The organism is Niabella hirudinis, from assembly GCF_051201075.1.
GTDB classification, from domain to species: Bacteria; Bacteroidota; Bacteroidia; order Chitinophagales; family Chitinophagaceae; genus Niabella; species Niabella hirudinis.
Genome location: NZ_JBPEHJ010000005.1, coordinates 403699 through 461112, shown reverse-complemented (window position 1 = coordinate 461112; position 57414 = coordinate 403699). Strand labels below are relative to the sequence as shown.

Below are 57414 nucleotides of genomic sequence, written 5' to 3'. Positions count from 1 at the left end.
CTACCGCCAGAGCGAGCGCAAAGAACTGTATCGCGCCTATGCGGAACAGCTGGTTGAAAAGGGGCAGGCCTATTATGCCTTTGATACCCCGGAAGAACTGGAGCAGATGCGGCAGGATTTTAAAACCGAACAAAACCCCTCGCCCCAATATGACCATCACGTACGCCATAAAATGCGGAACTCGCTGACTCTGTCGGGGGAGGAAACCGACCGGTTGCTGAAGGAAAACACCCGGCACGTGATCCGGATCAAAATGCCGGAGAATGAAACTGTAGGGTTTACAGATATGATCCGCGGCGCCGTGAACTTTAATACCTCTCTTGTGGATGATAAAGTATTGCTGAAGGCAGATGGTATGCCCACCTATCACCTGGCAGTGGTAGTGGATGATCACCTGATGAAGATCAGCCATGCATTTCGCGGGGAAGAATGGCTGCCCAGCGCCCCGGTGCACATCCTCTTGTGGAAATACCTGTTTGGTCTGGAAAATATGCCGCAATGGGCGCATTTTCCGCTGATCCTGGGCCCAAGTGGAAAGCTAAGCAAACGCGATGGTGCCAAATACGGCTTCCCGGTATTTGCGATGAACTGGACAGATACCAAAACCGGCGAGCTGACGGAAGGGTTTAAGGAAAAAGGGTTTTTACCGGAGGCGTTTATCAACCTGCTGGCCGTGCTGGGCTGGAACGATGGTACCGAGCAGGAGCTGTTTTCGCTGGAAGAGCTGACGGAGAAGTTTTCGATGGACCGGGTACATAGCTCCGGGGCTAAGTTCGATTATGAGAAGGCGAAATGGTACAATCATGAATGGATCAAAAAACTGGCTCCCGAAGAGCTGACCCGGCGCGTAAAAGAGGTGCTTGAGGCAAGGGGGCTCACCGTCTCGGATGATCGGTTGCTGCAGAAGATCGTGGAAATGGTAAAAGACCGTACCTCCTTACTGACGGATTTTTACGAGCAGACATCCTATTTCTTTAAAATGCCTGAAAACATTGATACCGCGGCCATCGAGCCAAAATGGAGCGAAGCGAAGCAGTTGTTTTTTACCGAAGTGATCCGTAATTATGCACTTGGTACCGACTGGAAGGCAGAGACACTGGAAAATAATTTTAAAGAAATTGCAGCGGCCAATCAGCTCAAGCCGGGAGAAGTAATGCTGCCCCTGCGCATCATGCTGGTAGGCGGTAAATTTGGCCCCCATGTTTTTGATATCGCGGAGCTCCTGGGCAAAGAAGAAACGATAAAACGGATACAGCATACACTGAGTCTATTAAAGTAAGTAATTTTACAGGGAACAGAAAGCAACGATTATGGAGGAAAGTAAACGGCAAAAACAGGTAGCAGCGCTACTAAACGAAGAGATAAACGGCATTTTCCAGAAACTGGGACTGAGCATGATGGATGGGGGCATGGTTTCCATATCAGGGGTAAAAGTAACCCCCGACCTGCTGGAAGCCCGGTTTTACCTGAGTTTCTTCCAGGTGACTGATGCCGACGCAGCGTTGAAACGGATCGAAGAGCGACATCATGAAATAAAAAAGGAACTGGCGGCTGCGGTACGGCATCAGCTGCGCAATATGCCGGTACTGAAATTTTATGCAGATGACACCCTGGATCATGTATTCAGGATGGAGGAACTGTTTAAGAAAATTAATGAGGATAGAAAAGGCAATTAGCCGATTTGCGAATTTTAAACATCAAAATCATTGACGGCTCTATTCGCCTGGCGCTATTTCAGGGCAAAAAAATCCACGAACGTGATCAATATCATTGCGTGGATCTGCATTGTTGCGATTATGATCGGAACCGCTGCGTTGATCCTGGTGCTAAGCGTATTTAATGGTTTTGAAGGATTGGTGAAATCATTGTATTCCTCTTTTTACCCCGATATTAAGGTGGTGCCCGCATCAGGAAAATACCTCACGCTTAATGAAACACAGCTGCAGGAGTTAAGAGGCGTCAGCGGCCTGCGTAGCTTTTCGCTGGTGGTGGAGGAAAAAGCCATCCTCCGCAACGGAGACAACCAGGCACTGGTATCCCTGAAAGGGGTGGATAGCCATTTTAAAGCCGTTAACGGTATAGCAGCGCATATAGTAAACGGCCAGTTTGATATCGGTACTGTCCGGCATCCCCGGCTGGTAGTGGGGGGCGGCATTGAAGGGTCGTTGGGCATACGTACATCTCCGAACGTGGACCCTATGAGTATTTATATTCCCCGTAAAAGCGAATCGGAGGCGTTTGACGCCGCCAGTAATATTACGCCGGATACCATACGGAGCGCCGGCACTTTTGTAATACAGCAGGATTTTGATAATAAGTATGCTATTACGGAGATCGGTTTTTTGAAGCAAGCTATGGGAATTGATGCCCAAACGTTCAGTGGCGTAGAAATAGCTGTTGTGAATCCTTCGGTAACGGCAACAGTACAGGCGTCTGTACAACGGCTCTTTGGCAAGGGGTACCTGGTGCAGGACCGCTATCAGCAAAACCAAAGCCTGTATGCTATTATGAATCTGGAGCGTTGGGTCTTTTATGCCATTCTTAGTCTGATACTGGTGGTGGCAGCGTTTAATATGGTGGGGGCGCTTACCATGCTGGTCCTCGAAAAACAAAAAGATATCAGTGTATTGAATGCACTTGGTGCCGACCGCGGTTTTATCCTGAAGGTATTCCTCAGTGAAGGGTTTCTGCTGGCCATAATCGGTGGCGGTCTGGGTATGCTGCTGGCCCTGTTCCTGGTGCTCCTGCAAAAGCAATTTCACCTGGTACCCTTACAGGGAGGCTCTTTTTTGATCGACTATTTTCCGGTGGATCTGAAACTGCGTGATTTCCTGCTGGTGGCTATTACCGTTTTGGTGATTGCTTTTGTGGCTTCCTGGGCGCCTGCCCGTAAAGCCTCAGGAAGGGAGTTTTCACTAAAAGCAGAATAAGCCCCCGGGGAATGTAAAATATCCCATTTAAAATATTAAATGTAAAAGTGGAGCACTTGCTATTGCTCCCTGAACGGGCCTCCGATCGCAATGCATATTGGAGCCTTTACGAACGGAAGTCGCAAACAAAGACATCTCATTGAGTGTAACAATTAGTCCAACGTGGAACTTTAAACCTGAAACCCCAAACTTAATAGTCGCCCAGTGTTTCCGGTAATTGTTCCAGCGCTTTGGCCAGCTGTTCGTCATTGGGGGCAATGCCATGCCAGCCATGATCGTTTTCCATAAAATCGATACCCTTGCCCATGATCGTATGCATCATAATGGCGATTGGTTTTCCTTTACCGGTAGCGGCTTTGGCTTTATCAAGGGTGGCTACAACCTCGTCCATGTCGTTACCATTCATTTCCATCACCTCCCAGTCAAAAGCCCGGAATTTATCTGCCAGGTTACCCATGTTCAGGACTTTATCAGTAGGACCATCGATCTGCTGACCATTCCAGTCTACTGTAGCAATCAGGTTGTCTACTTTGTGGGAGGATGCAAACATAATGGCTTCCCAGTTTTGTCCTTCATTCAGTTCCCCGTCACCATGGAGTGAAAATACCAGGTGAGTATCTTTATTCATTTTTTTGCTGAGTGCTGCACCGATGGCTACGCTCATTCCTTGCCCAAGCGATCCGCTTGCAACCCGGATGCCGGGGAGATGCTCATGTGTGGCGGGGTGACCCTGCAGCCTGCTGTTTATTTTCCGGAAAGTAGCCAGTTCTTTGACATCAAAATATCCCGAGCGGGCCAGAACCGAATAGAATACAGGAGAAATATGGCCGTTTGACAGGAAGAACAAATCTTCATTGATACCATCCATATTAAAGGCAGGATTGTGTTCCATCTCCTTAAAGTAGAGGGCTGTCAAAAAGTCGGCGCATCCCAGGGAGCCTCCGGGGTGACCGCTGTTTGCTCCGTGAACCATTCTTACAATATCACGTCTAACCTGTGATGCAATTTCCTGTAAACTTGCCATAATTTGATTTTGAACAGCAAAAGTGCATTTTTTTTTTGACAATTCGGGTTCAGTTGCAACGAATTCTGCTCTTTTCCCGGTTTAAATAATTATTAAAATGTGCATAAAAGTTGCTACCTTGGGTATAAATCTTACTTTTGTTCTTGTAAACCTTATTTGATGCTAGAAATTCTGGTAACAGCTGTAATCGCATTTATAGTTGCGTTTCTCGCAATTCCAGTTGTGATGCTTATAGCTGACAAGAAGAAATTGTATGATATTCCGGATGAAAGAAAGTTGCATACGCATGCAATTGCTTCTTTGGGAGGGGTGGGTGTTTTTGTAGGCTTTCTTTTTGCAGGTTTGTTATGCATTAATTTTTCCAGTGCACCGGAGATGCGTTATTTTCTGGCTGCGGCTACCCTTACATTCTTTATTGGATTAAAAGATGATATTATTGCGCTATCTGCCACAAAAAAGTTTGTGGCACAGATCATTGCAGCAGCCATTATCATTCACCTCGGGAACGTGCGCATCGAAAGCATGCATGGCGTTTTAGGAATGGAAACTCTGGATCCGATGTATGGAGTGCCCCTTACTTATTTTATCATTATTCTCGTCATTAACGCGTATAATCTGATTGATGGTATTGATGGTTTGTCCGGCAGCCTGGGCCTGATGGCCACCCTGCTCTTTGGTACCTACTTCCTGTTGGCGCAAATGTACCCGTATGCAGCATTCTCCTTTGGGCTTTCGGCTGCTCTTATGGCATTCCTGATCTTCAATTACCATCCGGCCCGGATCTTTATGGGCGATTCCGGTTCCCTGCTGGTAGGCATGGTGGTATCCATACTGGTACTGAAATTTATTAACGTAGCCAATGAGCCGGATGCGGCGCTTCCGATAAGTTCCGCAGTGGCATTAGGCGTTTCGGTGCTGATTGTGCCGCTGGTGGATACCATCCGGGTTTTTGGAAACAGGATCCTTCGGGGCCGCTCACCTTTTGCCCCGGACAGGAATCATGTGCATCATTTGCTGCTGGACCGCGGTCTGGGGCATTCAACTGTGACGTTGATCTGTGTGTCTGCAAATATCTCTCTGATCCTGGTTACCTATCTCTGCCGGGGTTTGGGCAACACAACGCTGATCCTGGCTTTATTTGGCTCTTCGTTTGTTGCATTGGCGGTTCTTTATTATACCCTACCTAAAAGAAAACTGGTCATTCACCGGCGATATGTGGTGAACCAAACCAAACAGGAGCGACTGTCCGCACCTGCTCAATCCAAGGTTATTAACCTGCAAACCAAGGAAAAGGTTCAGAACCACATTCATTAGACGGCGCGTTTTCTTCAATTCAGGGCGGAGGATTCTATAGTTTCGGTTCCATTCGTTAGATTTGCAATCTTTAAATTTTTTGATTTTATGCAGGAACAAGTAAGTAATCTAATTGAATCATCGGAAGAGAATATGAAAAAGGCCATTACTCACCTGGAGTCAGGGCTGGCAAAAATCAGGGCCGGTAAGGCAAATCCGCAAATACTGGATGGGATTTATGTAGACTATTACGGATCTGCAATGCCGCTTAACCAGGTAGGAAATGTTACTGTGCTGGATGCGCGTACCCTTAATATTCAGCCCTGGGAAAAAAACATGCTTCAACCCATAGAGCGGGCGATCATTGCGGCCAATATCGGCCTGAACCCGCAAAATGACGGTGTTAATATTCGGTTGTTTTTACCACCCCTTACCGAAGAACGCAGAAGGGAGCTGGTAAAGAAAAGTCTTGCAGAAGGTGAAAACTCAAAGGTTGGTGTACGGAGTGCCCGCCGCGAGGTTATTGAAGGAATTAAAAAACTTCAAAAAGAAGGATTGAGCGAGGATGGTATGAAGGATGCCGAAGCAGTAGCCCAGCAGCTTACCGATAAATATATTGCCATCGTTGAAAAATACCTCGCAATAAAAGAAAAAGAGATCATGGCTGTGTAGCGATGCGTTATTTTATGCGGAGGAACCCTTAATCCGAATCACTTTTTATAACTTAAAAATCAATTACATGGGAATGCTTAAAGAATTTAAGGAGTTTGCCATTAAAGGGAACGCAGTCGACCTGGCCGTGGGTGTCATCATTGGTGGGGCTTTTGGTAAGATCGTTACCAGCATTATTGATGACCTTATTATGCCGGTGGTAGGCGCCATTATTGGAAAGCCGGATTTCAGCAGCCTTTACGTGGTGTTGAAGGGCAATGTTCCGGCCGGAACCAAACTGGAGGAAGCCCGCAAGATCGCAGACACTTCTGTCTTTGCTTATGGTAATTTTATTACCATTGCCATTAATTTTCTTTTACTGGCATTGGTGATCTTCTGGATGGTAAAGGCAATGAATAAAATGAAAAAAGAAACACCACCGCCGCCGCCTGAAGGTCCATCGTCTACCGATCAGTTGTTGATTGAGATCCGGGATGCGCTTAAAAAGCAATAAAAATCTGCCCAAATTATTCACAAAACGTCCCGCTCCGGTGGGGCGTTTTTTAGTGTCAGGGGCTTATTTGTTACATTTGTCTTCTTTTACCGAGTCAATATTTTTACGTGAGCACAACATACCAGATAAAACTTTCCCAGTTTGAAGGGCCCTTTGACCTGCTGCTGTTCTTTATTGAACGGGATGAACTGGATATCTACAATATTCCTATTACACAAATCACCAATGATTTTCTGACCTATATCAGGGAGCAGGAGTCGTTAAACATTGAGTTATCCAGCGAATTCATCCTTTTTGTTTCCACACTAATGCGCATCAAGGCAAAAATGCTCATTCCGCGTAAAGAGTTGGATGCCCAGGGAAACGAGATTGATCCCCGCGAGGAGCTCGTTAACAAAATACTGGAGTACAAACGATTTAAAGAAGCTTCTGCACAAATGGCCGAACTGGAGGCTACGCGCATGCTAATGGTAAAAAGAGGCAATATTCAGAAGGAGCTATCGGCAATAGGCGAGGAGGCCGGTGAGGGTACAGAAATTCACGCCATTACCATGTTTAAGCTGATGAAGGCTTTTGAAAAAGCGATGCAGCGGTACTCTGATAAAGTGAACCAGCCGGTGCATACGGTGGTGCGGTACAATTACACCATGGAGCACAGCCGGGCAAAAGTAATGGAGGAAGCACAGCTTTTGAAAACGCTTTCGTTTGAAAAGCTTTTTGATTATGCGCAAACACGGGTTCAGGCTATCTTTCTTTTTCTGTCGGTACTGGAACTGGTGCAGCAGAGCTTTTTAAAAATAATGATTGGCGAGGGCAAGAATAATTTTATCCTGGAATATGTAGAGCCGGAAGATCGTGAGGAGTCTATGACCGTTATTGAACCCACATTTTCTTAACCACAAAATAAAAACATTATGAAACGTTTTGCAACAGCCAACTGGCAGGGAACCGGAAAAGAAGGTACCGGTAAAACTGCCACCCAGTCCGGAGCATTAAATGATACGCCCTACTCTTTTAAGACAAGGTTTGAAGAGGGTAACCCCGGTACCAACCCGGAAGAGCTGATAGCGGCAGCGCATGCCAGTTGTTTTACCATGAAGCTGAGCTTTGTGCTAAATGAAGCAGGTTTTACGGCTGCCAATATTGACACTAAATGTACGGTTACTTTTGAAAATGGTGCGGTAACGGAAAGCCATCTGGATGTACAGGCGGCAGTGCCGGGCATCGGCCAGGCGGCGTTTGAAGCAGCTGTTAAAGATGCTGAAGCCAATTGCCCCATCAGCAAGGTACTGAATACGAAGATCACTTCTGCGGCTGTATTAGCCTGATATGAGGCTGTCTTCAAAAGGCACTTTATAGCACGATGTCGTTCTGAAGATTTCATCCCGGGCTTGACCCGGGATCTACTCTTGTTTCAGCATCTATTGACTAACCATCATCTTTAGATGCCGAAACAAGTTCGGCAGGTCCGCATCACCTGGCTATGCCCAGTCTGTTTCTCCCGGTCGTAAGTGAGACACGTACATGGACAATGCTGTTTTTCCCAGCTGGATCATTTCCGACATTTTTATGGGATCAAAAACAAGGCCGCCAGGGCCGCCATCCAATGCGGTTTGGGGCTGGAGGATATGCAGTTTTATTGGTGAGCGATTAACCAGATTCCCATAGTCCGGGTTGGTGCTGCTGAAGTAGCGTCCTATTGCGGCTTCAGAGATGCCGTCCGCTTTCATGGCGGTTTTTACCTGGTTGATATAATTAACGCTGTGAATATACTGGCGCGAGGCGTACAGGTCATTATCGGCTACGTCAGTTATAAAAACAGCAATTGTTTGCTGAAGAATGGGAAATAGCCGCGAATAGGTTTCCGGATCCGGGGTGCTGGTCCGGGCCGAAAGCAGGATGGTAAACAATTCATCGGCGCCGGCATTCAACGCAATCCCGATGCCGGCATATTCCCGGGTGCCGCCATCCACATATTGATAACCGGGGTTCGTTGTTCCTGGTATGTCTTTGCTAACCCGGATGGGGGGCATAAATACCGGCTGGCTGGCGGAAGCCATTACGGCTTTTCTGAAATGTTCTGCATTTTTTATTTTTTCGATGCGGTAATAGGTACCGGGTTCCGGTGCCGGGTCAGTCGTATATACCACCAGCTCCTGGCTTTGCAAACAGGTAGTGGTTAAATAGATTTTTTTTCCGGCAGCTACTAGTTGGTCATAAAAAGCATCTGTATAAATTTGTCGTACGCGCGCGCCCAGCCCGTTAGCCGTGTAAATGGAGGTGCCGCTCCAGATGCTTTCTCCCAGTTCCTGTTCTTCCAGGAGATCGTTGGTGGTAACACTGGTATACAACTCTTTCAGCGTGGGTAGCTCGCCCAGGGCCGCAAGAGGCGCAATAAGGGCGCCGGTGCTGGTTCCTACAATGGTATCAAACCTGAGGCGGTAGGTGGCTTCCAGATCCTCAATAATACCTACTGCAAATGCGCCTTTGGAGCCGCCGCCGCTGATGATGAGCGCTCTGTTCATGGGTTTGTTTAATCAAATTGAGGTTTAACTTTTTTGAACTTATTAAACTGGTAGCCGATAAATGACTGAAACCACCAGTTGTTTAAATGGTAGTCGCGCTGGGCTGTAAGGCCTAGCTGGATTTTCTGCAGCAATTCTAACCCGATGCCCCCGCCGGCCATGCGCTGCCCGTGTGTACCCCAGTTTGCTTCTGCCAGCAATTGCAGATTGCCAAAGGACAGCGCCATTGGTTTTTGGGTGCGCAGGTCCGTTAGTTTTAATGCAGCGGCCGGGCCAAAGAGCCCCGAAAAGCGCTTGTTATTATAAACAAAGCCCGCATGGGCGCCCAGCCGTAACCGGTCCACAATGGCCGTTATCTGCGGGCTTGACGCCACCCCGCCGCTATATAAATCCGGCGTAGCGGATCTGAAGCCCGTTGTAAACCCGTTGTTGAGCTTGAGTAGTAAGATAGCGCCCTTTTTGAATTCGGTAACCTGTTTCTTTTGAGCACTTGCCGGAAAAGTAAGAAACAGCGTAAGAATGAGGGCTATTGTTTTTACAGGCATCCAACAAAGTTTTTTTAAAGTTACAACTTTGCAGGGCCGAAAGGTACCGCCAATTTAGGGGAGGCCCTCAAAGCCGCCGATGCTGCTATATTGGACCCAATAACCCGGGGGATGAAAACTGAATTGAATCACTGTAAAAAGACGTTCTTTAATAGAGATCCAATGTAAAATACAAAAGTGGATTCCGTTAAAACCGGCAGGTTTCTTTTGCCAAACGAAAACTCCTTTTTCATTTTAAATTGATACTGAGCTCCGATGCATCGCATGCGCGTCAAGTTAGCATGCAAACTGTAGTACCCGCCGCATAGCGGTGATGAATATTGTAAGAGCGGGTTTTAACCCGTCTCGCCATCCAGACGAAGGGTTGAGAGCCGTCGGCTCGAAACATCTGTCGTGCCTATGGCACTCACATCTGCCTTTTCGCTGCTAACGTCGCGCTAAAGCACGACGTTCCAAAACCGATCCGGGGCTATGCCCCCCAAAGCCTTTAATAGCGCAGATTTGCTTGTATGCTTACATCCCCTTGACTTGACGCCAATGCGATGCATCGGAATGAAAAAGGAAACGGATTCTCTAAAAAATCACTTATTCATCCTTGCGAAGTATATACCCGCCTTATAAGGAGGCGGCCTGCTCTGGCTGTGTTGCTTTATTGGCCCAATAGGTAAAGTGGTTGATGAGCACCCGCAACTCATGAAATTCAAAAACCGGCAGCGCGCTTTTTGCGGCTGTAACGGAGGGCCATTTGCCCGGCTCAAAGGCGTTGTTAAAAACACCGAGCTGTTCTTCGGAAAAGAGGGTATTAATATTGAGGATCCCTACCTGGGCCACCCGGGCAAAGTGCCCGTAAACCGTGCTCAGTGCAAGATTGCGCTCTGCCGCAATTTCATCCGGTGTTTTCCCTGCTTCCAGCAGGTGGTAAGTAACCAGGTGCGAGGGCTGTTCCTTTTCTTTTACATGTACTTCAACATTCTTTTCTTCGGCAAGCAGTTTTTTATCCAGGAACTGTGCATTTTTAAGTCCCAGCAGGTAGGCTTCCAGTTCGCGCATAAAGCCGGCTACCGTTTGAAGATAACTTTTAACGCCCTTCTTATTGCGGGTGCCGTTGTAATATATTTTTACCGGTGCAAAAACCCGCTGTTGTACCTGGTCAAAGAAATAGTTGGCCGCTCCTGCGCCTTTTTCCGCAATCAGCTTCCAGGTTTCCGGATCCGGATCACGCATTTTCCGTTGTACAAAACCTTCAAATTTAATGAACGTGTCTTCGAGTGTACGGCAGCTTTCCCTTACCTGTGCAGATACGCTGGTGAACGCATCTTCATCATTGAGCTGTTTTTCCCGTCCGGCCTGTATCCAGTTTTCCATTGCAGTCAGGAAGGGCGCACAATTGAGGGTACGCAGCAATTTGCTGGCAGCAAAAGCATGTTTTTCCGTTTCATAGATCTGTTCCATTTTTTCGGAAGCGGAGGTCGCCCGATGGAAGTCGGAGATCCGGGTATCCCTGAAAATATTGGAAGGCCGGATGGGCGATTTAAGAACAATGCCCTCCAGGGTGCGGCATCGGCTCAATGCCACATATACCTGGCCGGGAGTAAAAGAGGCACCGGCATCAATGATGACCCGGTCAAAAGTAAGCCCCTGGCTTTTATGAATGGTAACTGCCCAGGCCAGCCGGAAAGGAAACTGTTCATAGCTGCCAACAACTTCCTCCCGGATCTCTTTTTTTTCGTCAAGGGAATATTTTTTATTTTCCCATTTTTCCCGGGCAACTTCCAACTCGTTCTCTGAGCCTTCAGGAAGAACAATAATTTTATCTTTTTCGATCCGCAGCACTTTCGCTAACCGTCCGTTATAATATTTTTTAGATTCGGAGGGATCATTGCGTATAAACATAACCTGGGCCTCGGGTTTTAGTACCAGGTGGGGATCATTGGGGTAAAGCTGTTCTTTAAAATCATCGGTAACAACCGCGCGGCAGGAAGTACCCTTGCCCGGCAGTGCTTCCAGCTGCTGCCTGTTAATGCCATCGGCCATATAGTTGTGCGATACCAGGTATACATACCGGTCTTCTGGCTCAAATCCGGACTGGTAGCGGGTATTCAACAGTTGAAAATCGATCCGGCCGGCATCACCTTCGCGGATAGAGTTGAGCAATGCAATAAATGTGGGATCGCTTTGCCGGAAAACGGTTTGGAGTTCAATGGTGACAAAGGGGGTGCTCTTCAGCGCCTTCGATTCAAAAAAATAGGGCGCCGGATAATAGGCGGCCAGCAGTTTTTCAGAAGCGGCCTTTACCACGGGCGGCAGCTGGTACAGATCGCCGATCAACAACAGCTGCACACCGCCAAATGCCAGGGTGGAACGTCTTGCAGATTTGAGCGCCAGGTCAATCATATCGAGCAGGTCTGCCCGCAGCATCGATACCTCATCAATGATCAGGATCTCCAGCGCTCTAAGGATCTCCAGCTTTTCCTTCCGGTATTTAAAATGGGGCAATAGTTGCGGAATATTGATCGCCTCATTCCGGTCTACCGGGTCCATGGTGGGCATAAATGAAGTAAGTGGCAGCCCAAACATGGAATGGATGGTAACACCGCCCGCATTTATGGCCGCAATACCGGTGGGCGCCACCACAATGCTGTTTTTGGTAGTTCTGCGGATAAAATCGTTTAGAAATGTTGTTTTTCCCGTTCCGGCCTTACCGGTTAAGAAAACGTTCCGCTGGGTGAACTCGATGATATTGTATATTTTTTCAGACAATGAAAATGCGGCTTTTGGTCATTTTAAATAGGTATGGTAAAGATAACGGTTAATTTTTAATATATACCGGATGGACGTCATTCAAATTTTCGCAACGCGGTATAAATATGTTCCCGAAGTCAGCTTTTATCAATTGAACGTCCTGCTGTTCTGAAGGTCCGGAATTGCTTCTGCTTTTACCTGGCATCTATACATGATTCACTCGAACTAAAAAGAGATCCTGTTATCCCTTCGCTGGCAACTAAAAAACTACCGGGTCCTGTTGCGGAGCAGGAAGTCATAAACCGGATATATGTGGTTAGGGGCGTACGGATTATGCTGGACAAGGACCTCGCAGAGATGTACGGCGTAGAAACCAGGAGACTGAATGAGCAGGTAAAACGCAATGCGGAACGGTTTCCGGAAAGCTTTATGTTCCGGTTAACAAATGAAGAAGTGAACTCCATGGTGTCGCAAAATGCGATGCCTTCCAAACAGGTTTTAGGAGGGACATTACCCAGTGTTTTTACAGAACATGTCGTATTGATGCTGGCCAATGTACTAAAAAGCAGCCACGCGCACCCATCGGTTTTAAAACCAAAAACTCCGGGGAATAAATTTCCGTACCCACTCCCCGCTTTTGAGGGCCGGTGACCAAAATAAGCTATTTTTATAGGCATAAAATTATATAATGAACTACAGGAAAATTGATAACAATATACTCCGGCAAATTGTACTGATCCTGCTGATTGGGCTTTTGGGCTTTATGATCTTTTTTAATCTCCGGTATTTTACACCCGGCGCCCTTGGGGCCATTACCCTGTATATACTTTTTAGAAAAACTTTTTTCCGGCTCACAGAGCAACAAAAATGGAGGAAACCGCTGGCCAGCTTTTTTTTTATGTTCCTGACGCTGGCGGTTATTGCATTGCCCCTTTGGCTGATCATTGAGGTAATGATCCCGCAGATCAGCCACTTGCTGGCCAATAAGCAGGTGATCATTGAAAAGTTTAATGCGGTAAAAACATTTATTGCCAGCAAACCGGTATTGAACCGCATCAATCTTTCTGACGAATCCCTGATGCGTACATTAGGAAAGGTAACGGCTTATTTCCCGGGTATTCTTAACTCGGTAGCTGAAATTTTTGTAAACCTTTTTACGGCGTTATTTATTCTTTATTTTATGCAGGTGAACGCGCGGGGCATGGAAAAGCGGATCCGGTTATTTATCCCCTTCAGCGATGATAATACACAAACGCTATGGGAGGAAACAAAAATGATGGTGCGCTCCAACGCCCTGGGTATTCCGATTCTTGCGCTATGCCAGGGTTTGGTAGCAGTGCTGGGCTACTGGATTTTTGGGGTGGATAATTTTGTAATGTGGGGGTTAATGACTGGTGCTGCTTCGATGATACCAGCCGTGGGAACCATGATTGTTTGGGTGCCCATCAGTATTGTTGTGTTTGCTACAGGAAGCGTGGGCAATGGCATTGGTCTTGTCCTGTATTGCCTGATCGTTGTGGGGGGCATCGATAACGTATTGCGGTTCACCATTCTTAAAAGAATAGGAAACATTCATCCGCTGATTACCGTGTTTGGCGTGCTGCTGGGGTTGAAACTCTTTGGTATTATGGGGCTTATTTTTGGCCCGCTGTTCATGTCGTATTTCTTACTGCTGATACAGGTGTACCGCATTGAATTTGGCAAAAAAAGTGATTTGGTTGCGCAGAATACGGGGGATACTAATTTGTCCCGCTAAACGGGATGAAAATGTGGAGATGTGAAAATGTGGGAAATGTGAGAGTGGATATTCTCGCTCTTTATTATACGCTGCTTTCTTCCGGCATTTTTTAAACAGGCATGAATATTTGTTTTCATAGACAACTACAATAGAATTGTTATATATGCGATCAGGACTGCTGGCTGTTTTATTATTGCTGATAAATATTACCGCAGAGGCCCAGTATCTTTATGGGAGGGTAACGCAAAAGTATCCCCCCGGGGAAATTAAAAAAGATATAGCGCAGTTATATGGGGATCTGAAGAAGTATCACCTCAACCTTAACCGTTTTATTACGGCCGCGGAATTAAAAGAAGCTTTTGACAGTATTCAGAATACTGTTTCCGATTCATTAACGGCCCAGCAATTACATTACCGGCTGCTTCCTTTGCTGAGCAGGATCGGGGATGGCCATCTGACATTCAACTATTTTGATCCGGCTAAAATTACAGCAGCAGATAAGGCTGAATATACCGCGGATTATGATTCCCCGTTTGAACAGCTGCAGTTGAAATTTATCGGGAAGCGGATTTTTGTAAAAGACTGCATTGCTGAAGGAAAAAGGATCCCGGCAGGTGCAGAAGTGGTTTCTATAAATGGTATGGGCTCCGGGGCTGTTATTGATAAAGCATTACAGTACACTTTTGCCGATGGCTACAACACCACGTTTAAATATTTTTTCCTGAATTATAAACCCCTGGATGGGTTATGGACAAACGTTTTTCGTGTTTGCAAAACGCTTCATGTAGTGTATAGGAGCGGCAATGCGATGGACAGTGTTACTATACAGGGTAAACGGAAGAGGAACGCACTCCGGCCTTCGGATAGTGCGGTGGTAAATAGACTTCCTTTTCTTGATTTTAAGAGGATTGATACGGGCACTGCATATCTTAAAATAAATACGTTTGAACCGGCATGGGATTCAACAGACCGGCAAACGTTTGCAAGACTCTCAAAAGAGCTGGGGCAGGCCAGGCACCTGATCCTGGACCTGCGAGGTAACACGGGTGGTCAAATGGGACTCATGCTGATGATGTTAAGAGGGATGATCACCCAGTCAATACAGCCCATAAAATTTCCCGCTGAACTTACAAAAGGGGTACTACTGCCACCTAGGGATACGGCCAAGAGGAATCAGCTCCGGTATGTAAAAGAATATAATATTCAGGGTTGGGGAAACCTGGTACCTTTTAACGGCGCCTATAAGAATCCACTTTATGTACTCATAAATGGCGGCACATTTTCCGCAGCTACTACAATGGCTTATGCATTGGCCATTGATAAGCGCGCCGTGCTTATAGGTGAAGAAACGGGAGGCGGCAGAAATACCATTACTGCCGGTATTATGTATAACAACCGAATGAAGTATACGGGTATTTCCTATTCTTTTGGATTGGTACCATTCAATGCTACCTATCCCGCTGCTGAAACAGGGCATGGTGTACAGCCTGATATAAAGATCAACTACACTGTGGATGACTATCTCAACAACCGCGACCTTGAAATGGAACGGGCGCTGCAACTGATTGAGATGGAGACGAGTAATTTGAAAGTTTGAAAATGTGGGAATGAAAATGGCCTTCGACAAGCTCAGGCGGATGAGCCTGACACTTTAAACCTCAAGCAAAAGAAGCATTTCGATCTTGAAATCGGCACTAACATTGAACTTCAAACCTGAAACAAAAACTACCCCAGCCCGTACAATAATTTTTTTACCAGCCTTGCATTGGTAACGATCGCCATCAGCACCAGGACTGCGGCCAGCAATACCACCATCCAGCTAACGAGGGAGGAGAGCTCCGGCCGGTTAAACATCACAAAATGATGAAAGGCCCATTGCATGATCTGTGTACAGAGTAAAGCCGCCAGTACTATAAAAATGTAAACGGGTACAAACTGGTTGGATACATTTTTACCCAGCCATCGTGGGGAATAGCCCAGGGTCAGCAATAGTTCCAGGTTTTGCCGGCTACGGGCAATCACCAGCTGCAGGTAAAATGAAAACAGCATCAATGCGAGGATGACCACCAGCAGTCCAAAAATACCCAGCCCGCTAAAGATCCCCTGGAGCACTATTTTATTACGCCCCAACAGCGTCTTATCGCGGTTAATAACATAATGCTGGGCATCGAGGTAACTGACCAGCTGCGGATCATTTACGTCCTTTAATTTCAGAAATAACCGGCTGGCGTCCTGGCGCTCTTTATTGCCAAATGCTTTGTTGGCCCATTGGAGAAAATTTTTAGGTACCAGCACAGAGTTCACGCGATCGCTAAAGGCAACGATTCTCCCGGAAAACGTAACCGCATTGTTACTGCCGTAACAGGATATTTGTACCGGGATCCCCATGGCCGTTTCCTTAGACAATTGGGGAAGACCCTGGCCCGGCGCAAAAATATTATAGATCTCAAAAAAATCGGACGATAAAATGATGGGAATGTTCTGTTCGCCTTCCTTCCAGTTAAAATTGGGCGGTAATGTGTCAATAAAATCGTTGTCCAGCGCCTCCAGGAACATATCGGTACTAAAAGGCAACACATTTCCGGCACTCAATTGTACCCTGAAATCATTGGCAAGCAAAGGCGAAACGCCCGCGATAAAGGGCTGTTTTTTTACTGCATCAATTTCATCGGCATGAAATAAATTCTTATCGGGCTGTCCCATGGTTTCGTTGGTGATGGTTTTGGTGATCGATACAAAATCAAAACCGTCCTTACGAATGCTGCCCTCTTTCAGCAGCTGCTGAATGTTGATGAACATCTGTACCGAGCATAGGAGCAACAGTACACCAATACCCAAACCTATATAGGAAAACCAGCGCGATGAGGCGTTGGTACCGGTATGCAATAAAGGTTTTATGGGCTTAAAGGATAATGCCACAATAAAAATTTACAGATGAAACAAATGGGTTGCCGGGAAGCTGCCGGCTTTTTCAAGTTCAGCAAAAATGACCAGGGCATTTCTGCGGGCCGCTTCTTCAAGGATGAGCTCAGTGGCTTTTTGGGAGTTCGCATGATCCAGGTGACTGAAGGGTTCATCCATTAATAAAACATCGAAGGGTTGTAACAGCGCCCGGATGATTACCGCCCGTTGCTGTTCGCCGTAGGAACAGTTTTGCGCCAGTGCATTCAGCCGGTGGTCAACTCCCAGTCTTTTCGCCATTTCGGTGATCCGCTCCTGCGGATGATAAGGGTTGAGCTGTCGCTTGATTTCCAGGTTTTCCAGGAGGGTTTGGTCTTCAAAAAGCCGCATATCCTGGAGGATAATACTTACATGATCTTTTCGCAGGGCCGCAGTTTCCTCCCGGCTGAACTGCCTCAGCGGCTTGCCATCATACAAAATGCTGCCATTATAGCTTTCCCTCATTTTGTAAAGAAAATGGATCAGCGATGTTTTGCCGGTACCGGATGGGGCCACAATATTCACCAGGTCGCCGTTGGAAAAGGAGCGCTCCTTTCCCCAGATATCCGAGATGGATTTGCGCTCCTCTTCAAAATATAGCGGTAATAAGTTCTTGATCTCAATTTTCATGAGGGGCCTTGGTTAATTTTCGGATGCCGGTGACGCTGCCAATCTTGCTGTATCTGCAATCGGCGCCGTTTCTCCCACATCGATCACCTCTTTTTTTGGCATTGCCCGGTACATTTTATCGATATACTGGTTCAGCTGCTTCAGTGCATTGGTCTGGTTGTCTGCCAGGTTAATCTCCACTTTGCTGATAACTTCCCCGCCCTTGATATCGGAGTGCATGGTAATTGTTTTCCAGAAATTGGCCGAAACCTCCAGGTTGTTTTTATAAGTCGTGTCTTTTTTGGTGTTGGCTATAATGGTTGTGAAGATCTTCTGAAGGTTCACATACCCGCCCATACTATGGCCGGTAAATGGTTGAGCGTAGACCGGTTTTTTGCCACCTCCAAGAAAGGCATTCACATCTGCCTCGGATCCTCCAAGGGCAAACCATTTGTCGGTAAGTTTGCTTTTGATACGCTCCAGGGTGCTATCCTTTACGGGCATTTCTTTATCGATTGTTTTTCTGAAAGCATCAATCAGTTTCTGAAAGCTGGTTCTGTCGCCCACGGATGATCCAAAAACAAAATCAAATTTGGTATCGTCTTTTTCGTAAGGGATGGTTTTTCCGTTATCTAATGTAATAGTGGCCGGTTTTCCGGTTATCGTAACATCCGTGACTGCAAATGATTGTGTACCCCCGTTGGCTTTGGTAAAATCGTCAATGGAAATTCCCAATTGGGCAAGACCGACATTGGCAATGCCATCAAATCCTAAAAGTTTGATCAGGTCTTTTATATAAGACGGGGCATAACTCATGCTAAATGCGGCCAATACCTCCTGGTCCGGCAGGTGGCTGATAGTTTCAGCCGTAATGTGACTGCCGCTGTTTTTCTTCAACAGATCGGTCATTTCCTTGCTATAGTAGCTTTTAAAGTCAGCAGTTATTTTACCGTTGTCAAAATTAGCTTTACCGGCCGTGATGGCGCCATCGAGCAATGCATTAAATTTCATCATGGACATAATGCCGCCGGCTAAACCGCTGTAAAGATTTCCGCTGTTTACCCACACATGCATATCGGCCTTGTCGCTGATCAGGTCCGCAAAGCGCTTGTCACTATCCAGCAGCTTGCTGCCCTTTAGCTGGAAGGTGTTTTTAGCCAGAAGTTTCAAACTATCCAGCGGGTATTTTTCGGTGCTGCCGCCAAAGCCACCGCGGTTACCGGCAAGCCCTTTGTTCATACCGGATGCATCAATAATGGCAATGAACAATTTATCATTAAAATAAACCACGGCATTATCATCGTCCGGTGATTTTACAAAACTGTATTCCCCGTCTTTTTCAATCTTTATATTTCCCTTGCCGCCTTGCTCAATAACCCTGGAAAATTTAGCGGCATCTTTGAGGCTCCCCTCAAATGCCAGATAGCCGTTGCTGCTATTCCGTTTTAAAAAGAATACGAGATTGCCTTTTGGATCGATACCCGAGGTTTCGGGATCGTTCAACAGCTGTTTTACGAGAGAATCTGTTGCCTGGTTCAGGGCACTGGTGTACCAGGAGGTTTGTTTGATTTCTGCCCAGGTCAGTTTGGAGGAGAGAGATGCCAGGTCTATATGAAGCGCCATTGCCGCATCGTCTGGTACCAGCAATCCGGTTTTGCCTCCCTTGTTACAGGCGGTGATCAAAAATGCAAGCCCGATGCTTAAAATCAACAGGCCTTTGTTTTTCACGTTTGTCATGTTATATTGGTTTTGTTGTTTGTGTTTTTGAACGAATCTTCGCCCATCTGTAAATTTTTCGATGAATGCCTATTATAGAATACTTTTCACTAAATAACGTCTTACTCAAAGCTATAATTCCTCAAATCGTCAAAGGTTACCTGTTGTTGGCTGCCGGAGTGTAAATTTTTTATTATGACCGCTCCCGATTCCAGTTCCTTGCTACCCAGGATGGCCACATGGCGGATTCCTTTTTTGTCGGCGTATTTGAATTGTTTGTCAAACTTGACCGTTTCATGAAAAAGCTCGCATGCCACACCGGTTGCACGAAGGGTTTGCATCAACTCAAATGCCTTTTCTGCTTCCGCGGAGCCTAAGTTAAAAAACAGCAGTGTGGTGCCGTTATATACATCGGCGGGAAACAGGTTTAACTCGGTAAGCACATCATAAATACGGTCAACACCAAAGGAAATACCTACACCCGGTATATTGGGTACGCCAAACAAGCCGGTAAGGTCATCATAACGGCCGCCGCCGCCAATGCTGCCTATTTGCACGTTTAGGGCTTTTACTTCAAAAATAGTTCCGGTATAATAATTGAGCCCGCGGGCCAGGGTAACATCGATTTTTATTTCTGATTTCTGATTTCTGATTTCTGACTTCTCAATAATGTATTCCAGTTCCCGGATACCCTCCTGTCCGGTGCTGTTTTCGGAAAAGATGGATTTCAAACGGTCCAGTTTCTCCTTATTGGTTCCGTTTATCTCCAGAAACTGTTGAATGAGGCGCACCTGGTCATCAGAAAGTCCCCGTTCGGCCAGTTCTTCTTTTACTTTATCCATGCCAATCTTGTCCAGTTTATCAATGGCAATGGCAATATCGGTCATTTTTTCGGCGCCGCCACACTGTGCTGCCAGTGCGGTGAGTATCTTCCGGTTGTTGATCCGTATTTCTACCGGTAGCCTCAGTTTTCCGAAAACAGTGGCATAAATAGCCACCAGCTCCAGTTCATTGATCAGGGAGCGGCTGCCCACTACATCGGCATCGCATTGATAAAATTCGCGGTACCGCCCTTTTTGAGGCCGGTCTGCCCGCCATACCGGCTGCAGCTGGTAACGCTTAAAAGGGAGGGTGAGCTGGTTATAGTTCATAGCCACATAACGGGCAAACGGAATCGTTAGGTCATAACGCAGCGCCCGTTCGGTAATATCCTTGGTGGACCTGCCCTCCATTACTTTTTCGAATCCGGCCTTTATTTTATCGGCCTTTGCTGCATTGTCCAGCCCGTTGTTCAGGATTTTAAAGATCAGTTTGTCTCCCTCCTCGCCATATTTACCCATCAGGGTGTCCAGGTTTTCCATGGCCGGTGTTTCCAGCGGCTGAAAGCCATATAGCTCAAAAACTTCTTTTATGGTATTAAAAATATAGTTGCGTTTGCGTACGGTTGCCGCATCAAAATCTCTTGTTCCTTGTGGCAGGGATGGTTTCATTTTTTTAGTTCATTGTTGATGGTTCATTGTTCATGGCTGCTATGAACCATGATTCATGAACTATACGCTATTGGTATCTTTTAATAATTTTGTTTGTGGCTTTATCCAGCATATCATATACTTCATGATAGCCCGGTTCGGGACCATACCAGGGGTCCGGAACGTCTTTGTTCCTGCCGGGTTCCATCTCATTCATAATGAGGTCTACTTTTGAAGCATCAAACCGGCTGCGGGCAATGTACCGGATCTCATCGATCACATCCCCGGCCATGGCATATATTTTGTCGAACCGGTCAAAATCTGCAGCTACAAAATCCCGGGCCCGTTGGCCCGAAATATCAATTCCATGTAAGGCCGCCACTTTTTGCGACAGGCGATGGGGTGTTTCCCCCGTATGGTAGCCATTGGTGCCGGCACTGTCTACCTCCCAGTTCAATCCCAGCTCCGCCGCTTTTTTTTGTAAAATCCCCTCTGCCAGCGGGCTCCTGCAAATATTGCCCAGGCATACCATTAAAATCTTCATGGCGCAAAGATAAAGGAACTTTAAACCTGAAAGGGGGCGTATCTTTGCCGGATGAACACAAAGCAGCAGAACATCCGTACCCTCAGCCTTACCGACCTGGAGGATTATTTTTTGTCCATCGGGGAAAAAAAATTCCGCGCCCGGCAGGTATATGACTGGTTGTGGCTGAAGCCGGTACAGGGCTTTGATGCCATGAGCAATATCAGCAAGGAGCTACGTCAGAAACTGGGCGACCGGTTTAGTTTTCCGGCCCTCACAGTAGATACCACACAACATTCGGAAGATGGCACCATAAAATCCCGGTTTAAAACAACAGAGGGCTACTTTACCGAAGGCGTTCTGATTCCTACCGATGAGCGTAAAACCGCCTGCGTTAGTTCACAGATCGGGTGCAGTTTGAGTTGCAAATTCTGTGCTACCGGTTATATCGAGCGGAAACGGAACCTGACTTTTGACGAGATCTTTGATGAAGTAGCCCTGATCAATCAGCAATCACTGGAAGTATATGATAAAAAGCTCACCAACATTGTGTTTATGGGCATGGGTGAGCCGCTGCTCAATTATAAAAATGTATTAAAAGCAGTCGAAAGGATCACTTCTCCCGAGGGGCTGGCCATGAGCCCCCGGAGGATCACCGTTTCTACGGCGGGCGTAGCCAAACAGATCCGGCAGCTGGGGGATGACCAGGTGAAATTCAAGCTGGCTCTTTCCCTGCACGCGGCCAACGACAAAAAGCGCCATGAGATCATGCCCATTAACGACACCAATAATATACAATCGCTGATTGAGGCATTGAATTATTTCTATAAGCAAACAAAGAACGAGATCACTTTTGAATACATCCTGTTCAACAATTTTAATGACTCGCTCGAAGATGCGGATGAGCTGATCAAAGTTTATCGCCAGGTGCCGGCAGACCTGGTGAACCTGATTGAGTACAACCCCATTGAGTTTGCAAAATTTACCAAGCCTTCTGAGGAAAAAGTAGATGCATTTATGAAACACCTGGAAAAGAACCGGGTAAACGCCCGTTTACGACGTAGCCGCGGAAAGGATATTGATGCGGCTTGCGGACAGCTGGCCAACAAGGGTAAATGACTGGTTGTTAATGAAATAGGGAATCAGAACCGGGAGGTTATGGCGCCCATGCCAAAGGCCAGGAAAGCAATAATATAAAAACCAATGATCACAATGGCAAGGATGCCTGCAAAGCGGAAAAAGCTTTTGAGATAACGGAGTCCTTCATTCAGGTCGGCGATATTTTCGGTCTGGACCCCCTTTCGGGTGATGCTTCCGAACTTGTATAGATAAAACGAAGGAAAGAAATACAGCAATGCCATAACGATATAAATCAACCCCAGGGCGGCACCGGGGATCGGCATTCCGCTGGCCTGCATCATGGAAGAGCCTGCCATCAGTACTCCCACCCCGGCTATAAGAATAACAGAGAGGGCAATCAAACCGATAATGCCGAGGAACCGGGCCCATTTGGAGGCTTCACCAATGTAAACTTTTCCCTGCTCATTGATCTCAAGATTCCTGAAAAGGCCGCCTTCCTGCTGCTGGGGTGCGGGCTGATTAAAATTGTCCATATTTGTCTGGTTTTAGTGTTACATGCTCTTATGACCGGTCCGTAAGGCACTTGCCGGAGAAGTGATCTTTTGCCGGATATATGTGGCTGTTCCCAAAGCAGGACAGATCGTTACTTATGCACTCCAAAAATGAACAATAATCATCCCTTGCATGCTATCAGTAATGTATGGATGGCATTACGTGCATGCGCTGCAATTGTACAGCCTTTATAAGGATCTGACCACACAAAAGGGAATGATTATTTTTTATTATCACCCGGGGGATGCTCGATATGTCCTTTTCTATCCCCTATTTTATCAATGGTTTCTTTTCCCCGTTGTAGCAGGGAAGATACCGGACCTTCCATGTCTTCCTGAGGGTCCCCTTCATGTTTTTTGGGAAGATCTTTTAAATCCTCTTTCTTATTTTCATTATGTTGTTCCTGGAGGTTCATAATAATTCATTTTGGAGGATGATTTTACTACTACAAGTTACCAAAAAAATGTGATATATTTTCCGGTGAACAACAGGCTTGTTCAAAAGATGATTGGTTTCCATTCAGAATCCTTCAATTTTAGCTACCTTTAACTTTTAATAAACATTCCTGGTTTCATGAATTTCATTCTTAAGGTACTCATTACCGGACTCATCGCTTATTTGCTTCAAAATATATTGTCCGGCGTTAAGATTGCAGATATAAAAACGGCAGCGCTATTTGCGCTGGTGCTCGCCTTGCTCAATGCGGTGGTAAAGCCCTTGCTGGTGATCCTCACCATTCCGGTTACCCTGGTTACCCTGGGATTATTTTTATTAGTGATCAATGCTTTTATGGTATTGATCGCGGCTCACTTTTTTAAAGGGGTGGAGGTAGATGGTTTTTGGTGGGCATTGATATTCAGCATCTTGCTTTCCCTGGGCTCTTCGGTACTGTACTCGCTGGTTGGCGGAGGTAAAAATTAAGACATTTTTATTTGGAAAAAATGACTTACGGCTGTAAATTAGCAGTTAGTCAAAACATTAATCAAAAGTCCTGATGTGTCTACATGAGGGCTTCTTTTTTTACTGGTTGCAGGATCTGCAAATGCCCTTCACCACTACTTCTACCTGCTGTATTGTATAGGCGTGCGGTAATTTAATAGATGGTGTTACCACATCGTCCAAACAAAAGGTATGCCCACATTTACTGCATACCAGGTGCACATGATGATCATGATGATGCCCTTCGCCGCACTCGTCTTTACACAAGGCATATTTAATACTATTGTCTGATGTGGGAATGGTATGTATGATTCCCTTATCTACAAAAGATTGCAGCGTCCGGTAAACCGTAACCCGGTCAAAATGACTGCCGGTGTTTTTTTCGATATCGGCATGGGCCAATGCACCATCGCTGTTCAGGAAGAGCGACAGGATCCTGCGCCTCCCTTCTGTAACGCTTAAATTATTTTGTTTTAATATATGAATAATGCTATCCATAACCTAAAGTTACTTAATTTAATTTTTTAACTCATCGGCGATGTCCGCTATCAGGCGGTTGATTTCCTTTTGCTTTAAACCGTCATAAATTTTCAATACGTTTCCCTTTCGATCCACGAGCGCCCAAAATTGGGTATGCAAAAAATCATCTTCATCGGAGTTAAAATAGTTTTTGGGGTCATCAATCGTGTAACTCAGGCGGGCCATTTTATAAAGACTATCCTTTCTTCCGGTTAAAAACACCCACTGCCGGGTATCCACTTTCATGGAGTCGGCATAATGCTTTAGCCGGGCGGCCGAATCTTTTTCGGGATCGCAGGTATGGGATACGATCAAAAATCCGGGCGTTCCTTTGTATTTTTCATATACCTGTTTCATATTATTATTCATCATCGGGCAAATTCCCGGGCAGGTTGTATAAAAATATTCAGTCACATATATTTTCCCTTCCACATCCTTATTGGAGAATGGTTTACCATCCTGGTTGGTAAATATAAATTTTCCCACTTTACTGATCGGCTCCAGTTTGCGGCTGTTGAAACCAGGGATAAAATAAACCGCAGTCAGGTAAAAGGCGATTGACAGGAGAACGAAAAAAGAGATATAAAAAATAGCTTTTTTTGACATGCTGTAAAAATTGAAGTGCAAAGGTATTCCAACAACTTAACAATTGAGGTGTAAAAACGTTTATTTAGAAGCGCTAAATAAAATATTTGCAACAATGTTTCTTTTTTTTATTTTTGCAACATGAGGTCAAAAATTAATTGGGATGTTTTGGGGATTTCAGCTTCTGTTATTTGTGCCATTCACTGCGCCGTTTTACCGCTGTTTATGGCAAGCCTCCCGCTTTTTGGCGTCAATATCATTGAAAACCTGGCTTTTGAACTGGGAATGATTGCGCTTGCTTTTGTGGTTGGTATGTATTCGTTGCGGCATGGGTATAAATTTCATCATCATAAGCGATTGCCGCTCCTGCTATTTACTACAGGGATTCTTTTTCTGCTGTTAAAACAGGTTTATCTTCAGTATCATACATTGCTATTAGTGCCGGCGGTCGTTTTTATCATATCGGCGCATATCGTCAATTACAGGTACTGCCGCAGCCATAACCATGCACATGCCGATGATTGTAATCATGATCATTATTAATGCTGAGGGCTCAAATCTGAAATCTCAATATGAAAAAATATAGTTTGTTTTTTTTGTTAGGTATCGCGGTTATTGCCGGTCATGCACAAAACGATGTTCAGAAAATAAAGGCATTGATGGAGCAGCAGGCAACCGCTTGGAACCAGGGAAACCTGGAGGGGTTTATGGCTACTTACTGGAACAATGATTCACTCCTTTTTGTGGGGAAAAACGGCGTTACCTATGGCTGGCAGCAAACCCTGGACAATTACCGAAAAAACTATCCTTCAAAGAATGCAATGGGTACCCTGAAGTTTACATTGTTGAAATTACAGCCAATGGGCTCCGGTTTTTATAATGTAGTGGGAAAATGGCAGCTGACCCGGAAAATGGGTGATCTGAAGGGGCATTTTACTCTGGTGCTAAAAAAGATAGCGGGGCACTGGAAAATTGTGCAGGATCATAGCAGTTAACTATTTCACCTCCTCAAAATCAATATACTCGCCCACCCGGGATTTTTCCTTTTGAGGCGGGGCCTGCGGCTCTGGCTGTGGGTTGCCCGGTTGCTGAAACTGCTGTTTCATCTGGGAAAATTGCTTTTTTATCTGGCGGGTAGTGCGGTATACGGGCAGGGCAACTTTTACAACAAAATTGTATAGTAAAAAAAATAATATGGCGTATAAAATGACAGACATATAGTAAAGTAAAAGTATAACGTTACAATTGTAAAATTGTTGTTGCCGCCGTCTTTTTTTCACAACAAGGCATTTCGCCTGTACCGAAATACAACGGGTTTAGGAAAATAGTCGTAAAAATTGGTCGGTTTGCTATAATTGCCTTAATTTTGCGCCAGAAAAGGAGATTGAGGGAACGGAGGCGTTCCCTTCTTCTTTTTTCAGAATTATGGATAAAGAGGCAATCATTCAGAAATTACAGGAAAAAGCAGTTGCGTTGCTACAGGGAAACCCGTCTCATTTTTTAGTAGACATTCGCATAAAACCGACCAATAATTTTAAGATATTCATTGATGGTGATAACGGGGTTGGTATTGATGACCTGGTAAAGTATAACCGGGCTTTATATAAACAGATTGAAGAGGAAGGCCTGTTTCCGGATGGCGATTTTTCGCTTGAAGTATCATCGCCGGGTTTGGATGAGCCGCTGAAGCTGCACCGCCAGTATCATAAAAATACGGGTCGCAATGTGGAAGTGACCCAGTTAGACGGGCAAAAGACGGAGGGGGAGTTGTTTTCTGTAGCAGATGATGCCATTGTGGTGGCAGAAATCCGGGGAAAGGGGAAAAAAACAGAAAGAATAGAGCATACGATTTTATTGGAAACAATTAAAACAACAAAAATTCAAATTAAATTTTAAAAAGTAAACAGCTCAGGGGCTGTGATTTCATTAAGGTAAATCGTACTTCATTATGGCAAGTATTAATTTAATTGAGGCATTCCAGGATTTTAAAGATGCAGAAAATATAGATCGTCCCACAATGATGAAAGTTGTTGAGGATGTATTTAAAACATTACTCCGCAAGAAATACGGAAGTGATGAGAATTTTGATGTGATCGTTAATGCCGAAAAAGGTGACCTGGAAATAGTACGGCACCGGACTATTGTGGAAGATGGGGAAGTGGAAGACCCGCTGGCCCAGGTTGCATATTCCGAAGCTGTAAAGCTGGAGCCGGACTATGAAGTAGGAGAAGATCTGTACGAGGAGATTGACCTGATCGACTTTGGCCGCAGGGCTATCCTTGCCGCCAAACAAACGCTGGCAGGGCGCATCAGCGATCTGAAGAAAAACGTACTGGCTAAAAAATACGAAGACCGCATTGGGGAAATCATAAGTGCTGAAGTATACCAGGTGTGGAAGAAGGAGATTTTATTGCTGGATGAAGAGGGGAACGAACTGATTCTTCCTAAAAGCGAGCAGATCCCCCAGGATTATTTCAAAAAAGGAGAAAATATCCGCGCCGTGGTAACCCGGGTGGATCTGAAAAATAATAACCCCGTAATCATTCTTTCCCGGACGGCTCCCGATTTTCTTGCAAAATTGCTGGAGATTGAGGTGCCGGAGATTTTTGACGGCCTTATCATCATTAAAAAAATTGTAAGGGAACCCGGAGAAAGGGCAAAAGTGGCGGTGGAATCCTACGATGACCGTATTGATCCTGTAGGGGCCTGTGTGGGTATGAAGGGAAGCCGGATACATGGTATTGTGCGGGAATTGAAAAATGAAAATATTGATGTGATCAACTGGACCACCAATATGCAATTACTGATTCAGCGGTCACTGACTCCTGCAAAAATCACCAGCATGAGCCTGGACCAGGAAGGAAAGCATGCCAGCATTTTCCTGAAACCCGACCAGGTTTCGCTGGCTATTGGCAAAAGGGGAGTAAACATTAAACTGGCGTCTGATCTTACAGGCTATGAGCTGGATGTGTACCGCGATACTGAAGACGAGGAAGAAGAGTTTGATGTGGACCTGGAAGAATTTGCAGATGAAATTGATGAATGGGTGATTGATGCATTAAAGAAGATCGGCTGCGATACGGCCCGCAGCGTATTGCGGATGTCTCCCGGCGAGCTTGAAAAACGAGCCGACCTGGAGAAAGAAACGGTCGATGATGTTCGAAAAATTTTACAAGAAGAATTGGAGCGGGAATAAAACGAGATTTTCAAATTCTCCAATATTTCCTCATTAAAAAAACTGAATGGCAGAGATAAAACTTCCAAGATTATTACAGGCGGCCAAAGATTTTAATATTGGCCAGCAAACACTTGTTGATTTTTTGGTAGGCAAAGGGTTTTCAAAAGACGATCTGAAACCCACGTCCAAGCTTACCGAACCAATGGTTATTGCCCTGCAACAGGGATTTCATGGGGACAAAGCCGCAAAAATTATCAGCGACCAGGTTGATTTACCAAAGGGATTAGGTGGCGATGGCAAGAAGCGTCGTGAGGAGGAAGAGACGCCAAAGCCTGCAACGCGCCCGGCCGAAAAAGAAGAGCCGGTTATTGAAACGCTGCCGGTTGAAGTTGTTGAGGTGGCGCCGGAAGTTCCGGCTAAAGAACCGGATGTTGTTGCAGTGGTGCCGGAACCTGTTCCGCAGCCTGAGGTTACTGAAAGCACAGAAGCCGCCGCCGAGGAAGCTCCTGCTCCCGTGGCAAAGACGGGCATTGGAGGGCCAAAAATCATCGATAAGATCGATTTGTCGGCCATCGACTTTTCGACTCGCCCTAAAAAAGCAGCGAAAAAGGAAACACCTGTCCCCGAAACGCCAAAACCCAGGGAAGAAGAGCCGGTTGCCGCAAGCCAGGAACCAGTGCCCGCCGTTGAAGAAAAACCGGAGGTAGTGGAAACACCTGCACCCGCCGCAGAAGAGGAAAAACCTGCAGAAGTACAGATCACAAAGATCCAGGCCGAAAAGATCGAAGGGCCAAAGATCCTGGGCAAGATTGAGCTTCCTGTAGATAGCGATACCCGCCCCAAACGGGATGAAAAACGGAAGCGGAAACGTATTCCGATTGAAAAGAAAGAAGTTAAGGCCGATCCGGATCAGCGCCGGCCGCATGGTGGTCAGCAAACCCAGCCCGGGCGCAGCGGCGGTCAGCAGCATGGCGGTGGCGGCCATCATGGAAAAGGCAATTTCAGAGACCGGCACCGGCCCCATCGCGAAGAAAAACAGATTGACGAAAAAGAGATCCAGGAAAAAATACGGGAAACACAGGCAAAACTCAGCGGCGGTGGCGGCAACAAGCAAAAAAGCATGCGTGCAAAAGCCCGGAGAGATAAGCGTAATGAAGCTGCTGAGGCCATGGAAGAAGAGGGCGTAGACAAAACATTAAGGGTAACGGAGTTCATCAGTGTAAGTGAACTGGCCAGCCTGATGGATGTAAGCTTCGCGGATGTGATCAGCAAATGTATGAGCCTGGGAATCATGGTATCCATTAACCAACGTCTCGATGCAGAGGTGATTGAGCTGGTTGCAAGCGAATTTGGATATGATGTGTCCTTCATTGATATGGAACAGCAGATGGAAATGGAGGAAGAAGCTGAAGAGGAAGATGATGATGCAGAACTGGTTCCAAGAAGCCCGATTGTAACCATCATGGGCCACGTAGACCATGGTAAAACTTCGTTGCTGGATTATATCCGGAATGCAAACGTGGTAGCAGGGGAGGCCGGGGGTATTACCCAGCATATTGGTGCCTACCGCGTAAAAGTGGCCGGTGGAAAAGAGATTACCTTCCTGGATACCCCGGGGCACGAGGCATTTACGGCCATGCGGGCAAGAGGCGCCAAGGTTACAGATATCGCGGTTATTGTGGTAGCAGCAGACGATGCCGTGATGCCGCAAACAAAAGAGGCCATCAGCCACGCGCAGGCGGCCGGCGTACCCATGATATTTGCAGTGAATAAAATTGATAAAGACGGTGCCAACCCCCAGAAAATTTATGAGCAGTTATCGCAAATGAATATTCTTGTAGAAGAATGGGGCGGAAAATTCCAAAGCCAGGAACTGAGCGCCAAGCAGGGTTTGAACGTGGATAAACTGCTGGAAAAAATATTACTGGAAGCCGAATTGCTGGATCTGAAAGCAAATCCTGACCGGGAAGCAACAGGAACCATCATTGAAGCAACCCTTGATAAAGGAAGAGGCTATGTGGCCACACTCTTGGTCGAAAATGGTACATTAAAACCGGGCGATCTGATTGTGAGCGGCCAGTATTTTGGCCGCGTGAAAGCGATGTTCAATGAACGGAATAAGCGCGATGATGCCGCAGGCCCTTCTGCGCCGGCTGTTGTGCTGGGCCTGAATGGTGCGCCGCAGGCCGGGGAGAAATTTAAAGTTTACCAGGAAGAAGCAGAAGCTAAAAGCATTGCCAACCGTCGCTCCCAGATCCTGCGAGAGCAGGGAATGCGTACGAAGAAACACATTACGCTGGATGAAATTGGCCGGCGCCTTGCCCTGGGTAACTTTAAAGAACTTAATGTGATCATTAAAGGGGATGTGGACGGCTCCGTAGAAGCATTAAGCGACTCTTTACAAAAACTCTCCACGGAAGAAATCCTGGTAAATGTGATCCATAAAGGTGTAGGACAGATCAATGAAAGCGATATCGTACTGGCAGAAGCTTCGGACGCCATTGTGATCGCCTTTAACGTGCGCCCGTCACAGCAGGCATCTCGCATTGCTGAAAATGCGGGTATCGAGATCAAGATGTACTCGATCATTTACACGGCAATTGACGAAGTGAAGAGCGCAATGGAGGGTATGCTGGAACCAACGATGAAGGAAAAGATCGTTGGTAATGTGGAGATACGCGAAGTGTTTAAATTTGATAAGGCCGTGGTGGCAGGATGCCTGGTACTGGATGGCCGCATCAAACGGGACAATAAAGTACGCCTGATCCGGGATGGTATTGTGATTTACCCGACCGGTGAAAATGCCGTGGCGGAACTGGGCTCCCTCAAGCGGTTTAAAGATGATGCCAAGGAGGTGTTAAACGGCATGGAGTGTGGTCTGACTATTAAAAACTACAATGACATTAGGATAGGCGATGTGGTGGAAGCGTATGAGCTGGAGGAAGTAAAACGGACTTTGTAGTTATTTTTGGCATTGAAAATTATGGATCAGAACATCAGTCGGAACAGCCGGCTGGTGTTTTTCATTGAAACAGACAACAAACTTTTGTTAAATACAGCACTGTTTGGAGGAGGAAATCCCCTGCAGATTTATTTTTGAATTATGTTTAGTAAGAATAGAAGAACAGGTCTTTTTTCAATAAAGGGGACGCTGACTGCTTTAGCGCTATTGCTTTCTGCTGTTGTTATGGCCCAGGGCCGTTCCAGCAAGGAAGTGGTTGATAAAATTATTGGAGTGGTTGGCGACCGGATCATCCTGTATTCCGATATTCAAAATACGATCAAAGATGCAGCGCGTTACGGTGAAAAACTACCCCCCAATGCGGACTGTATGATTTTTGAGCAGGCCCTGCTTTCCAAAGTCCTGGCCCTGCAGGCAGAACGCGATTCTATACCCCTTACTGATGAAGAAGTAGAGGCACAAATGGATCTTAAAGTGCGTAACCTGATTATGCAATATGGAAGTCAGGCGGAAGTAGAAACGCTTGCAGGGAAAACAATATACCAGCTAAAAGATGACCAACGGCCATTGATCCGCGAGAATATGCTTGCAGAAGCAATGCGGAAAAAAGTAGTGAGTGGCGTGCATATCACGCCTACAGAAGTAAAGACTTTTTTTGAAAAGGTTCCTACGGACAGTTTACCGTTCATAGAGTCCGAGCTGGAAGTGGGGCAAATCTCCATCCTGCCTCCGGCATCCAAAGATGTGGATGAATACATCTATAATGAAATGCAGAATTATAAAAAGCAAATTGAATCCGGTGCGACCACGTTTGAGGCATTGGCCAAGCGGGTTTCTGAAGACCCGGTCAGCCGGGAACGCGGGGGCGCTTTAGAACTCAACCGTTCAGATAAAACCTGGGACCCGGTATTCCTCTCCACAGCTTTCCGGTTAAAAGCAGGCGAAATTTCGCAGCCCGTAAAGTCTAACAGGTTTGGTTATTTCCTGATCCAGCAGGTAAGCCGGCGTGGTGATAATGCCCAGGTCCGGATGATCCGGCGGGTGCCCCCCGTAACCGACAATGAACTGAAACTGGCGCATGCCCGGCTCGACTCGGTGCGCGCGGATATTGAGGCCAAAAAAATTTCCTTCAAAGATGCGGCCTATAAATACAGCGATGATGAAAGCGTAAAAAACTATGGGCCCTTTGTTTTAAACAGGGATGGCTCTACCTATGTAAATATTGATGCGCTGGATAAGGACATGGTAAACACGATCAAAGATATGAAGGTGGGTGACCTGTCGCAACCCGTAAGTTTTACTAATGAAGAGGGCAAAAAGGGGGTGCGCCTGGTTTACCTGAAATCCCGTTCGGAACCGCACCGGTTAAATCTGGATGACGACTATGCTAAAATCGCGGAAAGGGCCCTGGATCAGAAGAGAAGCGAGGAATTGGATAAATGGCTCGAAAAAAAGATCCCTACTTTTTATATACTGATCGATAAGGAACAGGCAAACAGCTGCCCCAGTCTTTCAAAGTACCAGACAACTGAAAACCGCGGATTTTAAATTATTTAGTATTTTGCAGGTGCATGATATTCAATAACCGTCCGTTTCTATATTTTCCCCTTGCATCCGGCGCTGATGGGCACCATAAAATTATTATCCTTACCGCGCCTTCGGGCGCGGGAAAAACTTCGATTACCCACCATTTACTAAAAAAAATTCCGCAACTATCCTTTTCCATTTCTGCGGCTACCCGGGAGGCCCGGGCATGGGAAGTGGACGGAAAGGACTATTATTTCATCACGGAGAAAGCGTTTACAGAAAAGATCAAGGGCAACGAATTTGTAGAGTGGGAAATGGTTTATGAGGGCAAATACTATGGAACACTGAAGAGCGAATTGCAGCGGCTCTGGAAGCAAAACAGGTATCCCCTGCTGGATATTGATGTAAAAGGAGCCATTCATGTGCAGCAGCAGTATCCAAAAGAGAGCCTGTCGGTCTTTATAGAACCGCCTTCTGTAAAGGAACTGCGGAGGCGTTTGATTTCCAGGGGAAGTGAAAGCGAGGAATCCCTCCAGACCCGCCTGAATAAAGCGGAATATGAACTATCATTCATTAATCATTTTAATAAGGTGGTGGTGAATGATGATCTGGAGGAGGCCTGTGCGGAAACGGAAGCCCTGGTACGGAAATTCCTGAATATCATGTAGCATTTATATATCTTTATCTTATGGAATGGCAGCTATTAATGTGGATCTTTTCTTTGCTGTTCATGATCTTTTTTGCCGGCGTGGAAATGGCGTTCTTTGGCGCCAGCAGGTTGAACATTGAGCTGAAAAGAAAACAAGGCACGTTAACCGGGCGGTTGCTGGGTAAATTTGTAGATACACCGGCAATTTTCTGGGGAACTACGGTTATTGGGTATATAACGGCCCTTACTATCTTTGTATTGCAAACCAGCGAAGTGTTGATTCCTTTCTGGCAAAAAAGCGGCATTAATTCCAGAACCGCCCAGATCCTGCTGGAGATTGTGCTGAATACCCTCATCATCCTGGTATTTGTAGAATTTATACCCCGGGCGGTTTTCAGGGCCAATAGCAATACCCTGCTGAGCCGTCTGGCCGTGTTTATCAATTTTATCCTTTGGCTCCTGTATCCCATTACGGCGGCGCTTTTCAGGCTGGCAAACTGGATTCTGAAATATGTATTTAATGTACGGCTTGATAAAGGAAAATCGCCGTTTGCCCGAAATGACCTGCAATTTATGTTTCGCGACAGCCGCACCACGCTGCGGGAGGAAACCAGCACCCACCTGCTCGAAAATGCACAGGAGCTGGCCAATATCAAGATCCGGCAAAGCATGGTGCCCCGCAAAGAGATTATTGCGGTTGATGTGAATGCCCCCGTGGAAACACTCATCCAGAAATTTATTGAAACAAAAAAAAGCCGGATTATTATTTATGAGTCGACCATTGATAATATCCTGGGGTTTGCGCATGAATTAGACCTTTTTAAGAAACCGGCGGATATCGAATCGGCCCTGATTCCCATTATCGCGGTTCCGGAAAGCATGACAGCGGTGGGGCTGATCAATAAATTCAGCAAGGAATCCAAAAGCATTGCCTGGGTGGTGGATGAGTTTGGTGGCACGGCTGGGATCATTACCATGGAAGACGTGCTGGAGGAGCTTTTTGGCGAAATATGGGACGAATATGATACCCAGCTTTTTGTGGAAAAGCGGATATCAGAAGATGAATACATTTTTTCGGGAAGGATGGAGCTGGATTACCTGGGAAAAAAATACGATTTTGAGTTTGAGGATAAAGAAGATTCGGAAACGTTGTCGGGATATATCATCAATTTTTATGAAACCATTCCTGCTCAAAAGGAACGGATCATCATCGGTGATTTTGAATTTGACATTTTAGGGGTAAACGATACCCGGATCGAGATGGTCAAAATGAAAAAATTAAAATAGATATACCAAAAGCCTGACTTTTGCGCTTTTTATACGCATCTTTGTCCTCCATTTTTAATATACAATGGCTTTACTGGATTTTTTAAAGAAAAGGAGTGGTGGCGAGGATGAGATGTCCTTTATCGATCACCTGGAAGTTTTAAGATGGCATTTGATACGCAGCGTAATCGCCGTGGTGGTTAGTGCCATTGTTGTTTTTATATTTTCCAATTTTTTTGTGAATGATATTATTTTCGGACCAACGAGGCCCGACTTTATCTCCGTACAATGGCTGTGCAAGGCAGGACAGAGTATGGGAATAGATGGACTCTGCCTTAAAATTGAGCCCAAGTTCCAGGAAACCACCATGACCGGGCAGTTCATAGCATCGTTTACTGTAGCTTTTGTAGGCGGGTTTATATTGGCCTTCCCATATATCTTCTGGGAAATCTGGCGCTTTGTAAAACCGGCCTTGTCCGATAAAGAACAAAAAGGTACCACCGGAATTATCTTATGGGTATCTATATTGTTTTTTATTGGAGTGGCTTTTGGTTATTTTATTCTTACCCCGTTAATGGTAAGTTTTTATTTTAATTATAAACTGAGTGATCAGATCCAGATCATTCCTACGTTTTCGGACTACCTGGAGAATGTGATCTATACCACCGTGGGTATTGGGTTGCTTTTTCAATTGCCCTTAGTGGTACTATTGCTGGCAAAAGCCGGCATTCTTACCGGAACGGTGCTCAGAAAATACCGGAGGCACGCATTTGTAGTGGTACTGATTGCTGCAGCCATTATTACACCTACAACAGATCCGTTTAGCCTGGCGGTAGTTACTGCGCCCCTGTACATTCTTTTTGAAGTAAGTGTGGCGCTGGCATCAAGAATTGAACGGAAGCGATTATCAGACAATCCACAGGAGTGGAGTTAAAAATATCGGTTATGGAAACAACATTTGATCTTACAAAACCTGTAGCTATTGGCAGTGATCATGCAGGATTTGAGTACAAACAATATGTCATTTCCTTCCTGGAAGGAAAAGGATTCGCATTTAAAGACTTTGGGGCACATTCTTCGGAATCGGCCGATTATCCCGATTTTGCGCACCCGGTTGCCGCAGCGATTGAAAGCGGGGACTATGCATTTGGCATATTGCTCTGCGGCAGTGGAAACGGGGTTGCCATAACGGCTAATAAACATCAGGGGGTGCGGGCTGCCCTTTGCTGGGATAAAGAAATTGCCGAGCTGGCCCGCAAGCATAATAACGCTAATATCCTCTGCGTTCCCGCCCGGTTTATCCCCGAGGATGTTGCAGAGCTGATGGTAGAAACCTTTATTGCTACCGGGTTTGAAGGTGGCCGCCATCAAAACCGGGTTGCCAAAATCAGCTGCTGATAAAGCATTTGGCAGCCAACACAGAAAATGAGAAGTATGATGAAACATCTTTTTACCCTGGCAGCGGTTTGCGCGGTTGTGGTCGCTACTGCTCAGAAAAAGGCAAACCCCGAAACTTTTGCCCGCACCATTACCACAGCCGATCTGAAAAGCCATCTCAGCGTGATTGCCAGCGCGGAAATGGAAGGAAGAAATACGCCCTCGCCGGGTCTCGAAAAAGCTGCGGAATACATCACCGCCCATTTTAAGAAGCTGGGATTGGAACCCGGAAATAACGGAAGCTACCGGCAAACGCTCCAGTTGTCGAAAGACTCTCTGACACAGCTGAACCTGCTGGTGAACGGCATGCCTTTTAAAGCATTTGAGGATGTGGCGCCCATGTGGTTACAAGACGAAAAGATTAACCTCGATTACAAAGAATACGCGTTTGCCGGATATGGGATAGTAGATGCCGGCAGGGATGATTATGCCGGCATGGACGTTAAGGGAAAACTGGTGGTGATTATTGCCGGTGCCCCCACGGGGTTTACACCCACTAAAGAAGGCCGGGAGGCTTCAACTACCACAATGGCAAAAGTGACCAATGCCCTGGTGAAGGGAGCCGCCGCTATCCTGATTGCTACCGACCAGATTCCGGCCCGTGCTAAAATCCGTGCAACGTACCGGCCAGACTGGCAGCAACACGCACCGGCTGCTACCCCCCCGGTTTTTTATATAAGTGCTGACGTGGTAGAGAAAGTAAGCGGCCATAGCTTTCAGGAGGTAAAAGCAGCCCTGGATAACGGCCAGGCGGCGCCGGGTATTAGCCAGGCCACACTTAAACTGGACTATCAGCTGCAGAAAAATAAGGCCACGGCCTCCAATATACTTGGTATTATTGAGGGTACTGATAAAAAAGACGAATACCTCTTCATTACCGCGCACTATGACCATGTAGGTAAAGATGCCGCCGGAAATATTTACTATGGCGCCGATGATGACGGTTCCGGAACCGTGAGCGTTCTGGAAATGGCTGAGGCTTTTGCCCGGGCAAAAAAAGCCGGCAAGGGGCCCCGCAGAACGATCGTGTTTATGACGGTAAGCGGTGAGGAAAAAGGGCTTTGGGGTTCGGAATATTACTCCGAGAATCCTGTATTTCCCCTGGATAAAACCACCGCGGATCTGAATATTGACATGATTGGCCGTATTGATACGGAGCGGATGAGTGCCGATACCCTGAATTATGTTTACGTAATAGGCCACAATAAGCTGAGCACAGATCTGCCGGTAGTCAATGAGGGTGCTAATAATAAATATACCAAACTGGTATTGGATTATAAGTTTGATGACCCCAATGATAAAGAACAGATCTACTACCGCAGCGACCACTATAATTTTGCCCGGAAAGGCGTTCCCATTCTCTTTTTTTATGACGGAATGCTAAAGGCCGATTATCACAAACCTACAGATACGATTGAAAAGATCAATTTCCCGCTGATGGCCAAAAGAGCAAAAATGATTTTTTATACGGCCTGGGAAATAGCTAACAGGGATCAGATGCTGAAGCGGGATTTGGAGCTTCCGGCGCAGACGCGGTAGATCAGGTTTCACGTTTAAAGTTTCAGGTTTCAAGTTCAAGATTGGATCCGGCTTTATACTCCATAAACTATTGACTATTGACCATCGACCATTCAATGCCGTTTCCTTAAGACTCACAAAGGATAAAACAGCGCATCACTGTTATTTGGAGGCAAACAGCAACTCACAGGGCTTTAGCCCCGTAAGCCGTTTAAAGGCAGTGCTGAAATGCGAGATGGAGGAATAACCCAGCATCATCGAAACATCGGTTACACTGAGGCCCTTTTCATAAAGCAGGTATTTGGCATGCTCCATCCGCTGGTTCTGGTAAAAATCAAAAATGGTGGTGCCGTACATTTCCTTAAACCCTTTTTTAAGATAGCACTCGTTCATAGCTACCTTCCGGCTTAGCTCCTTAATAGTGATCGGCTCACCAATATGTTTGATCAGGATTTCCCGGGCCTTTTCTACCTTGTCCTTGTCTGCTTCATTAGAAAGGAATTTACAGCTGATGACCTCCAGTTGCTTTTCATCCGCCATAGAATCCATGGTCAGCAATAACAGCATCTGCAGCTGTGCATTTACGTAAATGTTTTCCAGCGTACCTTGATAACTGTTTTCGAGCAAGCCTTCAATTACCGTTTTGGTCTTGCAGCAAAGCGGCAGTGTGCGGGTAAAGGAAACTTTATGCTTGAATTTCAGCAGCGAGTCGCTGAAATTATTAGTGGTTCTTGTTTTTATAAATTGGGATAGATGGGCCGGCATAAACCGGACGTTTACCACGTCAATGCTCTCTGTACTGTCTTCACAATCTTTGGCGCGGCCGGCAGCGCATTTGCTGCAATTTTCGCGGGAACAATACCTGTTTCCCGCAATACAAAATATTAGTTTCAGGTTGTTTTCTTTCGGTTTCTGGCCGTTGTACTCATACACCAGCATGCCCATGTCTTCCGTTAAAATATTTACAGACCGGTTGTACCGCTTGATCTCATACTGCACGGCACCGGGGATTTGCTGCACCCGGTGCGCCTTTAGTTCCAGCGATGGCGGATGATCCAAGTCCTTGAAACTTAATTGTATAATTTCTTCAGTATGATCCATGATACGGCTGCAAAGGTATCGCCAATCTTCTATAAAACAGGCAAAAGAATGTCAATTGTTGGTAATAATCCCTGATTTGCAGTTCCTTATTAAAAAAATTAATTACAATTAATTATCGAATGTCTAAATTTGCGCCATTATTTATTATTGGTTTGACCCTGTAAGTACATGATCCATTTTAACTCATATATACATCCGGACGCCAAAGTGGCGCGGAATGTGAAGATCGACCCGTTTACTGTGATCCACCAGGATGTTGAGATTGGTGAAGGTACATGGATCGGTTCCAATGTGACCATACTGGAAGGTACCCGCATTGGTAAAAACTGTAAGATCTTCCCGGGAACCGTGATCGGGTCGGAGCCACAGGATAAAAAATTTGACGGGGAAAAAACAATTGTAGAAATTGGCGATGATTGCGTTATTCGTGAGTTTGTAACCATTCACCGGGGAACCCGCGATCGATGGAAAACAGTAGTGGGCAAGGGGTGCTGGATCCTGGCTTACAGCCATATCGGGCACGATTGTGTTATTGGCGACTATTGCACATTAAGCAACAGCACACAAATTGCCGGTCATGTGGTACTGGGCAGCCATGTAGGTTTTGGAGGTGTTTGCGCCGTACACCAGTTTGTAAAAGTAGGGTCTTATGCATTTATCAGCGGCGGATCACTGGTAAGTAAAGACGTTCCGCCTTATATTAAAGCAGCCCGGCAGCCTTTGAGTTATGCAGGCATCAACTCGGTAGGGCTTAAAAGAAACGGGTATTCCGTTGAAAAAGTAAATAATATACTGGATATTTACCGGGTTATTTACAACCGGGGGCTTAACGTGACCCAGGCCGTACAGCTTCTTGAGGAAGAATTTCCTGTTACGGACGAGCGCGATGAGATCCTCACATTTGTGCAGGAAAGCACCCGGGGCATTATCAAACGATACACCAAAGGGAATGGCGATGACGATAGCCTTGAATAAGGCTGGAAAACGATTTAACCGCGACTGGATCTTCAGGGATCTTTCGGGCCGCTTTGAATCCGGCAACAGTTACGCCATCATTGGAGCCAACGGCTCCGGAAAAAGCACTTTTTTACAGGTTATTGCCGGCGCCCTGCATTTAAATGAAGGCAGTTGTACCTGGATAGACGACGCACCAGTTCCACCGGAAAAAATTTACCGGCATATTGCCTGCTGTGCTCCCTATCTTGAACTGATTGAAGAAATGACCCTCCCGGAGTTTCTCGGGTTTCACCAGCAGTTTAAACCATTTATAGCCGGCATCACTCCTAAAAAGATCATCGAAGAGCTGGGTTTACAGACCGCGGCGCATAAACGTATTCAGCAATTTTCCAGCGGTATGAAGCAGCGGGCTAAACTGGCGCAATGCATTTATTCAGATACGCCCATTGTACTGCTGGATGAGCCCTGTACCAACCTCGACCGGCAAGGCATTGATCTTTATTACCGGCTGATCGATCAGTACTGTAAAGACCGGCTGGTGCTGGTAGGCAGTAATGATGAAGTAGAATATCAATTCTGTAAAGAGCGGCTCAGTATGATGGATTACAAACTGTTTTAATTGCTAAATTTGTACCTGGATAAGACAGGATCTGTATGTCTTTTATAGAGAAAACTTAAAGCGCTGAAACCCAAAGCAAAATTCTGTTTAGCATTCAGGATGAGAGCCATATCCCTGGTCATATATTTTGTTTTATGTTCCCTTTTTTTAGTGGGGCAGGATCTTCCTGTTTCCGATTGGGTAAAAAGACTGGAGGATAATAGCGAATCACAGGTCATCCGGCACTATTCAGTTTACTACGATATTACCAAAATTGATTCTGCCTCAAGGATCAGGGCCGCTATCGCCATTGAAAAAGCATGTACCAAAGGAAACAGGCGGCTAAGGCTTTTAGGCCGGTCGGTAAAGGCAAAGCTGCTCTTTTATTACCTCAAAGAGGGCGATTCGCTGTACGCATCACAAATGAAAGCCTGCCTGAAGGAAGCTGTAGAAACGGAAGATCCCTATTTACAAGCCGAATTTGGCCGCTGGTATGCCGAAATGCTAAATTCCATGAACCAGACAGAACTGGCTGTTCAATATGCTACCACTTCACTGCAGCTGCATCATTACCTGGGGCTTAAAAATTTTGCAGCAGTAAGTATTTTTTACATGTGGGTGGGTGAGGCTCTGTTGGTTGCCGGTTATCCGGGAGATGCAATCGATCACCTGCGCACAGGTTTAAGGCTTGCAGATACGTTGGTGAAGCCATTCCGTTTTATGTACACTTACAATAACCTGGGGCTGGCCTACCGGAAACTGGAAAAACATGATTCAGCGCTTTTTTATTTTGAAAAGCTCGGGCAATATTGCCTGGAGACAAAAAGACCCGACTGGCAGGAAATAGCTTATAAAAACCGCCTGCCCTCGTTTGTGGCACTGGGTATGCTTGACAGCGCAAAAGTGGTGGATGCCCGCTTGTTTGAAATTGCCCGCCACAGCAAAGAGCCGGATGATTCATTGATCGCTTATGAGATGATGGGTAAGATAGCGATGAAGGAAAAGGACTTTCAAAAAGCGATTCCCGCCCTGCTAAAAAGCGCCGCATTGAACAACGGAAGCAATAAAGAATTATTGAACCGGGTGTATGAATCGTTAGCGGCTTGTTATGAAATCACCGGTCAACCCGCCAAAGCATATCCCTACTCAAAAAAAGTGCGTATTTATAACGACAGTGTAAGCCGTGCCCGGGAACTGAGTAACAACCGTTATGTTTTTATAAAAGCAGCCTATGAAAAAGAGCAGCTGGCATTAAAGAGCATGACCGAAGAAAAACGCGCGGCCATTAGCAAAAGAAATGCCGGCATTGTGCTGCTTGTTTTTATGGCTGCCATAGCGGCCTGGTGGTTGAACCGGAGCCGGAAAAAAGCCGAAAAACGCCAGCGATTGGCGGCCAAAGAACTGGATCTGTTCAAAGAAGAGATCATCAGAAAGAACAGCCGGATTGAAGAACTGCAGGCAAGCATAGAACTGCAGCAACACCGGCAACAGGACGCCCAAACCATCGAAGAGCTGAGCCACCAGATGATACTCACCGAAACGGACTGGCAAAATTTTAAATCACTTTTTGAAAAAACACATCCCGCATTTTTTAAAATGCTCAGCGACAAAGCGCCTGGGATTACCGAGGCCGAGCAACGGATGGCGGCGTTGATAAAGATCCGGCTCAATACAAAACAGATAGCAGCCATGCAGGGCATTGGCGTAGACAGTGTGCACAAAACCCGCCACCGTCTGCGGCAGCGCTTTGGCACCGGTACGACCAGCGAGCTGGAAATGATCATCGCGGCGATCTGATAATCCTCTTATTATCAGTCTTTCAACTCTTTTGACAGGATTTTGACAGGTAACTGACAGGCAATTGTCAGCCAAAAAATTTGTGAACCGGTTTACCCAAAGGGTAAATTAGGTGAAAGATATTATGCGCTTCGTTAAAAAGTACAGCAGCCAGATCATTATACTGCTGCTCATACTGGTATTGATCCTGTTGCTGATCATTTTTACCGATATGCATGTGGCCGCAATCAACCGGGAAATAGAGCAGGTTTTGGGGAAATAATATTTTTTTAGAATAAATAGCGATTATTATGAAAAAGCTTTTATTAGGTATGTTTTCCGTTGTGTTGATGACGGCATGCCAAAAAGACGCTGCTACCAGTCATTCTCTGGAAGCGATTACGACCGTTGCCGCAAAAAAGCCGTCTTCCAGAATGCCGATTTGCCATTTTGATGCGACAACTGAAACCTGGAAACTGATGAACATCAAACCCTCAGCATGGCCCAGGTATCAGGCCTATGGCGATATAAGGCTGGATGATGTGGATGGCGATGGCTATGTAACCTTCAATAAATGCGGTTATGGGCAAATGGGGGATTGTAATGATAATAACGCAGCCATTCACCCCGGTGCCACAGAAATAAAAGGAAATGATATAGATGAGAACTGTAATGGTATTAACGATGATGTGCCGGCAATTGGAGCCAGCTACAAAGGCGGTAAGCTGGCCTATGTTTTACAACCCGGCGACCCGCGTTATGACCCGAATCTGCCACATGGGTTTATTGCAGCGCCTGCTGACCAGGGAGTACCTGTATGGGGGCCAGCAACCGAGGTGGGAGGAACCAGTGGCGCATTAGGCAGCGGGGCTGCCAATACCGCACGGATCGTTGCCGCTTATGGAACTGCCGGCACTGCGGCCAAATTGTGTGCGGACCTGGTTTTAAATGATTATAGCGATTGGTACTTGCCAAGCCTGGGCGAACTGAACCTGCTTTTTCAAAATCGTTTTGCTATTGGCGGGTTTACAACTGAAGGCACCATCACGAATCTCTTTACCTCTTATTGGAGTTCCACCGAGGACGGTAGTGGCTTTGCCTGGTTCCAATACTTCGCCAACGGGAATACGGACATAGTCAGCAAGGACGCCTCCTGGATCAAAGTGCGTGCAATACGATCTTTTTAGGCGCTGATAGAAACCGCCATAAAATATAAATTTTAAATACAAACTACAATTATGAAAAAGATGTTGTTGATTTTACTGCACGTCTTATTTATTACAGCATGTAAAAAAGACATGGTTACCGGCAAACCGCAGGAAGAAATCATCGCTTCAGTTGCCGCTAAAAATTCCGATAAAAGTGTTGACAAAATAACCATCTGGCACTTTGGTGCTAACAAAAACACCTGGAAGCAAATAAGCATTAATAGCAACGCATGGCCGGACCACCAGGCTCATGGTGATATATGGGAAGCGGGTCAGGATTATAAAGGTGGAAAGATTGGGTATATATTAAACCCCGGCGACCTCGGTTATGACGCCAATATACCACATGGGTTTATTGCTGCCCCTTCGGACCAGGGATCAGGCATTCCATGGGCCCCTATTGGAACCTTTGCCTTTTTAGGCACCAGCGATGCATTAGGTACCGGAGCCGCCAATACGAAGAAAATTGTTGACTACTACGGGGATGGTAACTATGCTGCGAAATTATGCGCCGACCTAGTGTTGAATGGCCATGATGATTGGTATTTACCAAGTCTTGCCGAACTGAATATACTTTATGTAAATCGTTTTGCCATTGGCGGGTTTGATACCAATACCAATGATATCCCCAATAGCTATTGGAGCTCTACAGAAAATGACTACACTTCTGCCTGGTTCAAATTCTTCAACTTTGGGTATCAGACTACTGTATCCAAGTACGATTCTTACCGGCATAATGTTCGTGCCATCCGGTCGTTTTAATGGTTATGCTGCTATCCGAAACTTGCAGTTTCGAATCCTTATACTGTTGCGTTTGGTAACCTGCCGGCAGTCTGTTTTTTTCCGATCCTACACTTTTAAAACATACTTTTGCAGGCATGAACAGACCTATTCGTGTTTTGGTGGCTAAAATTGGTTTGGATGGCCATGACCGCGGTGCCAAAGTAATTGCCACCGCCCTGCGGGATGCGGGTATGGAAGTGATTTATACCGGCCTGCGGCAAACACCGGAAATGGTGATTCAGGCGGCTATCCAGGAAGACGTTGATGTGATCGGCATCAGTATTCTGAGCGGAGCGCATATGACCGTTTTTCCAAAAGTGCTGGAGCTGATGCAGGCAAAGCAAATGGATGATGTGCTGCTGGTGGGCGGAGGCATTGTACCGGACGATGATGCCGCAAAACTAACGGCGATGGGGGTGGGCCGGATTTTTGCGCCCGGCAGCACTACACAATCAATAGCAACGTATATTCAGACGGAGGTGGCGAAAAGAAGGAACTTTTAAACTGTTTAAAGTTCAAGGTTTAAGGTTCAACGTTGAACCTTAAACCTTAAACAAAAATTAATACGCTCTTGCAAACAGCACCCGCTCTTTTGACGGTTTTCCGGATAAGATGCAAATGCCTTCTTCCTGCGGGTTATTGAGAGGGATACAGCGGATGGTGGCCTTTGTTTTTTCCTTAATGGCGGCCTCAGTTTCGGCGGTACCATCCCAATGGGCGGAGACAAAACCTCCTTTTTCATCCAGCGTTTTTACAAAATCCTCCCAGGTATCTGCAGGCGTGGTTTTTTCTGTGGTAAAATTCCGGGCCCGCTGCAGCATTTCAAACTGTATTTTTATAAGCAGTCCGTCTACATATTGCGAAATACCGTCCAGGTTTACGGTTTCCTTTTCCCGTGTATCGCGCCTTGCTACCTCAATTTTATTTTGCTCAAGGTCGCGCGCACCCAGCACCAGTCGTACAGGCACTCCTTTCATCTCATACTCTGCAAATTTCCACCCGGGGCGGTTGTTGTCGTTGTCGTCATATTTTACCCGGAGCCCCTTGCTTTTCAGGTTTTCCATAATTTCGTTAGCCTTTGCATCGATTAGTGCTTTCTGATCGGCTCCTTTATAAATGGGGATGATGACCACCTGCAGGGGTGCAATCTTAGGCGGTAGTACCAGGCCTTCGTCATCGCTATGCGCCATAATGAGGGCACCCACCAGGCGGGTGCTTACGCCCCAGCTGGTAGCCCATACATATTCCAGCTGGTTTTCCTTATTCAGGAATTTTACATCAAAGGCCTTTGCAAAATTCTGCGCCAGGAAGTGGGAGGTACCGGCCTGCAACGCTTTTCCGTCCTGCATCAGTGCTTCAATACAATAAGTATCTTCAGCCCCGGCAAAGCGTTCACTGGCGGTTTTCACGCCTTTTATCACCGGAACAGCCATAAATTCCTCGGCAAACGTGGCATACACATCCAGCATTTTACGCGCTTCTTCTACCGCTTCGTCCTTTGTAGCGTGCGCGGTATGCCCTTCCTGCCACAGAAATTCAGCGGTGCGCAGAAACAAGCGGGTACGCATTTCCCAGCGTACCACGTTGGCCCACTGGTTTACCAGCAGGGGTAGGTCGCGGTAGGATTGGATCCAGTCTTTATAAGTGCTCCAGATAATGGTTTCGCTGGTAGGCCGTACGATCAGTTCTTCTTCCAGTTTTGCTTCCGGGTCTACAACCACGCCCTTGCCGTCCGGGTCATTTTTTAGCCGGTAGTGGGTCACTACGGCACATTCCTTGGCAAAGCCTTCCACATGCGCCGCCTCCTTGCTTAGGAAACTTTTGGGTATAAACAACGGAAAATAGGCGTTTACGTGCCCTGTATCCTTAAACATTTTGTCCAGCGCATCGCGCATGTGCTCCCAAAGGGTAAAGCCATAAGGTTTGATAACCATACAGCCCCGTACGGCAGAATAATCGGCCAAACCGCCTTTTATCACCAGGTCATTATACCATTGTGCATAATCTTCGGCCCTCGAAGTAACTTCTTTACTCATATAATGTTAATAGTTAATAAGTGATGGATGAGTGGAGGTAAATGAAGCCAGTTTCAGGTATTCCGGCGGCCTTTATCAGTATCACATTTCCACATTTCCATATTCCCGTATTTTCAAATTTTCGCCCTGTTGCGTTTTAAACCTTTTGTACGTTAAAACCGTTGTGAATTAACAACATATTATGCATCTTTTTTAATAAAAGAACGTCAATATTAACGTAACTTTATCAGCAATTGCAAATGTATATTTAAAAGGGTAACAATTAACTGCAATTGGTGATTAATTATAACAATCTGATTCATAAACTATTTAAATATCGCCAAAAAATGAACATCAGAACATTGATACTGCTGATTGGCTGCGCTTCCTTCATCGGAGGCTGTACCACGGCATACAAAACCGGCCAGACACCTGACGATGTTTACAATTCCCCTGCACCACCACAGGATGAATACGCCAACGTTAAGAAATCGGGTGAAAAGCGGTATCGCGACTACGAATCGTATGATGATGACGAGTATGCAGATTACGATGACCGTTATCTGCGCATGAAGGTACGCGACCGTTACCGGTGGTCGGATCTGGACGACTGGTACTATTATGGGAACCGTTACAATTTCAGCTATTATAACAACTGGAGTTACTGGAACGACCCATTTTACTGGAACAGCCCCTGGAGTCCGGTAAGCTATTGGAACATGTATTACAATCCCTATTATTCCGGCTGGTATGGCGGTATGGGTATGGGCTGGGGCGGCGGTTGGTATGACCCCTGGTACTCCGGTTACTATGGAGGCTGGGGTTACGGCTATGGTTTTGGCTGGGGCGGTGGCTGGTACGACCCCTGGTATACCGGCTGGTGGGGCAACCCGTATTATTATGGTTATGGCCCGGGGGTTATCGTAGGCTCAAGGGTAAATTACAGCCAGCGGCGCACCAATCTCAATACCTATAACCCCAATATACTGAACGGCAGCAGATCACCTCAAAGCAGGGCCACCTATACGGACCGTACAACAGCTGCAGACCGGAGATCGGGCATTACCCGTGAAAGCGGAGGCGGTACAACGGTGATCAGGAGGAGCACCGGCGACTACGGAACCTATGGAGTACGTTCTAACAACAGTGTGAACACCAATAGCTCCAATTCAAGTGTACAGGGGCGCGCCAGTGCCGCCAGGGAGCGCTATTCAGATAATAATTACAGCAACAGCAACCGGGCGTCTTCATCAACGGAGCGGTACTCGGCTCCAACCCGTTCCGAAAGCTACAGCCGGCCAAGCGTTGATACCCGCTCTTCCACGCCTTCCTATTCTCCGCCTGCATCCTCGGGTAGCAGCAGTAGCGGCGGCGGAGGTGGCGGCGGTCGTGGTACTTCGGGCGGAAGTGGCAGAAGATTTTAACCCATAAACTATTTAATCGAATGAAGAAAATAATTATCGCAGGCATGTTGATTGCTGTATCAGGCAGTTTGTTTGCCCAAACGCCGGAAGACGCATTGCGTTATTCCTGGTTATCCGCCTCAGGTACAGCCCGTGTTCAGGCATTGGGAGGGGCAAGCGGATCTCTGGGAGGTGAAATTTCCACCCTTTTTTCTAATCCTGGTAATCTGGGTTTTTATAAATCGGGAGACCTGGTGCTTTCCGGCGGCGTCAATATTAATAACAATAAAGCCAATTATTACGGTGAATCAAGCAGCGCCAGTAAATCGGCTGGTTTTTTTGGAACCTCGGGAGTGGTTTTTGGAAACCAGAGCCGGGGAAACCGCGCTATAAAGAGTTCGGCCTTTAGTATTGGTATCTCAAGGATTGCTGATTTTAATGGCAGCATCCAGTTTGGCGGGGTAAATACCAAGAGCTCCATGGCCGATATGTTTATACAGAATGTCAATGCCGATGGCGGCGATTTGAGAACCTACGATACCAAGCTGGCTTATGATGTAAACTGGATTGCCGATGATGTCAACGGCAACCTGTTTTCTTCTGCAAGCGCCCTGGCCCGGAACGGCGGCGTTATACAAACCGGAACCCTTAAAACCAACGGCGGTATTACAGAAGTGGCCATTGGCGGCGGGCTTAATTTGAATGATAATGTCTATTTCGGGGGGTCCGTAGGATTTCCGGCGCTGCGTTATGGGGCTACCCGTACGTTTGAAGAGTGGGATCCTGATAAAGACAACCATACCAATGAATTTGACGGGGCCTATTTTGACGATGACCTGGTTACCAAGGGTATGGGGGTTAATGTAAAACTGGGGGCCGTATTTGCGCCATCTCAAAATTTCCGGTTTGGCCTGGCAGTACATACACCCACCTGGTATAGCCTAACCGATCATTATGACGCGGAGGCGTACGCCAATACGGAAAATCTTCCCGAGAATAAGGGACAAAACGAAGCCTGGTCAAGACCGGATGAACCTTCCGTATATGATTATACCCTGCAAACCCCCTATAAATTGCTGGGTAGTTTTACCTATCTTTTTGGGGATGTAAATAATGTTTCCAGCCAGAAAGGGTTGGTTACTGCAGATGTGGAATATGTAAATCATATGGCTTCGAAGTTTAAGGCCTATGATGAAAATGGCATTGCCGATAAAAATTATTATCGTGGGTTGAATACAGCTATTGATAATGCTTACCAGGGTGCGGTAAATGCCCGGCTGGGTGCTGAATTAAAGTTCAATACCGTTATGGCCCGGGTTGGGGGCGCCTATTATGGTAATCCCTATAAAGATCTGGCAGGTGAAAAAGGGAATATTTACCAGGGTACGGCTGGCGTTGGTTACCGGAACCATGGTTTCTTCCTCGATCTTGGGTATATTTATACGGCAAAGGATGATGTATATTATCCATATCGCTTAGAAGATAAAAGTGCTTTTAGCCCCGCTACCATTAAGGCTACCGGCTCCAGGGTAGTGCTTACACTGGGCTTTAAGATTTAAATATTTCTTTTGATGATTTAGTTATTGACCCCCGGACTCATCCGGGGGTTTTTTATCTCCCAAACATTTTTTCGATCTGGTCTTGCTTAAACTCCAGGTAGGTGGGGTTTCCGTCCGGGGCAGTATTGAAAGGCTCACATTGAAAAAGGTCGGTTACCAGTTGCCGCAGTTCCCGCTCCGTTAAGCGGGTACCACTCTTCACCGCCCGTTGCCGGGCCAGCGAACGAATCAGTTTCTCCCGGTTAGATACCCGGATATCGCTGCTGAAATGTTTGTATTGCTCCAGGGTAAAATCGATCAGGTGTTTTTCATCGGTATTCTCAAGGTCGGCCGGGGTACCCTGCACCACAAAGCTGCTTTTACCAAAGGGCTCAATTTCGTATCCCAGTATTAACAGGTCGGGCAGCAGCTCGTTCAGCAGCACCGTATCTGCCGGAGATAATTCGAGGGTAACGGGAAACATCGTTTTCTGGATGGCTACGGGAGCGCCCGTGGCTGCCAACTGCATCTGGGTATACAATACCCGCTCATGCGCGGCCTGCTGGCTGATGAGCAGGAAGCTGGCTGTTGCCGGCATAATAATGTAGGTATTCAATACCTGGGTAAGTTCGGTATCACCGTCTATTTCAAAACGGTTTCTTTTATTTTGAATGACCAGGTTTTGTTGCTGTGTTGTTTTTTCATAGTCAAAAAGCGCGTCTTCCTTTGGCAGGGGGGCGTAAAACTCTTTCCAGCTTTTTAACTCCTGGCCCGATGGCTTATCTATAAAATGAGCCTGGTGCTTTTGTGTAAAGCCCTGGTACAGGGATGAGCCGGATGCCTGTTCCTGCCTGTCGATGGTAAAAGGCTGACTTACGGAAGGCAGTTGCTGAATGGCGGCGTCCAGTTCAAAATCGAGGGTAGGGGTAATACTAAACTGGGCCAGGGCATGTTTTACCGCGGCTTGTACAAAAGCATAAATAATCTTTTCATCCTCAAATTTGATCTCCTGTTTTGTGGGATGCACGTTCACATCTACCTGCGTAGGATCAAGATCAATAAATAGTACATACATCGGGAAACTGTCGGCAGGCAACAGCTCCTGGTAGGCATTCATTACGGCATGGTTCAGATACGCGCTTTTAATAAAGCGGTTGTTTACAAAGAAATACTGGTCGCCGCGGGTCTTTTTGGCGGTCTCCGGTTTGCCCGTAAACCCATGAATGTTCATATAGTCCGTTTGCTCTGTAACAGCAACCATTTTGGCATTATAGCTGTTGCCCAGCAATTGTACGATGCGCTGTTTCCGGCTTCCTGGTTCCAGGTGCATTAATTGCTGCCCATTGCTGGTAAGTGTAAACAGGATATCGGGGAAGGCCATGGTCACTCTTGTAAACTCTTCCACAATATGACGCATTTCGGCAGCATTGCTCTTCAGGAAGTTTCTCCTGGCGGGTACATTAAAAAACAGGTTTTTCATGGCAATGCTGGTACCATTGGGTGCGGCAACCGGCTCCTGGGTTACTACAGTGCTGTTGGCTACTTCAATATAGGTGCCGGTTTCATCTTCCGCCCGTTTTGTTTTTAACTCCACCTGTGCCACTGCTGCAATAGAAGCCAGCGCCTCGCCCCGGAACCCCATGGTATGAATATGAAAGAGGTCATCAATGTTGCGGATCTTGGAAGTAGCGTGCCGTTCAAAGCACATACGGGCATCGGTTTCGCTCATTCCGCTTCCGTTGTCAATAACCTGCAGCAGGGTTTTACCGGCATCCACTACAATCAGCTGCACAGAGGTAGCTCCTGCATCCACTGCGTTCTCCAATAATTCTTTTACGGCGCTGGCCGGACGTTGAATAACTTCACCCGCGGCGATCTGGTTAGCAATATTATCAGGTAATAAAAGGATCTTATCAGGCACGGTATCTTCTCTTTTGAACCGGTAAAGGTACGTTTTACAGCCTAAATCTTCCCGGGTGGGGATAAGGAAATTTCAACCGTTTTGATTCCCGGGCCCGTTGCCAATGAGGCATCGCACACGTAAAAGATCAGAAGGAGACTGTTTTGCGGAGCAATTTTGACTGAATCTTACCCTTTTTGCTTTCCTGCAAAACAAATTTCTTTCCATCAAAATAGTAGCTGATCACTTCCTTATCGGCAGGGTTCACGATAAAATACTCCCTGACCCCAAAGGTTTCGTAAAGTTGTTTCTTTAGCTGCAGATCGTGTTTTTTATTGCCGGACAATACTTCCACTACCAGGTCGGGAGCTCCTTTTACTTTTCCATCCCTGATGATTGAAAGATTTTCTTTTGCAATAAAAATGATGTCCGGCTGTACGGCATTATTATGGCCGAGGTACACATCCACCGGGGAAAAAACGCATTCCCCCAGATCGTTTTCGGAAATATAAACGCTCAGGTGTGTAAATAATGCGGCCAGTATTCGCTGGTGTTCAAAGGTTGGTGCGGGTGACATATAGAGAACATTATTGATAACCTCCGCCAGGGTACCTTCCGGGAGCATTTCATACACTTCCATGGCTGTTCTTGGCGGGGGCTGGTATTTTTTCTGTGTCATAGTAAGTCCCATAACAGCAAGTTACAAAATTAATCGGGTAACAACACGCATTCCTGTATTTTTGCCCCTCGCAATGTCTCACCTTATTGTGATCTGAAGGCGGAGTAAAAATTCAAAAAATTATGAGTAAAGGACCTGTTTCTCAATTTATTGAGCATCATTACAGACACTTTAATGCTGCCGCCCTGATGGATGCGGCCAAAGGCTATGTAACCCATCTTGAAGAAGGTGGAAAAATGATGATTACCCTTGCCGGGGCTATGAGCACTGCAGAACTCGGTATTTCGTTGGCTGAAATGATCCGTCAGGACAAAGTGCATATCATTTCCTGTACAGGAGCCAACCTGGAAGAAGACGTAATGAATCTTGTGGCCCATTCGCATTACAAGCGGGTGCCGAACTACCGGGACCTTACGCCGCAGGATGAGTGGGACTTGCTGGAAAACCACTACAACCGGGTAACGGATACCTGTATTCCGGAAGAGGAAGCCTTTCGCCGTTTACAGAAGCATCTTGTAAAACAATGGAAGGAGGCCGAAGAAAAAGGAGAGCGTTATTTTCCGCATGAATTCCTGTATAAAACCGTTTTAAGCGGGGAGCTGCAACAGTATTATGAAATAGATCCCAAGGACAGCTGGATTATTGCCGCTGCCGAAAAGAATATCCCGATTGTGGTGCCGGGATGGGAAGATAGCACTACCGGTAACATTTTTGCCAGCTATGTCATCAAAGGCGAACTAAAAGCCAGCACCGTAAAAAGTGGTATTGAGTATATGACCTGGCTGGCCGATTGGTACCGTCATAACAGCGGAGGTAAAGGCGTTGGCTTTTTCCAGATTGCCGGTGGCATTGCGGGTGATTTTCCGATATGCGTGGTGCCCATGATGTACCAGGATCTGGAGTGGCATGATGTTCCATTCTGGAGCTATTTCTGCCAGATCAGTGACAGTACAACCTCTTACGGCTCTTATTCCGGTGCGGTACCCAATGAAAAAATCACCTGGGGCAAACTGGACATTCATACCCCAAAATTCATCATCGAAAGCGATGCTACGATTGTGGCACCGCTGGTATTTGCCTGGATCCTGGGCTGGTAATTATGTGATAACAACATGTATGTAAAAAGGGCCCGCCAGGCCCTTTTTACATTTACAAGTAAAATAAGCGGCTCAAAAAATATATTGACGGGTATCCGGCAAATGTAGAGACCGCTTTTTCATGAAACGAACTACTATTTTGCGGCAAAACTGGCGGAAACGCCGGCGGAAGCTACCACCAGTACGCTGGATGTAAGTTGGTTAACGGCCCAGGTTACCTTATTGGAAGAAACGCCTTTTATGGTAAGATTGCCCGAAGCATCTGCCTGCAGCAGGTTGCAATAGGCATTTACAAAGGTGTTGAAAGCTACAAGGCCCCCGGCATAAGCATCTATAACGGCCTTCAGGTTTGCGGCGGCTGTACCATTGATTTTATAGCTTACGGAAATATTGGAGATCACGATATCGCTCCCATCGTAGCTCCAGTTGCCGGTAATAACGGCGCCAATACTGCTGCTGCTTCCGGCTCCGGATACAGCACTGTTGAGGTTCAGACTGAAATCATGGTTCGCGTGAAACGTAGCTACTGGTTTTTGATCGCTGGTGGCAGCAGTTGTGTTGGTTTGCTGCCAGGAGCTTGCCGTAAGTTTTTCTTCATTGGCAGATCCTGAATCATCATTTTTTTTGCTGCATGCAAAGAGCAGCACCGCCATAAAGGCGGGTAAGAGAAATTTCAAACGCATAAAACGAGGTTTAAATAGATAATAGATCACAATGTCGCTATGCGGGATGAAGAAAAAATGAAGACAAAAAAATCCTGTCAGGCTTGCCCTCCACCTTGGAAGAAAACCTGACAGGAAGTTCAAATTGTTACCCGCCCCTTTATTTCTTCAATCTGCCAAGGCCAACCTTGTGACCACTGATGGCAAAATACAAGATGTAGAGGTAGCAGGGCATAACCAAAATAAAATAAGAAAGCTGGAAATTAATTTGCAGATGATCCTTTAAAACGCCGTACAGGATCGGTAAAATGGCGCCCCCGGCAATACCCATAATCATGATGGCGGAACCGATTTTGGTAAATTTACCCAGGTGGCTGATGCCCAGGGGGAAAATAGCCGGCCACATCAGAGAATTGGCCAGGCCCAGGAGTGCAATAAAGACCACTGAAGTATAGCCCGAGCTGAAATAGGCAATAACAGAAAAAACCATACCCAGGATGGCGCAGATCCTGAGCGCGGCTTGCTGCGAAAGGACTTTGGGAATGGTAAAGATACCTATCACATAACCCACCAGCATTCCGCCCAAAGTAAGGGAAGTGAAATATTTAGCCTGGTCGGCATGAATACCCAGCTCTTTTCCATAAACGCCGATAATATCACCCGCCATCACTTCTGCGCCCACATATACGAAAATACAAAGGGCTCCGAGGAAAAGATGAGGAAACTGGAAGATGCTTTTATGATGAACCACTTCTCCGCTGGCTTCGTCCACTACATCCTCTTCGGGGTTTACTTCCGGCAGGTGTAAAAATTTAATCAATACAGCAAACAGGATAAATACAATGGCTAAAACAATATAAGGGGTATTTACCCGGCCCAGTACATCGTTCAAAAGCTGTTCCTTTTCGCTGCCGGTTGCTGCCGCAATTTTGGCTTCTGTTTCGGCAGCATTTTTTAAGAATACGGCACCCATGATAAAAGGTACAATCATACCCGCAAATTTGTTGCAGATACCGGCCATACTAATCCTTTTTGCAGCGCTTTCGATGGGGCCGATGATGGACAAGTAGGGGTTGGAGGCTGTTTGCAATAATGCCAGCGCAGCGCCCTGAACAAAAATGCCGGTAAGGAATAATTCAAAAGACCGGGATTTGGCGGCAGGAATGAAAATTAATGAGCCAAGCGCCAGCACCACCAACCCCAGTATCAGGCCGGTTTTAAAGCCGGTCTTTTTCAGGATCCAGGAGGAAGGAAGGGCCAGGACAAAGTACGCCATATAAGATGAAAAAGTTACCAGGAATGCCTGGATATCAGACAGGCCAAAAGACAGTTTAAAAAAAGGAATGAGCGTACCGTTCGCCCATGTTACAAAACCGAAAATAAAAAAGAGCCCGCAGATCGTAGCCAATGGAAGCAAGATATTTTGGGAATTGGAATTGGTTCCTGCCATTACAAATCGTTTAAAATGAATTAATAATTTTAAAAATAGGGAAATTATTGGAGCTAATTGCAATTGCTGCAACCGATTGCACATAAAAAAAGCATGAATGACAATTCATGCTTTCGTACTTTAGATTTTATATATCAGGCTTTTGAATACCGGAGAGCAGGAAGGCTTTTTTGAGCCAGGGCATAAAGGCCAAATAGAATACCACTGTAAAACAGGTCGCCACCAAAGGCGCCGGCAAACAGTTTGGTGCTTAACTCATTGTAAAAGGGAAGGGCGCGCAGATAAACGTACCCCAGTGACAAACCCGATTCATAATTAGGCGTTCCGGCAGCAAAAAAATTGCCCACCCATACACCAAAGTTGGACAGGATCCAGAAAATGGCAGATCCGCTCAGCGTATATCCCAGCACGCTTAATGCTTTTGGTTGCTTTAACGTTGTGCCCATCATGGTTACGAGGATCATTCCTCCATACACAAACAACTGAGATACCAGATAGGCTGTATAGTAGCCGGCATTATTAAATAAGAAGATGTCAGAAATAAAATAAGCGGCAAGCGGCACTAAATAAGCCTGCCATTTTTTATCAAAAGTGGCACCTCCAAATAAGGCAATGGCCATTAATGGAGTAAAGTTGTAGGGATGGGGAAGAAGACGGCTTAAAACGGCAACAATGATCATCAGCGTGATGATCCAGAATTTGTTTGTTAATTTCATAACCCGAAATGAAGTTTTATATACTGTAAAAGTAAAAAACTTTTGGGAAATGCTTCAAAAACCTGTTTATGATCGTTTTTACATAATTAAAAACGACAAATTCGCTTGTTGTTCAAAGTCGGCGCTGTATATTTATAGGGCCTTTGCAATATGAAGATCTTTAAGCTGTAACAGCAGTTTTTGAACATTTTATAGGAGAAAAAGCCGGGAAGTGCAGATTCTCCACGGTATAGGAAAACTGGCCCCTGCTGCTTGATCGCTTGATCCGTTTATGCACATTATTTACCAAATCAAATATCCCGGTTATGAAACATTTTAAAACAATTGCATTTTTGCTGTTAGTAAGCGGCGCTTTCACGGCTTGCCAGAAAACTGGCGTGAGTGAACAAAATACAGCGCAGCCGGAGACGGTTGCTGCCATTTCGCCCGAGTTCCAAAACCTGAAAGTGTGTACCGAGCTTTATCCAGAGGGGGTATCTCCGAGGGGGGCCACCATCAAAGTCAAACAATGGCCCAATGGAACTACCCTTAAGGTAAGCCTGAACGGCGGTACTGCGTTTGTAAGAAACAAGGTCATACAGTTTGCCAGACAATGGGAAACCTATGCTAATATAAAATTCAATTTTGTGACAAACGACCGGAAGGCCGCTATCCGGGTAACCTTTTCTCCCGGCGGCTCCTGGTCCTACATTGGCACCGATGCTTATGCCATAAAAGGGAGCAAGGCTACTATGAATTTCGGTTGGTTCAATAATTCTACCCCCGATGATGAATTCAGCCGTGTGGCCATTCATGAATTTGGCCATGCATTGGGTATGATTCATGAACATCAGCATCCGTTGGCTGATATTCCCTGGGATAAGCCCAGGGTTTACGAGTATTACAAGCAAACCCAAAACTGGAGTACCCAGCAGGTAGATGTCAACATCTTCCAGAAATATTCAACCACCGAAACAAACTATAGCGCTTACGATCAGGCATCAATTATGCACTACCCGGTAGAAGAAGAACTGACCATCGGCAATTTTTCTGTGGGCTGGAACACCGTGCTCTCCGGTACTGATAAAACATTTATCGGAACGATATATCCGAAATAACCATCGTAAAGATCATCAATGGTACCCGGCACTGCGATTATTGCCGGGCTTCTTTTTTAAAAGCACACAGAAAAACAGGTAATTTTATCTTTATATGTATTTCCAAAAGATTATTATACTGCTCCTGTTTTTGCTGTGTAGTACCGCTTTTTGTCTGAATGCCCAGGATAACGAGATCCACATTGCAACCGGCTACAGCGTTGCAAACCTGCATTGGTCCATAGCCGGCAATACCGATGGAAAGGATCCGGATATATTGTCGGAACTGGTATGGAGCCGGTTGCGGGGGCCGCTCTGGAGCCTGGGGGGGCGATATTATTTTGCAAAAAAATGGGGAGTGGAGCTCAGTGCCGGGTATCATGATATCAAAAAAGGTAGGGTAGTGGATAAAGACTATGCACAGGATGGCCGCGAGGGTAATTACTATAAGGAGCAATTCAACAGTCAGGGAAAAGACGCAACGGTTGATGCCATGCTGAACTATCATGTGGGAAACTTGTGGAGTTTTGAGATCCGCCCTTTTATCGGTTATACCCTTCAAAAACAGGAGGTATTAATGCTGGGCGACGAAGAAACAGAGCGTGACCTGCGCAGCTCTTATAAAACCACATGGATGGGGGCACAGGCGGGTGTAAATGCATCCAGAGCCTTTAACCGGCTGGACCTGCGCATTGATCTTTCGGGGGGATTGCTAAGGTATCGTGCGGCGGCTCTCTGGAACCTGATCGAAGAATTTGCGAAGCCGGTCAGTTTCCGGCATTATACCGAAGCCTACCAGGTAAAAGGGATGGCGGAGCTAGGTTACACACTGACCTCAAAAATAAGGATCATGGGCTATTACCGACTGGCACATTCCGATGCCTGGAAGGGAACCGACCGGGCATATTATACGGACGGCAGCAGTATTGATACCCGGCTGAACTGGGTAACCACTACAGGCAAAGCTTTTGGGGTTGGATTGGGATACCTGTTTTAATAAGGCGAAGCGGCGATCAGTTCTTTG

At 46.2% G+C, this 57414-nt stretch carries 58 protein-coding genes (2 of these 58 cut by a window edge); 36 read left to right on the top strand and 22 right to left on the bottom strand.

Going from position 1 to position 57414, the window contains the following annotated elements; genetic code table 11:
- The 3 genes in view from gltX to GGU45_RS12845 are tightly spaced (at most 31 nt apart) and all read left to right on the top strand, a layout consistent with a single transcriptional unit that may run on beyond the window.
- On the top strand, positions 1-1279 hold the 3' portion of the coding sequence (gltX, locus tag GGU45_RS12855; protein WP_435225308.1) for a glutamate--tRNA ligase. Its footprint begins 251 nt before the window's first position; the window shows 1279 of its 1530 coding nt (coding positions 252-1530); the start codon falls outside the window, past its left edge; it ends in the stop codon at positions 1277-1279.
- Positions 1280-1310: 31 nt separating this feature from the next.
- Positions 1311-1676 carry a 30S ribosome-binding factor RbfA gene (gene rbfA, locus GGU45_RS12850; protein ID WP_435225307.1) on the top strand — a complete coding sequence of 122 codons (366 nt, stop codon included), beginning with the start codon at positions 1311-1313 and terminating at the stop codon, positions 1674-1676.
- 30 nt (positions 1677-1706) lie between these two features.
- On the top strand, positions 1707-2930 hold the full coding sequence (locus GGU45_RS12845; RefSeq protein WP_435225306.1) for an FtsX-like permease family protein: 1224 nt from the start codon (positions 1707-1709) through the stop codon (positions 2928-2930).
- 190 nt (positions 2931-3120) lie between these two features.
- On the opposite strand, the gene GGU45_RS12840 is transcribed toward GGU45_RS12845, so the two are convergent.
- Positions 3121-3954, bottom strand: coding sequence for a transketolase (locus GGU45_RS12840; RefSeq protein WP_090389275.1), 834 nt, complete (start codon positions 3952-3954; stop codon positions 3121-3123).
- Between the two features lie 225 nt (positions 3955-4179).
- On the opposite strand from GGU45_RS12840, the gene GGU45_RS12835 reads away from it, so the two are divergent.
- The 5 genes from GGU45_RS12835 to GGU45_RS12815 all read left to right on the top strand — a co-directional run bounded on the left by GGU45_RS12835 (position 4180) and on the right by GGU45_RS12815 (position 7740).
- Complete coding sequence (locus tag GGU45_RS12835; protein WP_435225304.1) at positions 4180-5268, top strand: MraY family glycosyltransferase; 1089 nt, start codon at positions 4180-4182, stop codon at positions 5266-5268.
- An 87-nt stretch (positions 5269-5355) separates the two neighbouring features.
- Positions 5356-5919 (top strand): ribosome recycling factor, encoded by a 564-nt coding sequence (gene frr, locus GGU45_RS12830; protein WP_435225302.1) that lies wholly within the window; start codon positions 5356-5358, stop codon positions 5917-5919.
- 73 nt (positions 5920-5992) lie between these two features.
- Positions 5993-6412, top strand: coding sequence for a large conductance mechanosensitive channel protein MscL (gene mscL, locus GGU45_RS12825; protein WP_435225300.1), 420 nt, complete (start codon positions 5993-5995; stop codon positions 6410-6412).
- 107 nt (positions 6413-6519) lie between these two features.
- Entirely contained in the window at positions 6520-7308 is a 789-nt protein-coding gene (locus GGU45_RS12820; protein WP_435225298.1) for a segregation and condensation protein A, read from the top strand.
- Between the two features lie 18 nt (positions 7309-7326).
- On the top strand, positions 7327-7740 hold the full coding sequence (locus GGU45_RS12815; RefSeq protein WP_435225297.1) for an OsmC family protein: 414 nt from the start codon (positions 7327-7329) through the stop codon (positions 7738-7740).
- Between the two features lie 153 nt (positions 7741-7893).
- On the opposite strand, the gene GGU45_RS12810 is transcribed toward GGU45_RS12815, so the two are convergent.
- The 3 genes from GGU45_RS12810 to GGU45_RS12800 all read right to left on the bottom strand — a co-directional run bounded on the left by GGU45_RS12810 (position 7894) and on the right by GGU45_RS12800 (position 12242).
- On the bottom strand, positions 7894-8937 hold the full coding sequence (locus GGU45_RS12810) for a patatin-like phospholipase family protein (RefSeq protein ID WP_435225295.1): 1044 nt from the start codon (positions 8935-8937) through the stop codon (positions 7894-7896).
- Positions 8938-8945: 8 nt separating this feature from the next.
- A complete protein-coding gene (locus GGU45_RS12805) occupies positions 8946-9482 on the bottom strand; it encodes a hypothetical protein (RefSeq protein WP_435225293.1) in 537 nt (178 codons plus the stop codon).
- A gap of 615 nt (positions 9483-10097) precedes the next feature.
- Entirely contained in the window at positions 10098-12242 is a 2145-nt protein-coding gene (locus tag GGU45_RS12800) for a helix-turn-helix domain-containing protein (protein WP_435225291.1), read from the bottom strand.
- A gap of 294 nt (positions 12243-12536) precedes the next feature.
- Here GGU45_RS12800 and GGU45_RS12795 point away from each other — a divergent pair, with 294 nt between their 5' ends.
- The 3 genes from GGU45_RS12795 (at position 12537) to GGU45_RS12785 (ending at position 15559) form a co-directional block, all read left to right on the top strand.
- On the top strand, positions 12537-12875 hold the full coding sequence (locus GGU45_RS12795; RefSeq protein ID WP_435225290.1) for an ORF6N domain-containing protein: 339 nt from the start codon (positions 12537-12539) through the stop codon (positions 12873-12875).
- Positions 12876-12912: 37 nt separating this feature from the next.
- Positions 12913-13980, top strand: coding sequence for an AI-2E family transporter (locus GGU45_RS12790; protein WP_435225288.1), 1068 nt, complete (start codon positions 12913-12915; stop codon positions 13978-13980).
- Positions 13981-14125: 145 nt separating this feature from the next.
- Positions 14126-15559 (top strand): S41 family peptidase, encoded by a 1434-nt coding sequence (locus tag GGU45_RS12785; RefSeq protein ID WP_435225286.1) that lies wholly within the window; start codon positions 14126-14128, stop codon positions 15557-15559.
- Positions 15560-15687: 128 nt separating this feature from the next.
- On the opposite strand, the gene GGU45_RS12780 is transcribed toward GGU45_RS12785, so the two are convergent.
- From GGU45_RS12780 to GGU45_RS12760, 5 genes are all read right to left on the bottom strand, one after another.
- Complete coding sequence (locus tag GGU45_RS12780) at positions 15688-16881, bottom strand: FtsX-like permease family protein (RefSeq protein WP_435225284.1); 1194 nt, start codon at positions 16879-16881, stop codon at positions 15688-15690.
- Positions 16882-16890: 9 nt separating this feature from the next.
- Positions 16891-17532, bottom strand: a complete 642-nt coding sequence (locus GGU45_RS12775) for an ATP-binding cassette domain-containing protein (protein ID WP_435225282.1) — start codon at positions 17530-17532, stop codon at positions 16891-16893.
- Between the two features lie 12 nt (positions 17533-17544).
- A complete protein-coding gene (locus GGU45_RS12770) occupies positions 17545-19248 on the bottom strand; it encodes a DUF4836 family protein (RefSeq protein WP_435225280.1) in 1704 nt (567 codons plus the stop codon).
- 101 nt (positions 19249-19349) lie between these two features.
- Positions 19350-20717, bottom strand: a complete 1368-nt coding sequence (hisS, locus tag GGU45_RS12765; protein ID WP_435225279.1) for a histidine--tRNA ligase — start codon at positions 20715-20717, stop codon at positions 19350-19352.
- 67 nt (positions 20718-20784) lie between these two features.
- On the bottom strand, positions 20785-21240 hold the full coding sequence (locus GGU45_RS12760) for a low molecular weight protein-tyrosine-phosphatase (protein WP_435225277.1): 456 nt from the start codon (positions 21238-21240) through the stop codon (positions 20785-20787).
- A 51-nt stretch (positions 21241-21291) separates the two neighbouring features.
- Here GGU45_RS12760 and rlmN point away from each other — a divergent pair, with 51 nt between their 5' ends.
- A complete protein-coding gene (gene rlmN / locus GGU45_RS12755) occupies positions 21292-22338 on the top strand; it encodes a dual-specificity RNA methyltransferase RlmN (RefSeq protein ID WP_435225275.1) in 1047 nt (348 codons plus the stop codon).
- A 23-nt stretch (positions 22339-22361) separates the two neighbouring features.
- On the opposite strand, the gene GGU45_RS12750 is transcribed toward rlmN, so the two are convergent.
- Together GGU45_RS12750 and GGU45_RS12745 are read right to left on the bottom strand one after the other, a co-directional pair.
- Entirely contained in the window at positions 22362-22832 is a 471-nt protein-coding gene (locus GGU45_RS12750) for a DUF5362 family protein (protein WP_435225274.1), read from the bottom strand.
- Between the two features lie 239 nt (positions 22833-23071).
- The gene (locus GGU45_RS12745) at positions 23072-23266 is read right to left on the bottom strand and encodes a hypothetical protein (RefSeq protein WP_435225272.1); all 195 of its coding nucleotides are present in this window, start codon (positions 23264-23266) and stop codon (positions 23072-23074) included.
- A 158-nt stretch (positions 23267-23424) separates the two neighbouring features.
- On the opposite strand from GGU45_RS12745, the gene GGU45_RS12740 reads away from it, so the two are divergent.
- Entirely contained in the window at positions 23425-23772 is a 348-nt protein-coding gene (locus GGU45_RS12740) for a phage holin family protein (RefSeq protein WP_435225270.1), read from the top strand.
- A gap of 99 nt (positions 23773-23871) precedes the next feature.
- On the opposite strand, the gene GGU45_RS12735 is transcribed toward GGU45_RS12740, so the two are convergent.
- Complete coding sequence (locus GGU45_RS12735) at positions 23872-24288, bottom strand: Fur family transcriptional regulator (protein ID WP_435225268.1); 417 nt, start codon at positions 24286-24288, stop codon at positions 23872-23874.
- Positions 24289-24306: 18 nt separating this feature from the next.
- Positions 24307-24915, bottom strand: a complete 609-nt coding sequence (locus tag GGU45_RS12730; protein WP_435225266.1) for an SCO family protein — start codon at positions 24913-24915, stop codon at positions 24307-24309.
- Between the two features lie 120 nt (positions 24916-25035).
- Here GGU45_RS12730 and GGU45_RS12725 point away from each other — a divergent pair, with 120 nt between their 5' ends.
- Both GGU45_RS12725 and GGU45_RS12720 read left to right on the top strand, forming a co-directional pair.
- Positions 25036-25437, top strand: coding sequence for a MerC domain-containing protein (locus GGU45_RS12725; RefSeq protein WP_435225265.1), 402 nt, complete (start codon positions 25036-25038; stop codon positions 25435-25437).
- A gap of 29 nt (positions 25438-25466) precedes the next feature.
- Positions 25467-25889 (top strand): YybH family protein, encoded by a 423-nt coding sequence (locus GGU45_RS12720; protein WP_435225263.1) that lies wholly within the window; start codon positions 25467-25469, stop codon positions 25887-25889.
- Here the strand turns inward: GGU45_RS12720 and GGU45_RS12715 are convergent, their stop codons facing one another.
- Positions 25890-26111 carry a hypothetical protein gene (locus GGU45_RS12715; protein WP_435225262.1) on the bottom strand — a complete coding sequence of 74 codons (222 nt, stop codon included), beginning with the start codon at positions 26109-26111 and terminating at the stop codon, positions 25890-25892.
- A gap of 208 nt (positions 26112-26319) precedes the next feature.
- Here GGU45_RS12715 and GGU45_RS12710 point away from each other — a divergent pair, with 208 nt between their 5' ends.
- The 9 genes from GGU45_RS12710 to GGU45_RS12670 all read left to right on the top strand — a co-directional run bounded on the left by GGU45_RS12710 (position 26320) and on the right by GGU45_RS12670 (position 37452).
- A complete protein-coding gene (locus GGU45_RS12710) occupies positions 26320-26790 on the top strand; it encodes an LSm family protein (protein ID WP_435225260.1) in 471 nt (156 codons plus the stop codon).
- A 52-nt stretch (positions 26791-26842) separates the two neighbouring features.
- Positions 26843-28090, top strand: coding sequence for a transcription termination factor NusA (nusA, locus tag GGU45_RS12705; protein WP_435225258.1), 1248 nt, complete (start codon positions 26843-26845; stop codon positions 28088-28090).
- Between the two features lie 46 nt (positions 28091-28136).
- Positions 28137-31034, top strand: a complete 2898-nt coding sequence (infB, locus tag GGU45_RS12700) for a translation initiation factor IF-2 (RefSeq protein ID WP_435225257.1) — start codon at positions 28137-28139, stop codon at positions 31032-31034.
- A 141-nt stretch (positions 31035-31175) separates the two neighbouring features.
- Positions 31176-32582 (top strand): peptidylprolyl isomerase, encoded by a 1407-nt coding sequence (locus GGU45_RS12695; RefSeq protein ID WP_435225256.1) that lies wholly within the window; start codon positions 31176-31178, stop codon positions 32580-32582.
- A gap of 23 nt (positions 32583-32605) precedes the next feature.
- Positions 32606-33229 carry a guanylate kinase gene (gene gmk / locus GGU45_RS12690; protein WP_435225254.1) on the top strand — a complete coding sequence of 208 codons (624 nt, stop codon included), beginning with the start codon at positions 32606-32608 and terminating at the stop codon, positions 33227-33229.
- 20 nt (positions 33230-33249) lie between these two features.
- The gene (locus GGU45_RS12685; protein WP_435225252.1) at positions 33250-34497 is read left to right on the top strand and encodes a hemolysin family protein; all 1248 of its coding nucleotides are present in this window, start codon (positions 33250-33252) and stop codon (positions 34495-34497) included.
- Between the two features lie 64 nt (positions 34498-34561).
- Positions 34562-35410, top strand: coding sequence for a twin-arginine translocase subunit TatC (tatC, locus tag GGU45_RS12680; RefSeq protein WP_435225251.1), 849 nt, complete (start codon positions 34562-34564; stop codon positions 35408-35410).
- 11 nt (positions 35411-35421) lie between these two features.
- Positions 35422-35874: a ribose 5-phosphate isomerase B gene (gene rpiB / locus GGU45_RS12675; RefSeq protein ID WP_435225249.1), complete on the top strand. Its 453-nt coding sequence runs from the start codon at positions 35422-35424 to the stop codon at positions 35872-35874.
- Between the two features lie 36 nt (positions 35875-35910).
- Entirely contained in the window at positions 35911-37452 is a 1542-nt protein-coding gene (locus GGU45_RS12670) for a M28 family peptidase (protein WP_435225247.1), read from the top strand.
- A 141-nt stretch (positions 37453-37593) separates the two neighbouring features.
- Here the strand turns inward: GGU45_RS12670 and GGU45_RS12665 are convergent, their stop codons facing one another.
- Positions 37594-38532 (bottom strand): helix-turn-helix domain-containing protein, encoded by a 939-nt coding sequence (locus GGU45_RS12665; protein WP_435225245.1) that lies wholly within the window; start codon positions 38530-38532, stop codon positions 37594-37596.
- A gap of 168 nt (positions 38533-38700) precedes the next feature.
- Here GGU45_RS12665 and lpxA point away from each other — a divergent pair, with 168 nt between their 5' ends.
- The 7 genes from lpxA to GGU45_RS12630 all read left to right on the top strand — a co-directional run bounded on the left by lpxA (position 38701) and on the right by GGU45_RS12630 (position 44357).
- A complete protein-coding gene (gene lpxA / locus GGU45_RS12660) occupies positions 38701-39507 on the top strand; it encodes an acyl-ACP--UDP-N-acetylglucosamine O-acyltransferase (RefSeq protein ID WP_435225243.1) in 807 nt (268 codons plus the stop codon).
- Complete coding sequence (locus tag GGU45_RS12655) at positions 39482-40108, top strand: ABC transporter ATP-binding protein (protein ID WP_435225241.1); 627 nt, start codon at positions 39482-39484, stop codon at positions 40106-40108. The genes lpxA and GGU45_RS12655 overlap by 26 nt, the downstream gene beginning before the upstream one ends.
- Positions 40109-40207: 99 nt before the next feature.
- Positions 40208-41884, top strand: coding sequence for a hypothetical protein (locus tag GGU45_RS12650; protein WP_435225239.1), 1677 nt, complete (start codon positions 40208-40210; stop codon positions 41882-41884).
- Positions 41885-42008: 124 nt separating this feature from the next.
- A complete protein-coding gene (locus GGU45_RS12645) occupies positions 42009-42146 on the top strand; it encodes a hypothetical protein (RefSeq protein WP_435225237.1) in 138 nt (45 codons plus the stop codon).
- A gap of 28 nt (positions 42147-42174) precedes the next feature.
- Positions 42175-43050 (top strand): MopE-related protein, encoded by an 876-nt coding sequence (locus GGU45_RS12640; protein WP_435225235.1) that lies wholly within the window; start codon positions 42175-42177, stop codon positions 43048-43050.
- Between the two features lie 51 nt (positions 43051-43101).
- Positions 43102-43833, top strand: a complete 732-nt coding sequence (locus GGU45_RS12635; protein ID WP_435225233.1) for an Lcl domain-containing protein — start codon at positions 43102-43104, stop codon at positions 43831-43833.
- Between the two features lie 116 nt (positions 43834-43949).
- Positions 43950-44357: a cobalamin B12-binding domain-containing protein gene (locus GGU45_RS12630; protein ID WP_435225231.1), complete on the top strand. Its 408-nt coding sequence runs from the start codon at positions 43950-43952 to the stop codon at positions 44355-44357.
- A gap of 57 nt (positions 44358-44414) precedes the next feature.
- On the opposite strand, the gene proS is transcribed toward GGU45_RS12630, so the two are convergent.
- Positions 44415-45890 (bottom strand): proline--tRNA ligase, encoded by a 1476-nt coding sequence (gene proS / locus GGU45_RS12625; RefSeq protein WP_435225230.1) that lies wholly within the window; start codon positions 45888-45890, stop codon positions 44415-44417.
- 326 nt (positions 45891-46216) lie between these two features.
- Between proS and GGU45_RS12620 the strand changes: the two genes are divergently transcribed.
- On the top strand, positions 46217-47293 hold the full coding sequence (locus tag GGU45_RS12620) for a hypothetical protein (RefSeq protein WP_435225228.1): 1077 nt from the start codon (positions 46217-46219) through the stop codon (positions 47291-47293).
- Between the two features lie 20 nt (positions 47294-47313).
- On the top strand, positions 47314-48831 hold the full coding sequence (locus tag GGU45_RS12615; RefSeq protein WP_435225226.1) for an OmpP1/FadL family transporter: 1518 nt from the start codon (positions 47314-47316) through the stop codon (positions 48829-48831).
- Between the two features lie 52 nt (positions 48832-48883).
- Here the strand turns inward: GGU45_RS12615 and mutL are convergent, their stop codons facing one another.
- Both mutL and GGU45_RS12605 read right to left on the bottom strand, forming a co-directional pair.
- The gene (gene mutL, locus GGU45_RS12610) at positions 48884-50731 is read right to left on the bottom strand and encodes a DNA mismatch repair endonuclease MutL (RefSeq protein WP_435225224.1); all 1848 of its coding nucleotides are present in this window, start codon (positions 50729-50731) and stop codon (positions 48884-48886) included.
- Between the two features lie 127 nt (positions 50732-50858).
- Positions 50859-51389, bottom strand: coding sequence for a Uma2 family endonuclease (locus tag GGU45_RS12605; protein WP_435225222.1), 531 nt, complete (start codon positions 51387-51389; stop codon positions 50859-50861).
- A 122-nt stretch (positions 51390-51511) separates the two neighbouring features.
- Here GGU45_RS12605 and GGU45_RS12600 point away from each other — a divergent pair, with 122 nt between their 5' ends.
- Positions 51512-52486, top strand: coding sequence for a deoxyhypusine synthase family protein (locus GGU45_RS12600; protein WP_435225220.1), 975 nt, complete (start codon positions 51512-51514; stop codon positions 52484-52486).
- A 134-nt stretch (positions 52487-52620) separates the two neighbouring features.
- Here GGU45_RS12600 and GGU45_RS12595 read toward each other — a convergent pair whose 3' ends face one another.
- The 3 genes from GGU45_RS12595 to GGU45_RS12585 all read right to left on the bottom strand — a co-directional run bounded on the left by GGU45_RS12595 (position 52621) and on the right by GGU45_RS12585 (position 55314).
- Entirely contained in the window at positions 52621-53169 is a 549-nt protein-coding gene (locus GGU45_RS12595) for a hypothetical protein (RefSeq protein ID WP_435225218.1), read from the bottom strand.
- Positions 53170-53308: 139 nt separating this feature from the next.
- Positions 53309-54598 (bottom strand): sugar MFS transporter, encoded by a 1290-nt coding sequence (locus tag GGU45_RS12590; protein ID WP_435225217.1) that lies wholly within the window; start codon positions 54596-54598, stop codon positions 53309-53311.
- 134 nt (positions 54599-54732) lie between these two features.
- Entirely contained in the window at positions 54733-55314 is a 582-nt protein-coding gene (locus GGU45_RS12585) for a DUF6580 family putative transport protein (RefSeq protein ID WP_435225215.1), read from the bottom strand.
- 305 nt (positions 55315-55619) lie between these two features.
- On the opposite strand from GGU45_RS12585, the gene GGU45_RS12580 reads away from it, so the two are divergent.
- Together GGU45_RS12580 and GGU45_RS12575 are read left to right on the top strand one after the other, a co-directional pair.
- Complete coding sequence (locus tag GGU45_RS12580) at positions 55620-56411, top strand: M12 family metallopeptidase (protein WP_435225213.1); 792 nt, start codon at positions 55620-55622, stop codon at positions 56409-56411.
- A gap of 94 nt (positions 56412-56505) precedes the next feature.
- Positions 56506-57387: an outer membrane beta-barrel protein gene (locus tag GGU45_RS12575; protein WP_435225211.1), complete on the top strand. Its 882-nt coding sequence runs from the start codon at positions 56506-56508 to the stop codon at positions 57385-57387.
- A gap of 16 nt (positions 57388-57403) precedes the next feature.
- Here the strand turns inward: GGU45_RS12575 and GGU45_RS12570 are convergent, their stop codons facing one another.
- On the bottom strand, positions 57404-57414 hold the 3' portion of the coding sequence (locus GGU45_RS12570; protein ID WP_435225209.1) for a C45 family autoproteolytic acyltransferase/hydrolase. The gene runs 1654 nt beyond the window's last position; the window shows 11 of its 1665 coding nt (coding positions 1655-1665); its start codon lies beyond the right edge, outside the window; it ends in the stop codon at positions 57404-57406.

Excerpts from the sequence above, each read along its gene's own strand:
- rbfA (WP_435225307.1), top strand. The coding sequence starts at position 1,311 with ATGGAGGAAAGTAAACGGCAAAAACAGGTAGCAGCGCTACTAAACGAA.
- GGU45_RS12840 (WP_090389275.1), bottom strand. The coding sequence starts at position 3,954 with ATGGCAAGTTTACAGGAAATTGCATCACAGGTTAGACGTGATATTGTA.
- GGU45_RS12835 (WP_435225304.1), top strand. The coding sequence starts at position 4,180 with ATGCTTATAGCTGACAAGAAGAAATTGTATGATATTCCGGATGAAAGA.
- frr (WP_435225302.1), top strand. The coding sequence starts at position 5,356 with ATGCAGGAACAAGTAAGTAATCTAATTGAATCATCGGAAGAGAATATG.
- mscL (WP_435225300.1), top strand. The coding sequence starts at position 5,993 with ATGCTTAAAGAATTTAAGGAGTTTGCCATTAAAGGGAACGCAGTCGAC.
- GGU45_RS12815 (WP_435225297.1), top strand. The coding sequence starts at position 7,327 with ATGAAACGTTTTGCAACAGCCAACTGGCAGGGAACCGGAAAAGAAGGT.
- GGU45_RS12810 (WP_435225295.1), bottom strand. The coding sequence starts at position 8,937 with ATGAACAGAGCGCTCATCATCAGCGGCGGCGGCTCCAAAGGCGCATTT.
- GGU45_RS12805 (WP_435225293.1), bottom strand. The coding sequence starts at position 9,482 with ATGCCTGTAAAAACAATAGCCCTCATTCTTACGCTGTTTCTTACTTTT.
- GGU45_RS12790 (WP_435225288.1), top strand. The coding sequence starts at position 12,913 with ATGAACTACAGGAAAATTGATAACAATATACTCCGGCAAATTGTACTG.
- GGU45_RS12785 (WP_435225286.1), top strand. The coding sequence starts at position 14,126 with ATGCGATCAGGACTGCTGGCTGTTTTATTATTGCTGATAAATATTACC.
- GGU45_RS12775 (WP_435225282.1), bottom strand. The coding sequence starts at position 17,532 with ATGAAAATTGAGATCAAGAACTTATTACCGCTATATTTTGAAGAGGAG.
- GGU45_RS12770 (WP_435225280.1), bottom strand. The coding sequence starts at position 19,248 with ATGACAAACGTGAAAAACAAAGGCCTGTTGATTTTAAGCATCGGGCTT.
- hisS (WP_435225279.1), bottom strand. The coding sequence starts at position 20,717 with ATGAAACCATCCCTGCCACAAGGAACAAGAGATTTTGATGCGGCAACC.
- GGU45_RS12760 (WP_435225277.1), bottom strand. The coding sequence starts at position 21,240 with ATGAAGATTTTAATGGTATGCCTGGGCAATATTTGCAGGAGCCCGCTG.
- rlmN (WP_435225275.1), top strand. The coding sequence starts at position 21,292 with ATGAACACAAAGCAGCAGAACATCCGTACCCTCAGCCTTACCGACCTG.
- GGU45_RS12750 (WP_435225274.1), bottom strand. The coding sequence starts at position 22,832 with ATGGACAATTTTAATCAGCCCGCACCCCAGCAGCAGGAAGGCGGCCTT.
- GGU45_RS12745 (WP_435225272.1), bottom strand. The coding sequence starts at position 23,266 with ATGAACCTCCAGGAACAACATAATGAAAATAAGAAAGAGGATTTAAAA.
- GGU45_RS12740 (WP_435225270.1), top strand. The coding sequence starts at position 23,425 with ATGAATTTCATTCTTAAGGTACTCATTACCGGACTCATCGCTTATTTG.
- GGU45_RS12735 (WP_435225268.1), bottom strand. The coding sequence starts at position 24,288 with ATGGATAGCATTATTCATATATTAAAACAAAATAATTTAAGCGTTACA.
- GGU45_RS12730 (WP_435225266.1), bottom strand. The coding sequence starts at position 24,915 with ATGTCAAAAAAAGCTATTTTTTATATCTCTTTTTTCGTTCTCCTGTCA.
- GGU45_RS12725 (WP_435225265.1), top strand. The coding sequence starts at position 25,036 with ATGAGGTCAAAAATTAATTGGGATGTTTTGGGGATTTCAGCTTCTGTT.
- GGU45_RS12720 (WP_435225263.1), top strand. The coding sequence starts at position 25,467 with ATGAAAAAATATAGTTTGTTTTTTTTGTTAGGTATCGCGGTTATTGCC.
- GGU45_RS12715 (WP_435225262.1), bottom strand. The coding sequence starts at position 26,111 with ATGTCTGTCATTTTATACGCCATATTATTTTTTTTACTATACAATTTT.
- GGU45_RS12710 (WP_435225260.1), top strand. The coding sequence starts at position 26,320 with ATGGATAAAGAGGCAATCATTCAGAAATTACAGGAAAAAGCAGTTGCG.
- nusA (WP_435225258.1), top strand. The coding sequence starts at position 26,843 with ATGGCAAGTATTAATTTAATTGAGGCATTCCAGGATTTTAAAGATGCA.
- infB (WP_435225257.1), top strand. The coding sequence starts at position 28,137 with ATGGCAGAGATAAAACTTCCAAGATTATTACAGGCGGCCAAAGATTTT.
- GGU45_RS12695 (WP_435225256.1), top strand. The coding sequence starts at position 31,176 with ATGTTTAGTAAGAATAGAAGAACAGGTCTTTTTTCAATAAAGGGGACG.
- gmk (WP_435225254.1), top strand. The coding sequence starts at position 32,606 with ATGATATTCAATAACCGTCCGTTTCTATATTTTCCCCTTGCATCCGGC.
- GGU45_RS12685 (WP_435225252.1), top strand. The coding sequence starts at position 33,250 with ATGGAATGGCAGCTATTAATGTGGATCTTTTCTTTGCTGTTCATGATC.
- tatC (WP_435225251.1), top strand. The coding sequence starts at position 34,562 with ATGGCTTTACTGGATTTTTTAAAGAAAAGGAGTGGTGGCGAGGATGAG.
- rpiB (WP_435225249.1), top strand. The coding sequence starts at position 35,422 with ATGGAAACAACATTTGATCTTACAAAACCTGTAGCTATTGGCAGTGAT.
- GGU45_RS12670 (WP_435225247.1), top strand. The coding sequence starts at position 35,911 with ATGATGAAACATCTTTTTACCCTGGCAGCGGTTTGCGCGGTTGTGGTC.
- GGU45_RS12665 (WP_435225245.1), bottom strand. The coding sequence starts at position 38,532 with ATGGATCATACTGAAGAAATTATACAATTAAGTTTCAAGGACTTGGAT.
- lpxA (WP_435225243.1), top strand. The coding sequence starts at position 38,701 with ATGATCCATTTTAACTCATATATACATCCGGACGCCAAAGTGGCGCGG.
- GGU45_RS12655 (WP_435225241.1), top strand. The coding sequence starts at position 39,482 with ATGGCGATGACGATAGCCTTGAATAAGGCTGGAAAACGATTTAACCGC.
- GGU45_RS12650 (WP_435225239.1), top strand. The coding sequence starts at position 40,208 with ATGAGAGCCATATCCCTGGTCATATATTTTGTTTTATGTTCCCTTTTT.
- GGU45_RS12645 (WP_435225237.1), top strand. The coding sequence starts at position 42,009 with ATGCGCTTCGTTAAAAAGTACAGCAGCCAGATCATTATACTGCTGCTC.
- GGU45_RS12640 (WP_435225235.1), top strand. The coding sequence starts at position 42,175 with ATGAAAAAGCTTTTATTAGGTATGTTTTCCGTTGTGTTGATGACGGCA.
- GGU45_RS12635 (WP_435225233.1), top strand. The coding sequence starts at position 43,102 with ATGAAAAAGATGTTGTTGATTTTACTGCACGTCTTATTTATTACAGCA.
- GGU45_RS12630 (WP_435225231.1), top strand. The coding sequence starts at position 43,950 with ATGAACAGACCTATTCGTGTTTTGGTGGCTAAAATTGGTTTGGATGGC.
- proS (WP_435225230.1), bottom strand. The coding sequence starts at position 45,890 with ATGAGTAAAGAAGTTACTTCGAGGGCCGAAGATTATGCACAATGGTAT.
- GGU45_RS12620 (WP_435225228.1), top strand. The coding sequence starts at position 46,217 with ATGAACATCAGAACATTGATACTGCTGATTGGCTGCGCTTCCTTCATC.
- GGU45_RS12615 (WP_435225226.1), top strand. The coding sequence starts at position 47,314 with ATGAAGAAAATAATTATCGCAGGCATGTTGATTGCTGTATCAGGCAGT.
- GGU45_RS12605 (WP_435225222.1), bottom strand. The coding sequence starts at position 51,389 with ATGACACAGAAAAAATACCAGCCCCCGCCAAGAACAGCCATGGAAGTG.
- GGU45_RS12600 (WP_435225220.1), top strand. The coding sequence starts at position 51,512 with ATGAGTAAAGGACCTGTTTCTCAATTTATTGAGCATCATTACAGACAC.
- GGU45_RS12595 (WP_435225218.1), bottom strand. The coding sequence starts at position 53,169 with ATGCGTTTGAAATTTCTCTTACCCGCCTTTATGGCGGTGCTGCTCTTT.
- GGU45_RS12590 (WP_435225217.1), bottom strand. The coding sequence starts at position 54,598 with ATGGCAGGAACCAATTCCAATTCCCAAAATATCTTGCTTCCATTGGCT.
- GGU45_RS12585 (WP_435225215.1), bottom strand. The coding sequence starts at position 55,314 with ATGAAATTAACAAACAAATTCTGGATCATCACGCTGATGATCATTGTT.
- GGU45_RS12580 (WP_435225213.1), top strand. The coding sequence starts at position 55,620 with ATGAAACATTTTAAAACAATTGCATTTTTGCTGTTAGTAAGCGGCGCT.
- GGU45_RS12575 (WP_435225211.1), top strand. The coding sequence starts at position 56,506 with ATGTATTTCCAAAAGATTATTATACTGCTCCTGTTTTTGCTGTGTAGT.